The organism is Candidatus Hydrogenedentota bacterium, assembly GCA_019695095.1.
Classification (GTDB): Bacteria; Hydrogenedentota; Hydrogenedentia; order Hydrogenedentales; family SLHB01; genus JAIBAQ01.
This window is the reverse complement of the sequence record JAIBAQ010000017.1, coordinates 1-57,671: the sequence shown is the minus strand read 5'-3', so window position 1 is coordinate 57,671 and position 57,671 is coordinate 1. Positions and strand designations below refer to the sequence as shown.

Genomic DNA, 57,671 nt, shown 5'->3' with positions numbered 1-57,671 from the left:
TACCGCGGAAGATTATCTCCACCGTATCGGCCGCACGGCCCGCGCAAGCGCCGAGGGCGATGCCATAACGTTCGTGTCGCCTTCCGAACACCTCGCCCTCGAGACCATCGAGCGCGCCCTGGGGCGCCGTCTCCCTCGCCAGGAATGGGAAAAGGCGCCGCCAGTCCTGTCTCTCTTTGTTCCGAAGGAGGAACAGACGTCGGCTCGCGCGCCAAAGAGACGCCCCGGCCGTTCATTGCTGCGGCGCAGATAACCCGAAATTTGCGGCGGCGTACAGTCCATCCGGGAGGACGTGCGCGTGGAGGTGTATGGCCAAGTTGTCCAGTAAGCAATGGGAGGTTGCGTTCCTCATTGCTATCCTGTGTATTGCTGCCGCTCTTCGGCTCTACCGCATTGAAGACGAATCGGTATGGTATGACGAAGTTGTCAGCACGGCCTCACTCGATCAACCTACACTCGGCGAATTCTTCAAGGAACTGCGCGACAACGACCCGACCGTAGTCCCAGCATACTTCACCCTCGAATACCTGTGCGCGAGACTGGCCGGCGGCAACATTGTCGCCGTACGTATACTCTCTGTTGCGCTCTCGCTGATTACCATAGGACTTGTGTATGCGACAGGACGTTATTTGTTCGGAGGAACCGCGGGGTTAGTTGCCGCGGCTCTGCTGGCGATTTCAAGGGTGCACGTATACTACTCGCAAGAAATACGCATGTATGCGCTTTTCTTGCCTCTTGCCCAACTCTCTCTGCTGACCTTCATCGCTGCGCACAACTCGAAACGGCGTTCGCTATGGATCGTCAATGTGCTGGTAAACGCCGCCATCGTCTGGACACACCTGTGGGGCTGCATCCTGTTGTTCACTGAAGGACTGTTTATCCTGCTGTTCACTCGACCAAGGCCATTCCGCCGCGCCTTTGTGTGGACATTGGGACACGCCCCGTTTCTGCTCCTGCTGGGGCTGTGGCTGTCTGACGACGACCTCCGGAGAATGAATGTTGCGGTCAACTGGATATCCTCGCCAACTTGGTGGAGTCTATTCGTACACTATTTCTACTTCTGTTCAGGCTCTTCCAACTTCATGATGGAATGCACCCGGCCTCACCTGCTCGGGTTGCGCACCCACGCGCTCCCCGGCGCCTTCATGATTGCAGCATCCCTATGGCTCCTCGTTTGGGTATTCCGTCATCGCGTGAAAACAAAATTTCATCCCGCCGGTGAAGGCCCATGGATGCTCACGTTTCGCTCACGCGTCGCCTTGCCACGCTCTCTGCGGGCTTGTCCCGGGTATGCTCCCGTTCCCCTGCTCTTTCTCTTTATCGTGTTCTTGGTCCCGCCATTCGTCCTGTTTATTATTTCGCATGAAGTGAAACCGTACTTCGTCAACCGCTATGTCTTCTACCCGGCATTCGCATTCTGCATCCTGGCGGGCGCAGGAGCCGCTGTCACTCCAAAAGGCATCATCCGCGTGCTCGCCATTGCATTGCTTCTGGCCCCGCTTCTGCTTCAGCTCACAGACCTGAAACGCCCCTTGCGCTCGGACATGAAGACCGCGGCTCGAATTATTGACGCATACGGGAAGCCAGGAGACTTCGTGTTCACGGACCACGAGGTTGGGACCGCAGTCCTTAAGATCGGCGGAGTCTTATCGAACATGAATATGCGAAGCGGGCCACAATACCTGGACGGCACGCTGTCGTGCGTCGAGAGCGGCACCAGTTCGTGGGTCATCATCCCAGTCTATAAGTCCACCTCAACGGTGGACTTTGACGATAAAGTGCAGCGTCTAGGGTACAAACACGACTGCTTCATCATTGACGGGATGGTGCCTTTGGCGGTCTACAGAGTAATGCCGTACGAGGATTAAGCACGACGGACAGGAGATGCGGACTATGGACGATGAAGCTCGGACTATCGCGCGAAAAGAGTCTTTATATCATTGGACCCTTGTCGTTCTTCTCATGCTCTCCGCGCTTGCGTATCGTCTGTACGGAATCTCCGGCGAATCGCTTTGGCACGACGAGGCTACGAGTGTTCTCTATCTCCACTCTCCCACGATCGCCGACTACTTCAAAACACAAGTCGAAATCGATCCGGCAATCGTACCCCTCTACTTCGTGATTGAGTACTACACCGCGTGGGCGACGGGGCACTCCATTTTGGCGCTGCGCGCCGTTTCTCTCGCCTTTGGGATGACGACGCTCGTTCTTCTGTACGTATTCGGGCGGCGGCTGTTCGGACCCGCAGGCGGACTGTTGACGCTTCTTTTCGGAGCATTCTCAAAAACCATGCTCTATCAATCGCAGGAAATCCGCATGTATGCGCTAACGTTCCTGCTCGCGCTGGCGGCCATGTACACGTTCTACCTCGCTTATACAGAACGAAAACCCCTGTGGTGGGTACTGAATATCGCCTTTAATTGCGCCCTCTTCTTTACGCACCTGCTCGCTCTCTCAGTAGTGGTTGCTCAAGGCATCGCTTATCTTTTGCTTCAACGGCGGCGCGTCATCCCCGTGGTCTTGTGGTCACTCGCACATGTACCCGCCCTGCTCTTGCTCGCCATGTGGGTGAGTTCGATCGACACGAGCGCCGTCGACCGGCACCTCGGGTGGATTCAGCCCCCCGGCATCGGGCACGTCCTCGGCTGCTACCTGTACGTGTTCCCGGGGACCAAGTTCAGTCTTGGCGACCCGGTACGTTATCAGTTGCTCGGCATACCCTATCTGCACATAGTGGGGGCCGCATTTATTCTCGCATGCATCGTCTTTGTCGTTCGACGCAAGAACATCGTTCTCTCCCGCGAGAATAGCCAGGCACCCACATACAACCGACCCGCCGCCATACTCCTCATTTCCTGGTTGATCGTGCCCGTTGTGACATTGCTCGTCCTGTCTTACACCGTCCGCCCGTGCCTGTCGGAGCGCTATCTGGGCTACCAAGCCTTCCCCATGTTCCTCATGATGGCGGGTTGCGTTACCACTCTAAAGACGCCTACGCGGCGGATGCTCGCGTGCACCTTCTTCATCCTCATGACGGTATGCAACGTCCTGAGCTTCGACCGCCCCCTCCGCATCGACTCTGCTTCCGGGGTCGCGTATCTCGAGTCCCGCATTGCGCCCGACGACAGAATCGTGTTCACGGGGAAGCGTTGCGTTGCGCCGTTTACCTACTACTCGAAACTCGATCCGAGTCGCTTTATTCTCAGCATGGACTATGAAGGCAAAGTCATTGAGGAAATTGAAACCGGCAAGACAGTCTGGCTTATTGTCTCCAGAATCTTGTCGCCCTCAATCCGCGTAAGCGCGAAGCATATCGACCAATTACTGGAAGGCAGGAACTACGAAATCGAGCGCAAGGAATTCCCTGGATTTGCCCCGCTCTACATCTATCGCGTTAAGAAGATCTCGTAGTCACAGCCGCAAGGATGGCTTGACGCTACCGGCGCTGGGCGACACCAGTTACTTCGTGTGCGCACCGCCTACTCGAAATACTCAAACGCAAGGATATTGTCCAGATAGACTCCGTCAAATCCCGCGTCGACAATCCGTTTAACGTAGCTTGAATCGTTGCCGTAGAGAATCGACTGCCAAGCAGGATCCCAATACTTGACCCAATACTCACCGGGCCAACCGTCGTATGCGCCGGCAATCCACGACGGACTTCCCACTCGCCAGCCCGGCTGCCAATAGTATCGCCAGTTCTCCGCGGCGCCAATATTCAGATACGCCAGGACAAGCCGCATTCCGCCGTTCGCCTTGACCTTCAACGTGTTGATCTGCGTCGCCGTGAATGCTTCTCCGTCTTGATACGGGTCGATGATCAGCACATCGTAGTTCGTTGCGGCGAGCGCGCTGACGAAACTTGTCCGCGACGCATAGTTGTCGCCGTTGATCAAATACAGGAAGTTCTTCGCATCGCCCAGCGACTCCACGTCGTCGTCGTTTTCCGCGAACGGGTCATCAGGGTATGACGGAATGGAGTCGAGGTCATAAGTACTGGAAAAGCTGAGATACCCCCGTACCGTACATTGGTTGTATGCATTGAGAACGTACGAATTCGTGACGCAATAGTCGGTCACGATTGCCTGCAAGCCTGCCGATTCCGCGCGATCCAAGAACTCCAGATAATAGTCCCTGTCGTTCGCATTCGTCGCAAAGTTGAACGTGTCCTGTCCGTAAAACGGATGCTCTTGCCCCACGCCGTTGATGGCATAGATGTAATCGTCGTCCAGCGGGCCGTCTGCTTCGCCGTTGGTCGTGAGCAGTTCGAGGCCGTTCTGCGGCACAACAAGAAATCCGGATTTGAGCGTGCGTGCGTAGGCGCTGATGTCCTCAACCAGGTCCCGCATGTCCTGCCGGTACTGTGTCGTGGGAGTGCCTCCATCTGTTGGACACCCCGCTGAGAATATCAGTGCTATAGCTAGCACCGTGCCGGCCACGCCACGATAAACAACTCTCATGAATCCCCCTTGGCAGACCGGCGCCGCAGCCTGGGTCTGTCTTCATATTATACCGCGCGAGCTTGCGACTGGCGTTAGGGCAACGGGAGGTACAAAATCTGCCCCTCCCACTCTCCCGGCTCAGCGCATTCATCCATGAGGAGAATGTCTTCGACTACAGCACCGAAGAGCGCATTCGCGCCGACCTCAAATACCCCGGGCATGGAACGTTTACCGACAACTCGTTCATAGGCGTAACGTGTAATTGTACTCGCATCATGCGTTAGCAGTATGCGTGATTCGCGTGCCGCCCACTCTAGGATCGTTGGATCGTCGGCCCCAGAAAGACCCGCATCCTGGGCACGTACGATGTCTAGCACAGGCCGACGACGCACAAGCGCACGGATGATGTTGTTGTTGAAGTTCTCGTCAGCAGCGAAGCGGAGCATATCAATCTCCGCGAGGGTTCATTGAGTGCGGCGCGCCAATAGGCGCTTACGTATTGCGCGCGGATTGAATCGCACTTCATTTTCCTGCCGAATTGACGCCGCAACTACTTGGCGTCCGCGCAAGTACTCGGTGACCGCCGCCCGCTGGCGAAGATAGTAAGCGATAACCGCATAAACATCGGCTAGATTCAAGGAAGGATACTGCTGCGCAATTTCCTCTGCTGTTGCCCCGTTTTCGAATGCTGCTACGAAGACATCAAGGGTTATGCGAGTATTAGCAACGCGCACAACACCATCTTTGCCCACTTGCAGCGGCAATTTATCTGTTTTCAATGCCAGTCTCATGACTATTCAAGAATAATACTCACCCTGTGCCTTTTCAATGCATACCCGTGCTCGGAATCACCTCTGCTCGGCCTTGGCACCTCTCTTGCTCCTTGATCGCCCGGCTAGTATCCATAGATCCGCCATACACGAAAGGAGTATCACGTGATATCGCGCATTTCCGATTCTCAGAGCGCCTACGCTTACCGTTCATCGGTGTCAAAGAAACCCGCAAACGCACAATACAGTGGGTCCTTCACAAATAGCCTTACCCAGATGCTGAACGACTCCGAATTAACGCCGGACACGGTGGAATTTTCCGGCGCCTCTCAGTTGCTGGCGAGTCAACCGCTCATTCTGCCCACAGCCAAAAGCGTCCAGGCATTATCTGCCGATCTCGCGTCCAAACTGGGAGATTTCTTCCGCGAGAACGGTTTTGAGAAAGACCCGCCCATCACCATCAAGGTAGACGACAATACCGGCGTCATCTCCGTCACCGGTGACCGCAACGACACGGACCGCATCGCGGAGTTGATCAATGAAAACAAGGATCTCGCGTATCAAGTTCGCACGCTGAACGCGATTAGCAGCCATGCCTACGAGATGCCAAAACACCTGGCCTTCCAAGAAGAATACCGCGACAGCGACAATCCCGAAGACATAGTCTCCAAGTACAGTTACCTCTTCGGCCCGCAGGTGCACCGCTCGTTTTCCATCGTCTATGATGGCTCCGCCGTCCAAATGATGGTCGACGGCAAAGCATGGGGGTCTCCGGTCTCGTAGCCCGGCGCAAGGCACTCCAGACCAGCTTGCACCTTCAATTGCCGGTCACGACGTCCAATTCCGTTTCACCACGAGACAATTCACCTAGAACGAGACAACAATCTTGAGATTGGAATGGATGCTGGGTGGTTATACTGATGGTAGCAGGCTTCTTTGCGTTCCTGCCTTTTGTGCGACCGACACGACATGCAGGTTGTCTGCCACGCGCTCTATCGGTGCGGCTTCTTTTCTCCCAGCTTGAGCAGCCGGTCGAGTTCTTCGCCCTTCAGATGCCGCCACTCGCCGGGCTTAAGGCCATTGATCTGCAGGGGACCAATCGCTGCGCGCTTTAGTTCGAGCACGGGATGACCGACCTTCTCGCACATGCGCTTCACTTCACGATTGCGGCCTTCATGGAGTGTAAGTTGAAGTAGAGTTGCGCCGCGGCCCGATGAGAGTATCGCTGCCTTGGCCGGAGCCGTCATACCGTCGTCAAGGTGCACGCCCTTTTCGAGGCGTTTGATCGTCTCGCTGCTCACAGTGCCGCGCACCCACGCGATGTACACCTTCTCCACTTCAAACTTGGGGTGCATGAGCTTGTAGGCGAGATCGCCGTCATTCGTGAGAATTAGCGCGCCCTCGACGTCCATATCGAGCCGGCCCACGGGAAACAATCGCGCATTGACCCCATGGACGCAGTCCACGACGGTCTTGCGATGGTGCGTATCCTTGACGCTCGTGACAATACCGCGCGGTTTGTTCAGCAGGATATAAACCTTCGATTCCGCTGCGATGACACGCCCGTCGAACGTCACGTGGTCGCTGTCAGGGTCGATGCTCTGCCCCAGTTCGGCGCGATGACCGTTTACCGCGATCCGGCCATCGGAGATGAGCTTCTCCGACGCGCGCCGCGAAGCCACCCCGCATATCGCCAAGTATTGTTGCAGTCTCATTGCGCGCCCCGGCCAGCTACGGAGCCGTTTCCCGAAGTTCCTCGATCGTCGGCAACTCTTTCAGGCTCTTGATGCCGAAATGAACAAGGAACTCGTCCGTCGTTCGATAGATCTTGGGGCGTCCCGGCGCCTCCGCAACTCCCGCGACTTTGATCAACCGCTTCTCCTGCAGAATATCGAACGCATGTGACACACTCACGCCTCGAATGGCTTCGACCTCTCCGCGTGTGACAGGCTGTTTGTACGCGACAATCGCCAGCGTTTCGAGCACGGCCTTCGATAGCCGGTTGCGCTTCTTTAGCTGGAACAGGCGCCGGATGTACGGCGCGTACTCTGCCTTTGTGGTGAGTTGATAGCCGCCGGCGATTTCCTTCAACGTATACGGCGCGTACGACATCTCGATCTCTTTGCGCAATTCATCGAGAAGCGTCACCACCATTTCACGATCGGTATCGCCCAGCGCTTCGGCCAGACGCTCCGCGCTCATCGGGCGGTCGCTGACAAACAGCAGCGCGTGCAAGGTCTGGCGAGACTCGTCGCGGCTTAACGACTCAACCGCTTCGAGTTCGACCTCTTCTTCCTGGTCTTGTTGTTCGACGATCTCTTCCGTCATGCCGGCTACCCCGAATTTCTCGCGAGTTCGCGCTAGAACCCACTGCAACTGGGCAATTTGCCGGTTGCAGCGAAATGCCCGCACCCCCATAAACAAAGGGGTCGCGAGAAATCCTCATGGTGGAACCCCAAAGTCTTACACGAAAGCATGGTGTACCGGCGCCTGATCGCGCCGGTACACCATGCGGACTAAAACGTTCTGCCTACCACCGAAAGCAGCGGCTTAATCGCATCCATCATTTCCTGGAATCGCTTCGGTTTCAGCGACTGGCTTCCGTCGGAGAACGCCTCGACGGGTCGCGGATGCACCTCAACCATGATCCCGTCGGCTCCGGCCGCAACGGCTGCCATCGCCATCGGAATCACCAGATCCCAGTGCCCGGTCGCGTGACTCGGATCGGCAAATATCGGCAAATGCGTATGCTTCCGAAGTACCGGAATCGCGGCGATGTCGAAGGTGTTGCGCGTCTCAGTCTCGAACGTGCGGATACCGCGTTCGCACAAGATGACCTGCGTGTTTCCTTCGGACATCACATATTCCGCCGACATCAGTAGTTCATTGATGGTCGACATCATCCCGCGCTTCAAGAACACGGGCTTCTTCGTGCGGCCGACGGCCTTCAACAATCCGAAATTCTGCATGTTGCGAGCGCCGACCTGCAGAATATCGGTGTACTCTTCCACAATGGGAACCTGCTCGGGCGTCATCACTTCCGTGATAAAGGGCAAGCCGGTTTCCTTGCGCGCTTCCGCGAGAAGCTGAAGACCTTCCTCCTCCAATCCTTGGAAGGCGTACGGCGAAGTGCGCGGCTTGTATGCACCGCCGCGCAGGATGTGCGCGCCGGCCGACTTGACCGCATGGGCCGTCTCGAGTATCTGCTCGCGCGTCTCCACGGAACACGGGCCCGCCATCACGCAAAACTTTCCGGGACCTATGGTTACAGGCCCCACCTCAATTGCGCTGTCCTCATGCTTGAGTTCGCGGCTCGCAAGCTTATACGGCTTCAAAATGGGCACGACGCTCTCGACGCCGGGCATGGATTCCAGCGATTGGAGTCGTGCTTTGGTGCGCTCGTCGCCCACTGCGCCGATCACGGTGCGCTCGACGCCTTCGATTACGTGGGCCTTATAGCCGAACTCTTCAACTTTCTTGATAACGTCTTCAACTTCCGCACGGTTGTGCGTAGACATCACGATGATCATGCTGGTTTCTTTCTTCCGAGATGGTGCCCTTGCTAAGTAAACGCGGATTATAGCCATGGAATATGCCGAAAAGCAAAAGAGGTGATCATCGCAAGGACCACGCGGCAGGCCCGTCTAGTCCGCAATGTAGATGGGCGCGATTGAACTCCGATGCAAATCGCTCGCAGGCACGACGTTGAGGTTATTCCTTGAGGATTTCTCGCGAACACACCTTGTTCTTGGAGGACCGCTTTGTTTTTCGCCGCAAGTCTCGCAATCACACGGGTTACGAGAGAGGTTCAAGTGTGTTCCTACTACAACCGGGCACTTTCTGTGTTTCTTTTCGCAGAAGTTGTCTTCCAGTTTGGCGCTCTTCCGCTTTATTAAGGCAGGGAATCAGGCGCAATTCTCTGTGGCTCTGGTGCTCGCCCAGGTCGGATATCATTCGCGTTCGATTTGTCCTTCTTTTCGTACTACCATCCGATAGGGTCTGTGTAAGCTTCACGAATTTCCCCGTGCTCCCAGTGTTCCCCGTGGTTTGAAACGGCACGCGCCGGATTGAACTCTTTTCGGCGTGCATCGGTGTTCATCGGTGGTTGAGACAATTTGGTTTCGGCTAGGCTGCGCTGTGTGAAATCGGGGTCAGAGCTCGTAGGGGTCGACAGCCCGTGCCAACCAGTCGCGTAGCATACCCTTCAACTGCTCGCGTTTCGGTTCATGTGCAGGATCGCCAAAGAGATTCTTCATCTGATAGGGATCTGCCGTGTTGTCGAACAACAGCCCGCCGCCTTCCCCGAGCACCGCGAAGGTGTGCTGCTTGGTACGGAGTCCACGGAACAACGGCGCGGGGTGTTCGTCGCCGCCCGAGGCGTTCTTCTTCGAAATGTGCATGATAAACGCCGATTCGGGGTCGGGGCCGGATTCGCCACGCATCCACGGAGAGAAATCCTGCCCATCCAGTCCGGTCGGTGCGTCTACTCCTGCCATGCCACACAGCGTGGGCATGATGTCGATGGCCCCGAACAGCGCATCTACTTTCTTCCCCGCCGGGACACGGCCCGGTGCGCGAACGAGAAACGGCACGCGTATGGATTCCTCGTAGGGTTGCCGCTTGCTCCCCACACCGTGCGACCCGAACATGCTCCCGTGATCGGATGAGTAGACCAATATCGTGTTGTCCGCAAGGCCCTTCTTTTCCAGCGCCTCCAACAGACGTCCCAACTCGCGGTCAATCGCCGTGATATGCGCGTTATAACCCTGGAAATCTTCCCAGCCGTTATTGCCCCAGATAGGACCTTCCACACCTTCCTTGGCGATGGCCTCAGGCACATTCGGCCGGCGCGGCAACGATCCCTTGGGATACATCGCCTTGAATTCATCCGGCACATCGCGGAACGGTGAATGCGGTGGAATCCACGAAAGCATCAAGAAGAAGGGCTTGTCGCGCTCCTGGTCCATGAACGTGAGAGCTTGGTCCGTCATCAGGGGCGGCGCATATCCCTTCATCTCAACCGGTGGACCGTCGGCGACGTGGCACTTGCTTTGGCTATGGCCTTTGCTGCCCGTCCAAATCAATGACGTGTCAAATCCAAATGGCTCCGCGCGGAGCCCACCCAAATGCCACTTTCCAATGTAGCCGGTCCGATAACCCGCGGCCTTGAACGCCTTCGCAATCGTCTCTTCTTCGGGGCGGAGCTGCAGGTTGTTGTCGATCATTCCTGTTCGGTACGGCCATCGTCCCGTCAATAACATGGCTCGATAGGGCGTGCACACGGGGTAATTGCTGATGCAGTGCGTAAACTCCGTGCCTTCGCGGGCGATGCGCTCCATGTTCGGCGCACGGACTTCCGGCATTTCCGTGAATGGCATGGACTGCCACCGGTGCTCGTCGCTGAAGGCAAAGATAACGTTGGGAACGCGCGACGCGTCTGCGCGCTTCCCCAACGCCAATGAAATGCATCCGCCTGCCGTTACGCCCAGGAAACGCCGCCGCGAAAAGGAAATGCTCCTCACTGACAGTCCCTCACAGTCCGGATTTCTCGCGTACACACAGACCTATGTCATAGCCATTGTGCTTGCGGGACCCGCAGCCATGGACAAGGCGGCTCTTCGCAAGCCGAGTGAACTCGCTAGAATTCCTCATGGCTTAGCCTCAACGTCTTGAACCCGAGCAAATTTCGCCGACGCTCGATTGCTCCAGTGCGCGTCACGAGATAGGCCCGAAGGCGTCCCGGACGCAGGCTCACTTTGGGACGCCGCCCCTGCTGCAAGCTCCAACGGACTGAACCACGTCGTCCCCGACCCACTCGCCAGGACACCGTACGAAATTCTGACCGCTTCCTGCGGTACATCCAGCGATATTGTACACAGTGCCGCCGCCTTTGTGCCGACGATAGGCCGATCATCCATGTTGTCAAAACCCAGGACTGCGTTATCTGCGCCGTCGATTCGCATCCACATCTGTGCCTTGCCGGGATTCATTGCTGTCTTGATGCTGCCGGTCAAAGTCACGCGCTTACCACGGAGCGCACCGGCTGGAATCTCCTTCATCACGGTTGAGAATCCCTCCGGATTGGCAACCTTCGACCGCATGAAGATGGCATCGCCTGAAATCCCGTCGACGGCTCGGGCCGTCCCGCTTTCATATCCGGGGATGTTCGAGCCTACTTGGATCCAGCCTGAGGGCAGTATGCCCACCTGCTCTGCGGCATGATCCTCCATGCGCCGCCGAGTTGCCGCCTGTTCTCCGTCCGTCGCGGTCAATGCAAGCGGGCCAAACCACGTTGTTCCCGCACCAGTCGCAAGCACTCCGTAAGCGACTCGAACCGCTTCCTGGGGCACCTGCAACGAAATCGCATAGGGAGACGCGTCCGTCCTCCCATCGATCGGACGGTTGTTCATATTGTCAAAGCCAAGTGTCGTGTTGCTCGGCCCGTCAATCCGAAGCCACATCTGAGCTTTGCCAGGGTTCATCTCTGTCTTGATGGTGCCATCCAGGGTAATCCACTTACCACGATACGCGTCTGCGGGCATTTCGCGCATGACGGTCGAAAAACCCGGCGGATTGGCGACTTTCGACCGCATGAAATAAGCGTCTCCCGGAATTCCCGCGACACCCCGCGCGGTTCCCGTTTCATACCCGTCTCGATTCGATCCTGCCTGAAACCACCCCGACGGTAGTTCATACAGCGCTTCGGAATAGCCATCCTGGGCAACCTGCGTTTCAGGAGGACGGTACGAAGCGACGCGGACGCCGAACCACAGGAGAATCAGCGTTAAAGGAAACAAAACAAGCAGGCCAACAGCAACCACCCCAAGTATGACCCACCGCTTGCGACTGCCAGGCTGCCCCGATGGCCGGCTTGAGTTCGCCTCGGACCATCCTTCGCCTTCTGAACCCACGCCCATCTGCGTCCACAACTGGGCAACTTCGTCAGGTGCGCCGACTTGCGCGAGAATACGTTTGGCCTCGTCGGTGGCGATGGCTATCTGCGCCGACACTTCCCCTTGCTGCAAAATATGGTTTCTAAGGTCTTCCACGACTTCGTGGGCGTCTGCTCCGCCGCCTTCCAGCAACACTCGAACCTGGCGAAGGTAGCGCTCCATGTGCGCGGTGGCATCTTCTGTCCAAGTTTTCATGATTTACCGCCTCCGTTCCGTAGTCCTTGTATCCCCCGTGCTAAGTTGTCCCAGTGTCCATTCATCCGCTCCCAACACAGCCGGCCCTCCGGCGTCAGCGCGTAGTACTTGCGCGCGGGACCCGAAGGAGACTCCTCCAGCCGCGCAGTGAGAAGTCCCACTTTGCGCATGCGGGACAAAAGGGGATAGATGGACCCTTCCGCAATTCCAAGACCCGGCAGTTCCGTCAGCCGCTTTACCAAATCGTATCCGTAGACCTCTTCCTGGGCGACGATGTTGAGTATGCACAGCTCCAGCAACCCCTTACGGAGTTGTGTGGCCCAGTTGTCTACGCTGAATTCTGCGTTCATGGTGGTAACTCCAACTACTAGATTCTAACACAAGCTAGATAGTATTGCAAGGTAGATTGTAAAAATATCTAGCAGGGCGTTGCCTGAGGCAGTCGCTCGTGTCGATGCCAGGGATCGTTTGTGCTCTGGAAAATGGGAACCAAGCCTTAGATTCTAGATGCTCTGTCGGAGCTACGGATAAGGGTGACCGGATTGAGCAAAGCGTTCCCACAGCGGATTGAAGAAGCCCATGAAAAGGCAGGTCGCTGAAGTCACGGGCCACTTCCCGGGGTACGTGATGTATTCGACATGTCCATCCATAAACAGGACATTCGCGCCGCCGGGGACGTGATTGAAGAAATGGGCGTGGCTCGGCGCATGGGTCCCGATTTCGTCGAACATGACAGCAATTGTGGTCTGCGCCATGGCGGAGGCTGCGGGATCATTGATGTCGGTCACGAAGAATCGCTCGATTCCTTCTCTGGTGCGGTACAAGACGTACGGGTCGCTCGCGTTGTATTCGCTGTACGGAATGTCCCGGTCTACGGATGCGCTATGGGCTTCAACCGTGGGAACGGGCAATGACATGAGGAGATTATTAAACAGGTCCATGACGGACGGCTTGAAGTCGGCAAATCCCAAGTAGGGGGAGTTTGGGTCTGTTGCGGGAGGTACAAGCATTTCGGAGGTGGATACCCAGCCGAGGTAAATATACGAGCGGCGGCCAAAACGGCACGGGCAGATGGACGTCCGATCGTTCTTGCAGTTAAATACCCCGGCCGTCGTGTCGTAAGCGAAATTCGCGTTGGATGGACAGAACAAGATATCTGCCTCATTAATATACTCGGGATACATGGTGTTCCCCTGGAAAAAGAAATCGAAATCTGGAGAAGAGTTCGGACCCGTGTCGTCCCCGTAGCAATAGGTGTTGGGTGGATACTTGCCTCCGGGCGCTTCCCCTGCATACATCTTCAAGGCTAGACCCATCTGCCTGAGGTTGTTGACGCAGATGGCGCGCCTTCCCGCCTCCCTGGCCCGCGCCAGGGCGCTGAGAAGAAGTGCGGCCAGAATGGTCAGAATGGCGATGACAACCAGGAGTTCGATAAGGGTGAAACCACGTCGTAAACGCATCTTCCGTTCTCCCCCGAACATCTATAGATGCGCTCTTGGAAACGAATGGATCAAGAAAATATCGAGGCGACGGGCCTACCTGTGCGCCAGATGGCGCTTCGAACGCGGGGAGGTTCAGCCATAAAGCAAGAGGCCCTTCAGGGTTTGACGCCTGAAGGGCCTCTTAGTAAATGAGCCGGCAACGACCTACTCTCCCACCCAGTTGCCCGGGCAGTACCATGGGCGCTGGTGGGCTTAACTTCCGTGTTCGGAATGGGAACGGGTGTGGCCCCACCGCGAGAGTCACCGGCAAACTTTAGTGGTCCGGCAGAGCCGGACACACTGAAAATCAGTGACAGAGAACGCAAGGGTGCGCAGTATGCGCTACGCGACGAGTGTCTTCATTAATGATAGCGTCTTTCACGCTCGGAGCGCCTTTTGCGAAACGCCGGCGCGAAAGACAATAGTTAAAGGTCAAGCCTCACGGGCAATTAGTACTGGTAAGCTGAACGTATTGCTACGCTTACACCTCCAGCCTATCACCTGGTAGTCTTCCAGGACCCTTTAGGGGCCTTACGGCCCAGGGAGATCTTATCTTGGGGGGGGCTTCGTGCTTAGATGCCTTCAGCGCTTATCCCTTCCGAACATAGCTACCCGGCTGTGCCACTGGCGTGACAACCGGAACACCATAGGTTCGTTCACCTCGGTCCTCTCGTACTAGAGGCAACTCCCCTCAAATCTCCTACGCCCACGACGGATAGGGACCGAACTGTCTCACGACGTTCTGAACCCAGCTCGCGTGCCACATTAATCGGCGAACAGACGAACCCTTGGGACCTGCTTCAGCCCCAGGATGTGACGAGCCGACATCGAGGTGCCAAACCTCCCCGTCGATGTGAACTCTTGGGGGAGATTAGCCTGTTATCCCCGGCGTACCTTTTATCCGTTGAGCAACGGCCCTTCCATACGGAACCGCTGGATCACTAAGCCCTACTTTCGTATCTGCTCGACTTGTAGGTCTCGCAGTTAAGCTCCCTTTTGCCTTTGCACTCGAAGCATGATTTCCAAACATGCTGAGGGAACCTTTGGGCGCCTCAGTTACTCTTTGTGAGGCGACCGCCCCAGTCAAACTACCCACCAGACACTGTTCCCTGCCCGGCTTCACGGGATCAGGGTTAGACTTCTATTTTAATCAGGGTGGTATTCCAAGGTTGACTCCGCCAAAGCTAGCGCCCTGGCATCAATGTCTCCCACCTATCCTATACAGACCAAAACAAAAGTCAATATCAAGCTGTAGTAAAGGTGCACGGGGTCTTTCCGTCCTGTCGCGGGTAACCTGCATCTTCACAGGTAATACAACTTCACCGGGACCACCCTTGAGACAACGCTCAGATCGTTACGCCATTCGTGCAGGTCGGAACTTACCCGACAAGGAATTTCGCTACCTTAGGACCGTTATAGTTACGGCCGCCATTAACCAGGGCTTCGGTTCGGAGCTTCGCATAATAAATTATGCTAACTCCTCCCGTTAACCTTCCGGCATTGGGCAGGCGTCAGTCCCTATACGTCGTCTTACGACTTAGCAGAGACCTATGTTTTTGTTAAACAGTCGCCTGAGCCTCTTTGTTGCAACTCCAAGCAGCTTACGGGGTAAACCCTTCACCGCCCAGAGCACCCCTTCTTCCGAAGATACGGGGCCAATTGGTCGAGTTCCTTAAGGATGGTTCTCCCGAGCGCCTTAGAATACTCTTCTCACCCACCTGTGTCGGTTTACGGTACGGACACCGGCCACCTCGCTAGAGGTTTTTCTTGGCAGCATAGAATCGGACGATCCGCTTCACCCGAAGGATCCACGTCCCATAACGCCTCGGAGTAGTGCAGCCCGGATTTGCCTGGGCTGCCTCCCGCACGCTTAGCCCGCCGTCCAATAGGCGGGCGCCCTATCTTTCTGCGTCGCCCCGTCGCTCAGACGGTGACGCGGTGGTACAGGAATCTTTGTGCCTGTTTTCCATCGCCTACGCCTTTCGGCCTCGGCTTAGGATCCGACTAACCCCGGGAGGATTACCCTGGCCCGGGAACCCTTGGGTTTTCGGCGGACAGGTTTCTCACCTGTCTTGTCGTTACTAATGCCGGCATGATCACTTCCATGCGGTCCACGCGTCCTTACGGTCACGCTTCAACCCTGCATGGAACGCTCCCCTACCACGGTCCGCTCAAGGCGGACCATCCGTAGCTTCGGTTTCAAGCTTAGCCCCGTTACATCTTCCGCGCACAACCACTCGACCAGTGAGCTGTTACGCACTCTTTAAATGAATGGCTGCTTCTAAGCCAACATCCTGGTTGTCTGTGCAATTACACATCGTTTCCCACTGAGCTTGAATTTGGGACCTTAGCTGACGGTCTGGGCTGATTCCCTTTTGACCACGGAGCTTATCCCCCGCAGTCTGACTGCCGCAGTTCCACCAACGGTATTCGGAGTTTGGTTGGGTTCAGTAATCTGGTAGGACCCCTAGCCCATCCAGTGCTCTACCCCCGTTGGCTACCGTGCGACGCTATACCTAAATATATTTCGGGGAGAACCAGCTATTTCCGAGTTTGATTGGCCTTTCACCCCTATCCACAACTCATCCAAAGCATTTTCAACTGCCACTGGTTCGGGCCTCCATTCCCTTTTACGAGAACTTTACCCTGGTCATGGATAGATCACCCGGTTTCGGGTCTAATCTGTGCAACATACGCCCTATTCAGACTCGCTTTCGCTGCGGCTGTGGACCATAAGCCCTTCGCCCGCTACACAAATTAACTCGCCGGCTCATTATGCAAAAGGCACGCGGTCAGACGGGCCGAAGCCATCGTCCTCCCACTGATTGTAAGCATGTGGTTTCAGGTTCTATTTCACTCCCCCTTCGGGGTGCTTTTCACCTTTCCCTCACGGTACTGGTTCACTATCGGTCACCGAGTAGTACTTAGCCTTGGGAGATGGGCCTCCCAGATTCACACGGGGTTCCACGTGTCCCGCGCTACTTGGGAACATGTCAAAGAGGTCAGGATCTTTTCGCGTACCGGGCTATCACCGTCTATGGCCCCGCTTATCCAGCGGTGTTCGGCTAAAATCCTGATTTGTAACCTCTCCGGGACTCCGTATTTTCCCGAAGACACGTCCCGCAACCCCATGCGCACAACGGATACGGCCTATCACGTACGCACGGTTTGGGCTCTTCCGCTTTCGCTCGCCACTACTCACGGAGTCGCGCATTGCTTTCTTTTCCTCGAGGTACTTAGATGTTTCAGTTCCCTCGGTTGGCCTCGCCGACCTATGTATTCAGTCGGCGATCGCCCGGGTTTGCCGGGCGGGGTTGCCCCATTCGGAGATCCACGGATAAACTTGCTTCCAGTTACTCGTGGCTTATCGCAGGTAACTACGTCCTTCTTCGCCTCTCGGTGCCAAGGCATCCACCACACGCCCTTAGTAGCTTGACCAAAACTCGAACTGTAACGCGACGCAAACCTTGCGGCTTGCGCCAGGCATACAGCAAAATAGCATTCTAAAGGCACTCGTTCGGTAGTCATTGCTGGCTACCCTTGCATTCAACTGTCAAAGAACATCACGCAGGACGCACATAGCGACTTGCGCAAAACCTATAACGCACCTTCACGCCGCCGAACCGGCCCTCCACACAATGGTGGAGATGATCGGGATCGAACCGACGACCTCCGGCTTGCAAAGCCGGCGCTCTCCCAACTGAGCTACATCCCCAGCGGCAGGCACGGCCGCCGGAATCCGGCGTGTGCGCGCGTTCAACTGTTCACATATGGTGGGCCCGAGTAGAATCGAACTACCGACCTCACGCTTATCAGGCGTGCGCTCTAACCATCTGAGCTACGGGCCCACGCCCGAAAGCGCTTCAGGCGCCAAGAAACTCCCTGAACGCTGAATACGATGCATGCCTTACGACACTAACCTGTGTTCGACCTGCGCAGCACTCCGTAGAGCGTGCGCTGTTCTACTCCTTAGAAAGGAGGTGATCCAGCCGCACCTTCCGATACGGCTACCTTGTTACGACTTCATCCCCCTCACCAAGCACACCTTCGGCGCCTCTCTCCCTTGCGGGTTGAGCCAGCGACTTCGGGTGCACCCAACTCGGGTCATGTGACGGGCGGTGTGTACAAGGCCCGGGAACGTATTCACCGCGCCGTAGCTGATGCGCGATTACTAGCGATTCCGACTTCATGGAGTCGAGTTGCAGACTCCAATCCGAACTGAGGCCGGCTTTTTGGGATTAGCTCCACCTCGCGGTATTGCAGCCCATTGTACCAGCCATTGTAGCACGTGTGTAGCCCCAGGCGTAAGGGCCGTGATGACTTGACGTCGTCCCCACCTTCCTCCGACTTATCATCGGCAGTCTCCTCAGAGTTCCCGGCCAAACCGCTGGTAACTGAGGACAAGGGTTGCGCTCGTTGCGGGACTTAACCCAACATCTCACGACACGAGCTGACGACAGCCATGCAACACCTGTCTCCAAGTCCCCGAAGGGAAAACCCACTTTCATGGGCGGTCTTGGGATGTCAAGCCTGGGTAAGGTTCTTCGCGTTGCCTCGAATTAAACCACATGCTCCACCGCTTGTGCGGGCCCCCGTCAATTCCTTTGAGTTTCACCCTTGCGGGCGTACTCCCCAGGCGGTGCGCTTAATGCGTTAGCTGCGGCACAGAAGGGGTCGATACCTCCTACACCTAGCGCACAACGTTTACGGCGTGGACTACCGGGGTATCTAATCCCGTTTGCTCCCCACGCTTTCGAGCCTCAGCGTCAGTAACGTGCCAGAGAGCCGCTTTCGCCACTGGTGTTCCTCCAGATATCTACGCATTTCACCGCTACACCTGGAATTCCACTCTCCTCTCACGTACTCAAGCTCGGCAGTATCCGAAGCAGGTCCAGAGTTGAGCTCTGGGATTTCACTTCAGACTAACCGAACCGCCTGCGCTCCCTTTACGCCCAGTTATTCCGAACAACGCTTGCAACCTCCGTATTACCGCGGCTGCTGGCACGGAGTTAGCCGTTGCTTATTCCTAAGGTACCGTCAAGCAAAGGACATTTCCTCCCTCTGCAGTTCTTCCCTTAGAAAAGGACTTTACGACCCGAAGGCCTTCATCATCCACGCGGCATGGCTGGATCAGGCTTTCGCCCATTGTCCAAGATTCCCTACTGCTGCCACCCGTAGGTGTCTGGGCCGTGTCTCAGTCCCAGTGTGGCCGATCAACCTCTCAGCTCGGCTACCCATCGTTGCCTTGGTGGGCTATTATCCCGCCAACTAGCTAATGGGGCGCGGACTCATCCCTCAGCGAAGCTTTAAAGGCTCCTTTCTTTGCCAGGCCCAAGGACCCGACAACCGAATGCGGTATTAGCGGCCGTTTCCAGCCGTTATCCCCCACTGAAGGGCAGATTATCCACGTGTTACTCACCCGTTCGCCACTCTAGGGCTCCCCTTGCGGGGAACCTTACCGTTCGACTTGCATGTATGAAGCCTGCCGCCAGCGTTCGTTCTGAGCCAGGATCAAACTCTCCGATAAAACTCTAACAGTCCAGCCGAAGCTGTTCTGCATTGAGTGAGTCTGATTCCCTTTCGGAATTCAGAATTGTGTGGCAAGTTGTCTTTCGACAACCGCCAATTTGGGCGGATGCCAAGGCGTTAACCTATTGGCATCCATTGTTTTGCACATGGCCATGTCTTTTCGACATGCATCGTATTCAACTTTCAAAGAGCTCTTGGCGTCGAGGCCTGCCGAGGCACAAAAAATGCCCCTAGCTCATGGCTTGCTGCGAAAGACGCGAAGCGTCCCTTCGCCAGCTAACCCTGGGCCTCAGGTTGCCACCCTTTGCTGTACCGGGGAGTCGCTGCTGCGCACCCTTTCCAGCCCCGTATCTTACCACCCGGAGAGGCGTTTGTCAACCACCTTCTCCACACACACGGTACTAGCCCGTAAAGTCCTATGTGGTAGGTTCTTTGACCACCGCACCACCGCCGTGGTCACGAGGGACCGGTAATGTACCATATGGACCCCCCGATGTCAACACTTATTTTAAAAAAAGTTTTGGGCAGGTCTCCCGCGATGGGAACACCTGCCCAAATACATCGTTCAAGAACCGCTTGAAGTCTACGCCGGATCGCTATCTACACACGCGCACACCTAGACTTCTACACCGATGCCGCCTTATTCCAGTTGGCAAGTCCGACTTTCATGTCGGGCACGGGGTTGTCTTCGCTCTCTTCGTACTCCATCGAAATCGGACCGGCAAAGTTGATGGCCTTGAGTTCCTTCACCACGGCCGCCAAATCGAGGTCGCCTTTGCCGATAATTTGTTCTTTGCCGCCTAGCTTCCAGTCTTTCAGATGGAGCGAGTGCACGCGCGCGCCCAACGCCTTGATGACCTCGTGCGGCTTCTCGCCCGAGCGGATCGCGTGCCCCGTATCCACGCACGCGCCAATCAACGGCGAATGCCCTTCCACCGCCTTCAGCGTGTCCGCGACTTTGTCGTAGCTAGCCTTCGGACCGTGGTTGTGAATCGCAATCTTGATGTTGAATTCCTTGCACAATTCATCGAGATTGTCGAAGGAATCCGGCGACGGATCCGCCGAAAGGATCTCGATGCCCAGCGCCTTGGCAAACTCGAACTTCTTCCGGTTCGCGGCCGCGTCTTTGGAGAACCCTTCCACGCCATAGGCCGATACTTTGATGCCCGAAGCCGCAATTGTCTCCTTCACCTTTGCGAAGGCCGGATCGCCCGCGTCCGGCTTGAAATGAACCGCGCAGAATTCCATTTCGGTAAGCCCAAGCTCCTTCAGCTTCGCAATCGCCACTTCATACGGAAACTTGCGGAAGCTGTAACTCTGGCAACCAATCCGGAATCCACCGGCCTGCGCCCCGGCAATACGGCTCAACAAACCGACTGCCGGCACCGCCGCCAAACTACCCGCCAGAAAATTGCGTCGTGAAATCATGATGTATATCCCCTCCGTGTGGTTGATTGTGGGACATTGAGCCTATACCTCTCGCTTACAGCGGTGCAATTCTTCGCGCGATTCTGCGAATCCCCCTCTACGAACTACACAATCACGAGAAATTGCATACTACGTGTGCTTAGACGAAATCCGAGTGGTTTTCCTTCAACCAACGCCTAACATCATCCCGGAGCTACTCGACGAACTCGATTGGAGCCGATCACCATAAGGTCAATATCGCTTTCCGCGCGCTCCCTGCCTTGCGCCACCGATCCAAAAACAAACGCAACCTGAATCGCCTCGGAATCGAGATGCTCCTTCAAAATGTCCACCAACCCCGAGGTCTTGAGCGTCATACTGCGGATTTCCGGAAACAGGGGATGATCCTGTCATGCCCGGTAGTACAGACGATTGCCATCTCGCCGGGCCTCCACCAAATCCCAGCGTACGAGTTTGGCAAATTCCTCACGAATAGCCCGGTCGCTAAACCCCGTCCGGCGTTGAATCTCCCTAACGTGCAATTCCATCGACGGCCCCGCAAACAAAAGCCGGAAAACCTCAGCCCGAATGCGGGAACCCAGTATTTCAAATAAGATATTCATATTGCATGGTGTAACCACTCATTTTTGAGAGCTTATACCTACGCCCACAACCTTCACCTGCGACATGCTTTGCGCGCGATTCTCCACCTGGGCGCCATCCAGAAACACGTTGTCCGCAAGTGGCGCAAAGACCTCCAGGCTCGACTGAAACACGCCGCCTTCGTGGATAAACCGTACCGATTCGTCGTTCAATGCCGACCGGTAGACGCACCACTCTCTCAGGTCCGCTTCGGCCACATCTCCCGTAGTCGCACCCCCACCGAGGTAAAACGCATCCGGGATGACCCGTTCGCTCACTTCGCCCACCATCGCGCCGTCCACGTAGAACTGTGTCAGCCCGCGCGCACACCCGTGCGACACCACGACGTGATGCCACGTGTCGTCTTCACTAATCGCCCCCGATTTCGCCTCGCCGCCCGGCCCGGTATAAGCAAGTTTTCCGTCACGATAGGCAACCGTCATCACGGCCTTGTCCTTGCTGGGCTCCACGTGCATGACTTCGATTGTCTTGTCACCGCGCGCCCACGGCTCCTTGCGCGTCGCGGCCGCCTTTCCCGACACCGCCGCGATTGCGCCCACACTCTTCAGCCGCACCCAGAAGCTTATCGCGAATGAATGCATCGTATCGGCTGGAACGAACGACAATGCAGCGCCCGAATCCGTATTGCCGGTCACATGCGCATACCGCCCAGACGTATCCTTCGCTGGCGTCGGTTTACCCGCTTCAAGCGCCTCGAACAGGCTCGGCACGATGGTGTAGCACATTTCCTGATGGCCCGAACCGTTTGGATGTCCGCCGTCCGCGTACAAACCGTTCACCCACGCGCAGCGCCCATCATCCACCGCGCCCAGCAGGTTAATGCTCGGCACGTCCCACCGGCTAATCTCCACGTCCATACGTTTCGTGTAGTCATAGAGTTGCGGGTCATCCGACCATTCGCTACGCGCATAACAGTTGGCGACCACGACGGTCATCCCCGCATCGCGGCAGCGTTTCACAAGAGCCAGCACTCCAGTTCGCCATTGCTCGTAGATGCCATCGCGATACGCCTTGTCGGCTTGCTTCGAAATACCTTCATTCGATAACGACAGCGCGATCACGACATAGCCCGCATGTTGCGGCAATAGGTCCGTCTCGAATCGCGGCGCAATCTTGATCGTGTTGTCGCCGCCCCGCGACACGTTGACCACTTCCCATCCGCGCGGCTTCAGCAACTCTCCCAAGCGCCCGGCATACCCGCCCTTGTTTTCATGATCGACCGAACCGTGCGCCACCGACGACCCGAAAACCGCGATTTTCCTGGGCTTTGGCGCCTCCTGGGCGAGGACGATAGCCTGTAGCAGCATGAAGGCAACAATGACTACGCAAGTAGAGAGAATCTTCGAGTGCTTTAGAGACTTCATGTTCGACCTTTCATCACGCACAAAGGACTTAAACCGCTCACGGCCCAGTCATCCCGAGCGGAGCGAGGGATCTGGAATGACAATACGATTGGAAAGCAATTGCATCTTTGGTGACGTCGCTGGAATCGACTCGCAGAGATTGGCTTAGCCAGTAGCCGCGCATGGCGTCCGCATTCAGGGCCGTGTCACGGCCAGCCATCTCTCGAACCACGCCGCCATCGCCTCCTCCGCGTCGCGCTTGTGGTCGGGATTGGAGAACGCGTGATCCCCGCCTTCGAACACACGCAACTCCGCAGGCACGCCAGCTCGCTTCAGAGACTCGTGCATGCGCACCACCCCTGGGCAAAACTCGTCTGTATCCCCCACCAAGAGCAGAATCGGCGGCGCACCTGCATGGATTTGATAAATCGGTGACAGTGCGAGCGCATCAAGTTCGCCCAGCGGCACGTTACGCTGCACTTCTGGAATCTCACCGGTGAAATCGACCGGCGGACAAAACGCGGCCACCGCCGCGATACGATTGCCGTAACGCTCGACGGGGTCTTCCGCGTCGGGCTCTCCCTCGTCCGCCGTCAACGCCGTCATCAACGACAAGTGCGCGCCCGCACTGTAGCTTGTCGCGCCAATTCGGCCAGGGTCCACACCGTACTCGCCGGCGTGCAGCCGAACGAACCGCGCCGCGCGCCGCACATCGGCCAGCGCATCGGTCACCGAGTACCGCGGACAACTCCCATGCCTCACCGCGAAGACGGTAAAGCCTCTCTTCAGCAGTCGCTCGAACCACGCCGCCATCACTTCGGGCGGTTGCCACTCCGACACCCAACCCGAACTCACGACAAACAGGACTCCCGCGCCATTCGCCTCAACATCCGGCGCGTATACATCCAGCGTCAGCGCGAGACCATCTTTGTGTCCGTAGACGACATCGGCTACGACCTGCGCCCCCACGTTACCCCTCCGTTCGCAATCCGTCTCAGCTTGCGGGTCTTCCTACGTGCCGTCGCCGTGCGCGGCGTATTGCCGCTTTCGCACGGCCGTACACGCCAGCGCCAGCAGCACCAGCGTCACCCCCACCAGTACCACCAGCGAAGCTCCCGCCCCGACGGGATACACACTTCGCAACAACTCCACCGGCAACTCCAGTTTGCCCAATTCCAGGCGCTTGAACGGCACATCCGGCGTGAGCCGCCGGATGTATTTCTCGAACGTCAGAAAGTCCGCGTATCCGGGTATGGCGACGACCGCTTTCTCCCATCCGAACAGGAAGATCGCGGACACGATGACGGGGCGCGACGCAATCGTGCTCACAAACAGGCACAGCGCGCCATACGAAAGCAGCGCCATCGCAATCAACGTCAGGTACCGGGGAAGCAACGCGAACGCCGCCGCCGGATCGGCCACGCGCAACGCATAGGCGCCCGCGCCCATGAATGCCGCCGTGGCGGGCGCAAGCAACGCGAATGACACCAGGAAATAGGCCGCGAACTTGCCGAGCACGATGGCTCCCCGCGGCGCGGGACGCGACAACAACAACGGGAAGGTATGGCCCTCGACTTCTTCGCTCAGCAACGTTCCCGCAAAGAACAGCGCGGTCAGAGGGGCCAGCGTGAACAGATATAGATACTCTACGAGGGCCACCAGCAATCGCGGCCCCATCCGCATCGCGGATGTATCGAGCCACGCGGCGAGAAAAGGCAGTGTCATCGGAACAAGCATGAGCCCGGCCATCAGCCAAGTGCGCTTGCGCCGCGCGAAAAGATACGTCGTGAATGCGGCCACCGCCGCAAACACGTTCCAGAAATGGCCGCTGGGAATCCGCTTGTCTTCGTTCATGGCACAAGGTACTCGAACACGGATTGGAGGTTGTCGTCGGGGGCGTGCACGCTCTCGACGCCAAGCTCCTTCTCCGCGAGCAGACCGGTAAGGTGCGCGTAGAACGTATTCGGGTCGCGTGTGCGCACGGTCAGGCCGGACACCTCGTCGTCGAACTCGATAGTGACAAGGCTGGGCAATCCAATGATGCGCGTCGCCAACGCGCGCGGATCGCGGCATCGAACCGAAACGCTGTGGGGATGCGCGTCGATAAGCGCGCGCACGTCGTGCACGTCGCCAACCGCCAGCACCTTCCCTTGATTCAACAGAATGATGTTCGATGTAACGTTCTCGATTTCGTACATGATATGGCTCGCGACCACAACAGTCTTGCCGCCCTTGCCCAATTCGCGAATCAGATCGAAAATGGCCAGGCGGCCAACCGGGTCGAGCCCCGTCATCGGTTCGTCGAGGAACAGAATGTCCGGTTCATGCGCAAAACTCTGCGCCAGTTTCACGCGCTGACGCATGCCCCGGCTGTACGTTGAGATACGGTCGTGCATGCGGTCCGTCATGGAGACGCGCTCCAGGGCTGCCGTGGCTGCGCGTCGCGCTTCCTTGGGAAAAAGCCCCGCGCACCGCGTCAGCCAGTAGACGAATTCGAAGCCCGTCATGTCGTCATAGTAGTTCTCGCGGTCCGGACAATAGCCCACGCGGCGCAGCAGCGGATAATTGCACCATACCGGCTGCCCCAATACGGACACTTCCCCTTGACCCGGGCGAAGCTGCGCGGTACACAGACTCATGAACGTGGATTTGCCCGCTCCATTCGGCCCCAGCAGCCCGGTAATACCCGGTTGGACTTCGAGCGAAACCTTGTTCAAGGCCACTACTTCCCCGAACCAGACCGACACCCCCGCGAACGATATGGATGTGGACATCATCCCACCTCCACCGCGCGAATACGCCGGTACGCGATCCATGCGCAAATCGCGCAGAAGACGGCCATGACCGTCACAACGACGCTCCAGTGCACCGTAATGCGCGAGCGCCCGCCGAACAATTCGTCGCTCAGGTGCAGCATGCACCGCGTCAGGCTGAGACAACGGATATTGGGGCGGCGCAGTATCTCGCCCAACGCGTTCCCCACGGCGCTGTTTACGAACAGCAACGCGCACGCCACAATGGAGGCCCCTGTCGCTGACTTGGTCATCGAGGAACACGCCATGATCAACAGCGAATAGGGGATAATCACGGAAGTCGCATACGCCAGACACGCGAAAGGCACCCAGTAGTTCTCGCGCAGAAACACAAGTCCCGCCGTGGGCGACAGCAGTACGTGAATCGCAATCAGCACCCACGACAGTCCCGCCGACAACAATAACGGCACGCAGCAGACCGCTGCCAACTTGCCAAAAAAGTACTCCAGCCGCGTGAGCGGTTTCGCGAAATACACTTCAAGCAAGTTATTGCGATAGTCGTTACAGATCGAACCTCCGCCAATATACAGACAAAAGAGAAAGACAAACGGCAACGTCAGCGAAATGTACAACCGAAAGAACAGCGCATCCACGTTGGTGATACGGATTTCCTGTATCGCCGTGCGAAGCAACTGGCTGGGATTCGCCGTCATCAAGTCAACGACCATCAGCACAAACACGTACAACATGAACGGCAACAGCGACAGCAACAGCAGCCGCCGGAAGAGCGGTGTCGCGCGCGCTACGCGCAACTCGTGGGCGGCCACGGTCCACCACCGGCTCCGCGCCGTGCCGCTGCGCTCCCAGGGTTTATAGGTTTGTTCGTAGATCGGCACGTCAGCCGCCCCCGGACACTGCCAATAGAAACGCCTCTTCGAGCCGATGCCGGACCGGCTCAAAGTGGCGGATCTGGATTTCGTGGTCGCGCGCCGCGCGAAACACATCCGCCGGCGCGGCTCCCTCGGGCTGATGCACCAGCAACGCGCCGTCCTCTTCGCGTTCCGTCGTAAACCCGGACGCCCGCAACACGGCGGCAAACGATTCGCCGCGTTCCTTGACGCGCACCCGCCACAACCGCGATTTAAACTGCGTCAGCGCCGCGATGTCTCCTTCGCGAATCAGTTTGCCCTGGTCGAGAAGCGCGACGCGCTGACAGACATGTTCCACGTCCGGCAACAGGTGGGACGACAGTAAAACTGCCATGCGACGGGTTCTTGCCACCTCGCGTATCAGTTCCAGCATCGCGATGCGGCCGATGGGATCGAGTCCATTGGTGGGTTCATCCAAAAAGAGCAACTCAGGATCGTGCACGAGGGCCTGCGCAAGTTTGGCGCGCTGCCGCATACCCGTTGAATACGTCTCCATGCGGCGATACCGCTCTTCGCCAAAGCCGACGTAGTTGAGCACTTCGTGCGTCCGCTGCAGCGCGTCCTTATACGCCATCCCCGCGAGGCATCCGCAGTAGGCTACAAACGAAACGGCGCTCAGCTTTGGAGACGACACATCGCGCTCCGGCATATAGCCCACACGGCGCCGGATTTCCAAAGGGTCGCGCTCAACCGGCATTCCAAACACCTGCGCCGAACCCGATGCGGCTTTGCAGAACCCCAGCAACGTCTTCAACAACGTGCTCTTGCCCGCGCCGTTCGGACCCAGCAAACCCACGACCCCATCGTCGACCGTCAGCGAGAAGTCGTTGAGCGCAACACGCGCCCCGTAACGCACAGTCAACCCCGCTATGCGCACGATAGGGCCGCCTACTGCCTCGGGTAACGTCGAAGCGCTCAAATGAGACTAATCCTCCGGCTCGATATGAATCAGAACATCGCGAATCCGCGGGTTCACGAATCGTACGGCGTCCTTTACGCGATGCGCCACATCATGCCCGTCGTGAACCGTGATGGAGCCATCCACCTTCACGTGCAAATCAACAAAATACTCAAACCCCATCTTCCGCACCCAGCACACATGAAGTGACCGCACGCCCGCGACGGTCATCGCCACTTCACGCACCTGCGCTTCTACTGCTGGGTCGGGGGCAACGTCCATTACTTCGCCCACGGCAGGTCTCAGCAGCCGGAATCCATTGAATGCGATAATCATACACGCGAATAACGCCGCCCAATCGTCTGCGTTCTCATAGCCCTTGCCGCCAACCACGGCAATCCCGATTCCTACAAATGCCGCCGCAGAGGTAATAGCATCGCTGCGGTGGTGCCACGCGTCCGAGCGGACCGCCGTGCTCTCAATCGCCGCGCCCACGCCACTCATCACACGAAACAGCGTCTCTTTCGCGACTATCACAACCACCAGCACGATCAACGTAAACGGCGCGGGCGACGTGCTGGAAGCCACGATTTCGCGAATGCTCTGCACGGCGATTACGAGCGCGCCAAACAAAAGCCCCATTGACACCGCCACCGCCGCAATCGGTTCGGCCTTGCCATGTCCATACGGGTGGTCTTTGTCGGGCGGCCGCGCGGCAATGCGCAATCCACTCCATACCACAATCGATTGAAACACATCCAGCGAAGATTCCATCGCGTCGGCGATCAATGCGTACGAATTGCCCAGAATGCCTGCCACGCCTTTGATGATTGCAAGCGCCAGATTGATCAGAACGCCGACAACTATAAAACGCGCCCCGCGCAGCGCGGGATGCTCTGTGTTGGATGCAGCGACTTCTTGTGCCATTGGAAACTACCCCTGAGTACTGACTACTGCCAAGTCCAGGATAATTGTAACCGATACGAGCGCGCACGAACGAGCCACCCGTATCTGTTCCTGGTGTCGCCGAAAACCCTCAGGCAATCCGCTTTCTGCGGGCATCCTGGCTATTCCAGATACTGCACACGCGCTCTTCATTGACCATTCATAAAGGGTGCGAGTACTCTTACGGGTATTGCAGTTCTGCACGGTGGCGGGGTAGTGCTTCAGGAATCTGTCTTTTCATGGCGTGACGATGCCGCGTCAGCGTCACAGGAGAATCAAACATGCGCCTTCTGTCGGTTGTATCCGCCGTTTCGCTAGCGATTCTATGTCTATCCGCATTCGCGGAGACTCCAACAACTCCGCTTTACGATGTACCCGCCTTATCGGGTATCACCGTCGATGGCGACCCGTCCGACTGGAAAGCTGCGGGGTTCCGAGTCGAACTCATGCTCGACAAGGACGGACGTTTTGTCCCTCTCGCCGACCTCAAACCCGAGTTTCGCCTGGGGTGGGATGAACGCGGACTTCTCGTTCTTGTAACCGTGCAGGACGACACCCTTGTCGAGAACGCGGACGAGTCTGCGTTGTACGACCGAGACTCCGTGGAAGTCTTTGCCGCCACGAAGCGCGGCGCAAAGGATCTCTACCAACTCGTTGTCAGCCCTGGCGTGACTTCGGAATTCCCCGAAATACGCGCGAAACTTTCAGACTTCCGCAAGATGGAACCCAAACCGGAACTGACCTACGAGGCCGTCCGCAAGAGGACGGCAAATGGCTATACCCTGGAAATCCTGCTTCCGTGGAAGAATCTCGCAATCACGCCAAGTGTCGGACTGGAAACGGGCTTCCAGATCTTCATCAACGATGCCGACGCGCCTAAAGGCCGCTTCCAGGCCGTCTGGTATCCGCAGACACGCACACACGAAAACTCGAACGCGATGCACCGCATCCGCCTCGCGAAATGCGCCAGCGCGCCCGAGTGCACGCGCGTCCGCGGCGAATACGATGACAGCGCGCGCACGCATTTGCGCGTTGTGTCGCTTGGGTCCAACACAGGCAAATCGGTCACCGTGAAATCGGGCAGGGACCGCGTCGCCGACGCCTCGCTAGCCGGACAAGGCGATTTCGCCGTTGCCGACATCTATTTCCCGATGCCCCAACCCGGCGACGCCAACAAACCATTTAACGTGCATGTAGGCGGGAAGGCGGCGGGGTCCGTCACGCTGCCCGATGCGACAATTACCCGTGCGCAACGCATCATGTTTCTCCCGCTGAAATTCAAACCGCCCGTCTTCAAAGGGTCCTACTTCCCGCTGGTGGACTTCGAGAATCCGCGCGTGGCCGAGGCCCTTATCGGCCCCTATCGCATCGAGACGACTTTCTACGACGCCAAGTACAACCAGGTCACGACCGCCGAAGAGCCCGGCCGTTACGGCGCTGTCGTCGACGTGCATCCGCGTGAAGGCCGCGCGATCCGGCGTTTTGTGACGCTGTATCACGCGCCGGATTCCTACGATACCTTCGCGTGGTTCTTCATGCAGCCCAAAGGCGGCCTTGAATTCCCGCCCAGCATGGGATTCGACGAGCAAGCCATCGAGGCGCAATCCGAGGCGATCGGCCGGTATGAACGCGCCATGCTCGTCGATGACCTCAACACCGATCCGCTAACCGCCACTTTGATAACCGGTCTCAGCGAAACCAAGCCCGCGCCAGCCCCGCTGGGCGTCGCGGAAGATTTCCTTGCGATGGACCGCCAATGGTGGGTCGGCCTGAAGCAAAAAGTCTATCCGGGCGCTCCCTACTATCCCTACAACGTCGTCTGCCCCTACCAGAAAGAAGGCGAACCGGCGCCGGTCTTGCGCGAAGGTACTCCGGAAGAAGCGGGCATGAAGCCTGACGCGGTGCAACAAATCGATTCTGTCCTCCAGCAATGGGCTGAAGAGAGCAAGGAACCGTTCGCGGTATGCCTCGCCCGGCACGGCGTCGTCTACATGCACAAAGCATACGGTCAGCGTTTCGGCCACCCGATGACCGTCACCACGAAAAGCTGGATGGCTTCCATCTCGAAGTTCCTATCCGGCACCTTGATGATGACGCTGGTCGATCAAGGACTCGTTAACCTTGAAGACCCCGTGGACAAGTTCCTCCCCGCGTTTCGCGGGATCGAGGTAAAGACTCCGCTCACGGTCCGCAGCCTGTACATCCACACGAACGGATTCCAACTGGGATTGCAGCCCCCGCGCATGTACATGGACCATTGGGGCGACGACATGAACGACCTCGAAGAGGTTCTTGCCGGATACTATCCGAACCTCGAAGTTGGCACGCGTCACGGATACAACGGCGTCGGCTACGCGCTCGGTGGAAAGGTCATCGAGACGATCAGCGGCGAAGCCCTGCCCCAATACTTCATGCATCATCTTTGGGGACCATTGGGCTGCACCCACACCGACGCCGTCGATGGCAGTGCCCGGACCTTCAGCGTGCCCATGGACATCGCGAAGTTCGGACAACTGTGGCTGAACAAAGGTGCGTACGGTAACATGCGCTTCTTCAGCGAACAGACCTACGAGAAAGCCCTGCCCACAAAGATCAAGCCATTCGTGAGCTTCGATACGGACCTTGAGTGGGGCATGGGCTGCGTCTGGATGCCCGATGCGGGCCTCAGCAAAAAGACGTTTGGCCACGGAGCCGCATCCGCCGCCACGCTGCGCATCGACCCGGAAAACGATCTCGTCATCGTCATGACCCGCAACACCGCGGGCGCGGCCTACGGGAAATATCACCCCATGTTCATCAAGGCTATCGTGGACAACCTGGCGGAAACCCCCGCGAAGTAGCCGCTGTTGACATTACCTGCTCACAACGCTCCCGGTTCACGCCGGGGGCGTTGTTCTTTCATGTACTTGCAGATTCGCGAACACCCAACCATACTGGTACAGAATGAGGTGCAAACAGGAGCTGCTCCGGGTCCCTATTCCTCAAGATCGTCAAATAGTCTCGTGTTTTCAAGCGGCTACTGGAGTAAGTTGTTCAACAGTCGCGTGTCGTGCGAGTAGGAGCGCTGTGCATAGTTGGCGGCCTTCTGTACTACTAGCTGAAGAAGTCTTTAGAGGGTTCTCGGATCTTCATGCCGCATGCGTTATAAGTTGTTGTGTCCGAAACTAGCGGCCAAGAGAGCCGTGCCGTTTATTTGGTTTCTCCATCGGAGTTCATCCGTGGTTGAGTCTCTTTTGGTTTCGGCTATGCCGCTCCGGGCGGAAGGAGGGCGCCGCAGTGCCCAGAATCGAAGAACCTTTTCAAGCCATCATCAACGGTGACAAGCCGCGCTTGTTGGACATGATTCAGCGCAATCCGTCTATTGTCCATACGCGAAGCGCGCACGGCGAAACACCCCTCATCGTCGCTGCCTATCGCGGACAACTCGAGATGGTCGAGCTTCTCCTCGAGAACGGCGCGGAAATGGGCATCCACGAAGCCGCAACGCTGGGCCAAACCTGCCGCATCGAAGAAATCGTCAAGAGCGACCCAAAAGCCGTTGACGCAATTTCCAGCGATGGCTGGACTGCGCTGCATCTGGCCGCACACTTCAATCGCAAAGAGACCACGCAGCGGCTCATCGAATTGGGAGCGCTCGTCGACGCGGCTTCGGCCTCGACCAGTCTCGCGCCCGGCAACACGCCGCTTCACGCGGCGTCGGCTGCGGGCCACTACGAACCGGCTCTCGTGCTGCTCGAATACGGTGCGAACGTAGCCGCCCGTCAGGCGAATGGCATGACGCCCCTCCACGTCGCCGCCGCGGGAACCAATGCGGGCCTAGTTCGCCTCCTGTTGGAACACAAGGCCGATCCGAGGGCCATCGACGACGCAGGCATGATGCCCGTCGACCTCGCGTTAAAGTTCGAGCGCTACGAGATCGCGGACATCCTCCGCGCCGCACCAACCACCGCCTGAAACGCAGCGCCCCCCCATACACTCCAACTGCCAGCTATAAACCCGCGTCCTGACCACGCACTTCCCATCTTCAATCCAAAATCTAAAATCCAAAATCTAAAATGCGTGACCTCCGCGCCCTACTTCTCTCGCCGCTTCCATCAGGCTTTTCCCTGCTTCTCCACGCGCATCCTCTCCGCCGTCAACTCCTCGAACACGGCCTGATCCTTCGGCTCTTTCATGTCGTAGCCGACCTTCTCCCAGCGTGGATCGTCCGGGTCCAACCCCAACGACTCGATGTACCCTCGTTCGGCGATGAAACACCGCCCGTGGGCCGTTAACAAATAGCCGCCGTTCGATTCGAGATATCCGCGCGCCTCTTCATAGGTTTTGCACCAGTTGTGCCAGAACGCGCTCGCTCCCGGTGGACACCACAATACGTCCGCCGCATCTTTGAGGTTCTTCCAGGCCGCGTACCCCTGTTCGCGCGCCACGACGGTCAACGCGTGCTTATGCTGGATATCGCCGCGCGCCTCCAACACCTGCGCGACGCTTTGCTCGCGAAACGGCGCAATCCGGCGCAACCGTTCTGCCGCAGCCTCGGCCACGGACAAAACGCCTGAATTCAAGTCTTTTAGCAGGAGAGATGCGTTGCGTTTGCTGTCTTCGACGGATGGAATGGGACGTGCCATGATCGGTATTCCTTTGCGTTGGCGTGGACACGATCCGCATCAGTCCACAAAGGAAATCACCTACATGTCTTTAACGAGGAACGGGAGTGATACCATCTTTCGCGGATGCGGCGCCTCCCAGCACCGAACTTAGTATACCCCTCGACGAGCATTCCTGCAAAGCAGCCTCGTGCTCTTCTCCCCTTCCCGTTGCCCCTTTTAATCTCGCTGAAATCGCGGCGCAAAAGAAGCTGAAGGAAACGAAATGGCGATCTCAGATCTCATTTGCCAGAGTAGATGCACGCAACGTTATTCGCTGCCTGCTCCTCGCACTGATTCTCGTTGCGGTTGGCATGCCCGCAGGGCCACCTTCAATTCCATCCATATTCCTGTCGTGACGTTGCCGCGCGCATCCGATCGTTTCAGGCTTTCAAAGAGGCAGGGATCGCCAAGCTCCGCTGCTGCATTCAACGTGTAAGGACTCACGGTCTTTTGATTCAACTCGCGGCATATGCAAGACGCGACTCGGGGATCGCGCCGGATTGCCAACCCCATCAGAGCTTCGCCGCGCACCTCGGCATTCCTGTCGCAGAGCCGCCGCCACAAATGCGCGCGAATGTGTTTACTGTCCGCGTCGACCTGCCTGGCAATGCCAAATGTTGCCCAGTTCCTTACTCCCGCATCTTGGTCGTCCATTAGGAACAACAGCGACCTGATGGCCGCAGGATGCTCGTGTCCCAAAAGGCCAAATGCGACGCCCTGCCGCACTCTCTTGCTCTTGTGAGTCTTCAGCCTCGCGAGAGGGAGAACGGCGCGGCCGTCGCCCTGATGTCCCAGAGCGACTGCGACCGAATTGAGGACAGAGGGACTCTTTTCAGTGCGTAGCATGGCCAAGAGGGTCGAAACGCACTCATCGGCGAAAACGCGCTTGGGTACGCCTAGCTGTCCGAGCAGGTCAGCTCCCAAGCAACGCTCATTTGTTGTGCGGCCGCCACACAACCCGACAGCGTGATCCAACACGCTCCTGGAACCCGCCCTGTGCAGTTCGCAAACAATCTCCCACCGCTCGGGGTCCTTCGCATCCAAAGCTTGGGCAATTAGCGCGGCCACACGTGACGCGGGTATTCCTTTCCCTGCTATCTCTTTCCTGTTTTTGACCATCTAGCTACTCCCTGCCCATTCGGTCTACGCGATGCTTGTATGTGCTAATGTGTGACAATAGGTTGTCGTAGAATACACGACCAACGAGCGGGATAGGCACCGAGGGAATCACGAAAACTGCACTCGAAGAATCAGCAATTCGTTACGACCGTCATTCCCGCGCAGGCGGGAATCCATCTTGCCGATAGAAATCGATGAATGGCGAGGATGGACCCTCGCTTTCGCGGGGGCGACGAAGAATGGAGCGGGGCAGAGAACGAACGGTACGCATATCGAGGAGCAGTGAAGGTTCAAATATCGGAGTCGCTCTAGTCGGGACTTGTAAGATCAAGGCCCCAGCCAGGAGGAGAGATGGGCTATACGCTGATAACCTCGGACGAAGGGTTGGCCGACTTGCGAGCACGTTTCATCGATCATGATGCGGTTCTGAAAGAAGTTCACGTCGTCGCCAGCGAATACATCCCGCTCGTGAGTGCTCGCCATCAGCTCGAATGGAGTCCATATCCCAACGCCCGGCTGTTGGTGCAGGTCATGTGGCCGCAGCCTTCGGCCTTCGAGTTCATCTTGCTGCACGTTGTCGAAATGTCTATTGCCGCGGACTGTTCGGGAGGAGTCGCTAGACAGGACATCATGTGCGATTGGCTTCATACAAAAGGCAGGCTTGAGTTCTGTGTTTGCGGCGGTTACTTCTTGGTTGAGCAGATTCTCTGGCGAGAAGTGCCGGGATGGCTCGGTGTGTCTGCCCGTCTTGGAAGTGAAATCCCTGTTTCTTCAAATGTGGCTCCGGTCATGGATGATGACTGGGTTATCTGCCCGAGTTGTTCTGATGGTTGGCAACTCGAGAGGATTCCCCAATTCCGGAAATGCCCGAGTTGCGGTCAGGTGTGCGAGATCTTGCGGGAAGGAAATTGAACGGTACTCGTCTATGTGCGATGTGAAGTCCAGCGAAATAGAACCGCAAGAGGCAGATTGCGAGGAAACCCTTTACCCGAAATCGTTCAAAGACCGTTCAACCGGCCTTAGCGTCTTCGGGTGCTTGCTTGTCATTCCGGGGGTCCTTTTCGCAATTATGTTCGTTTTCTTCCTGGTGATCGCGCTTTGGGTTTCGATCGGTGACCGCCCTGCCGTTGGCCAAATGGCTTTACGTTGGCTGTACGGCTTCCTGTTATTGGGTCCTGTGCTCTGCGCCTGGTTCGTTGTAGTCGGTATAGGCTCGATGTGCGCGCGACGGTGGGCGCGCTCGATCATTCTGGCCTGGTCATGGGTTGAACTTGTCGCTGGACTTGCTGACCTGACAAGTTTTCTCGACACTTTCGACGAAGTGCCGATTGGGCACATACCCAAAGGAGCGGCGCTTCTCATGAAGATCTTCATGATCATTATCTTCATGGCGTTCGTGTACTTCTACGGCAGCGAGGATGTCAGGCAGACATGCGAATCGAGAGACACGGTCGCGCGGTGGACTGACAAGTGCCCAATACCGGTATTGGTGATTCTTGTCGCGTCCGCAAACAAGTTGTTTGGGGTATTGGTCTCCTTAATTGTGGCGCTTCCTAAATTCTACTTCGGCCACGCCCTGGGTCCTGTCCCCGGTGCCGTTGCTGCTGCATTCGTGTGTTCCATCTGCGTATACGTGGCCTGGGGCGCATACAGGCTACGCAAGTCTGCCTGGTGGTGCGGAGTTATACTCGCTCTGATTCTGTTCTTCTCCGAGGCAGTCACATATGCGCGCGGCGCTACGTTTGCGGACTACTATGAAGTCTTCGCCGCGTCGTACCCCGGCGATCCGCTCATGGAGAAGATTCCGCTGGGTACGCCCGCGGCCAGTTTGTCTCTTTGTCTCGTCTACTTCGTATGGTTCGGCTATTTGGTCTATGCCCGCAAATACTTCGCAAATCGCTTAGCGAGGCAATCGTCTTGATTGACTTTATCGCTCAATGACCCCCGGTTGCGAAACCCCGTTACCCGCCGTCCGTCCATCCCGTGTATTCTTTGCGTTCTGTCGCGGCAAAACCGTTTTCAATATTTCCGCTCTCCGCAAATTGCGACGGAGAGGCGGAACAAGAAAGACAGGTGCATGGAGAATACGCCAACGAAGGTCTACGGATACCGCTGGATCGTCCTGCTGGTGTTCGCCGTTCTAAACGCGGTGATTGAGATTCACTGGGTGGCGTTGGCGCCCATCACGACGGAAGCGGCCCAGTACTATGCCGTGACGCCGCTGTCGATAGGCTTCTTGTCGATGCTCTTCATGCTTGTGTATCTGGCGGTCAGCATTCCCGCGTCGTACGTCATCGATACCTACGGAATCCGTGTCGGCGTAGGTGCGGGGGCGGCGCTCATCGGCATTTTTGGCTTGCTCAAAGGGGTATACGCGGCAAACTACGCGATGGTAAGCGTCTGCCAATTCGGCCTTGCCGTGGCGCAACCGTTCATACTCAACGCCTACACGGCCATCAGCGCGAAGTGGTTTCCAATCAGCCAACGCGCAACCGCGACCGGTCTCGCCGCGTTGTCGCAATACATCGGAATCATCTTGGCCATGGCGGCCACGCCGCTGCTCGCCCACGCCTGGGGCATCGACGGCATGCTGAAGACTTATGGCGTGATTTCCGTTGTCGGCGCGGTACTGTTTCTCGTGTTTGCCAAAGAAGCGCCGCCGACTCCGCCGTCTCCTCCCGGCCAGGAAGAGCGCTTCCTTGTCATCGCGGGACTGAAGCACATGTTCAAACAGAAACAGGTTGTGTTGCTTCTACTCATGTTTCTGATTGGACTTGGCATCTTCAATGCCGTCACAACCTGGATTGAACAGATACTCAGTCCTCGAGGTCTCGATTCGACTCAGGCAGGCGCCGTCGGAGCGCTGATGATGATCGGCGGCGTGCTGGGCGCATCGATTCTTCCGCCCATCTCCGACAAAATACGCAGACGCATACCGTTTCTCATAACGGCCACCGCATTCACGATTCCCGGCTTGACGGGCTTGGCATTCGCCACCAACTTCGCCGTGCTGTTGGCATCGAGTTTTGTTTTGGGATTCTTCATCATGAGCGCCGGACCCATCGGGTTTCAGTATGGTGCCGAACTCAGCTATCCCGCCCCCGAATCCACCTCCCAAGGCCTCCTGCTATTGGCCGGACAAATCTCCGGCGTCGCCTTCATCTACGGCATGGACGCCTTCCGCTCCGCCGGCGGCTCGATGACCCCCTTCATGATCTTCTTCATCGCCATCACCGCATTGAACGTCATCCTCTGCACGCGTTTGAATGAATCGGAGATGATCAAGAAGGCTCAGTGAGCGGCAGAGAACGTTGGGAAGAATGGAGACCTCGGTCGCAAGAGTAGCGCGGTCGGGAGTCCACGCCACAACGGAGCGTGCAGGCAATTGCCTACGTGAATTCTCGCCTACTACACGCCGCCCTCATCACGGTCACTTCTGCTAATGACCATCATTCGGAGTGACGGCTCACTTGTGCGCTCATTGCGTTCTTTCGCGGCCAGACTGTCTTGGCTTACGCCGGCGTAATCCGCCCCAAGGTGACCGACTGTTGCGCGCCGGTGGCGTGCGGCACGTTGGATGGCTTTCCGCAGAGGGTTTCGTTGCCGAGCACGGCGACGCCGATGGCGTCGAGCGCATCCGCCGGCAAACCGTATTCGTCGCTGGCGCGGAGCACGGCATCGCCCATGCCGTTCTTGAGCCGTTGCATGAGCGCCTGGTTTTTCACGCCGCCCCCGCTCACAATCACGCGCGATACGGTGAATTGCGGTTTGACGAAGCGGTTGTACGCGCGGACAAGGCAATAGCTCACCGCTGCCGTAACCGTTGCCATGAGGTCGTCGAGCGAATGGTCCTTCCGCGCCGCAAGGGCATCGCGCAGATACGTCTCCGGCGCGAACTCGTCGCGGCTCGTGGTCTTGGGCGGCACTTTCGCGAAAAACGGATGATCAAGCAGGAACTCGAGGAATTCGTCGATGACGACGCCCTTCACGGCAGCGGCACCCTTGAGGTCCATTTCCTGGGTGCCACTGGTCAGTTGGCGCACCGCGCCGTCGAGCACGATCATGCCGGGACCCGCATCGAACGCGATGATCTCGTCGAACTTCGGCGGAATCACCGTGATGCTCGTGATGCCCCCGAGATGAAGGCGCGCAACGGTTCGGTCTTCGCGCGAAAACAGCGCCCAGTCGGCATATGCGCTGATGGGTCCGCCCTGTCCTCCCGCCGCCATGTCGCGTGACCGAAAGTCCGACACGACCGGGTGCTGCGTGCGCTCGGCGATGATGGCTGGCTCGCCGACTTGGAAAGTGCCGATGGATAGATCGTAGCCGCGCGGCGGATTGTGTGACACGGTGTACCCGTCTACGGCGATGAAATCGACTTCGCACAATTCTTTCTGCGCGATGCGGATCATGTCTTGCGCGGCTTCGGCCAGCAGTTCGCCCAGCTCGAAGTTGAGGAGCGCCAGCTCCCGCGCGTCTTTTCGCGCCACGATGAGCCGCGTGTGCAGACCGGGGGCAAACGGGAAATGCCTCGACTTGATGTATTTGATGTGGAGGTTATCGCCGCTGCCCTTGATGCGCACGAGTGCGGCGTCGATTCCCCGGGCCGCGGTGCCGCACGTCATCCCGACGGCGAATCGCGTCGTCTTTTTGCGGATTCCTTCAAATAACATAGGTGGCTGTTTCTTCCTTTCCGCGGTTACTCGAGGGTCTCCAAGGTAGCACCTGAAAAATAATGCGCGAGTATCTCGTCGTGGCGCTTGCCTGCCAAGGCCATTCCGCGCGCCCCCTGCTGGCACAACCCCACGCCGTGGCCGCGTCCGCCGCCACGAAACACAAAGCCAACCGGACCGTTCGGCCCGGGCGTCGATTCAATTATAAACATGGCGCTTGGCAAACCGCCAAACGCCTGGCGTATGGCCAATTCCTTTCGTATGGTGGCCGTGGACTCCGAACCCGTTACGCGTACCCACTTTAGGCGTCCACTCGGGCCCCGCTCGCCGGCCTCAATCGTGCGCACCGTCCCCACGCGGTATTTCTGGTTCACAAGGCGCGTGACCTCCGCGGCTGTCAGCTTCTTGCTCCACCGGAAGTTCGCGGCGTCGTCGCTGCAATAGGCCTTGGGCGGGCTGCCGAGCCATTTGCCCATGCCCTCGGATAGTGGGCCGCCGGTTGGACCCTTTCCAGTGGGATAGTCCGGCACGCCGCGCAGGGCCGGATCGGCTGGAGCCGACCAGACGGTCTCGTTGTTCTCGGAATACCCGCCGCAGTTGGCGCTGAACGTCGCCGCCACAATGCGGTTCGCCGCTGCCAGCACGCGGCCCGCCGTTTCGCGCACCGCCACGTCGGTATTCGGGTGGCGTCCACTGAAACCGCCGTACACACGGTCGCCTTCGCTGTCGGTGAAGTTGAACCCTTCCAACACGTGCTTGATGGCCATGTGCATCAACACGTCGCTGCGCGCTGCCACAGCCTGCGCTTTGAGCGCCTCGACGGGCCACAACGCGGGCATCTCCGCCGGCAGCACGCCCGCGAGGTAATCCTCCACGGGAGACGTCTCGAACAATTCGAACATCGAATCCGGACCGACACCCACGCTCAAATCGCCTGCGTACACGCCGCTCTTGGACCCCGCGCTCACTCGGACAGGCTGCGTTCCATGTACGGTAAGCGGCAACGAAACGGACTGCGAGGTTTGGGGAGATCCGCCAACGAGCGTGGCGTTTCCTGCGCCCGCTTCCAGCACTTCGGGACGTATCCATGCCCATACCGATTGCGCTTCGAGGCGCTTGCGCAAAGCGTCAGCCTCGGCCTCCGACGAGAAGCGTTGAAGCGACACCCATTCCTGGCGGCAATCGAGCACATACCCGCTTGCAGTCTGAATCGGATGTCCCAGCGAAGCCACTTCGACGGGATAGCCGCGTGACTTCCACTCGGAAACATAGGTCTTGAGTTCGTTCTCTTCCCACGGTTTGAACGTCTTCGTGAACACGTGAAACTGTCTGCGCGGCGGCCGCGCTTGGGTCAACCGAAGCGTCCACCGGCCCGGAGTCAGGTCTGTTCTCCGGCCTTGCGACTCAACGGAGCCCGGCGCCGTTGTCTCAAACGCGATCTCGCGAATCCCGTGCGTCAGGCGTATCCGTACCGGGGGATTCGACGAAACCATCGTTGGTTTCGGTGCGGGTGCCGGCGCCGGGGGAGGTTGTGGAACCGGCTGCACGACCGGTGCCGGCGCAGGGGGAGGCGTAACCTCGGGCGACGGACGTACTGCGGGCGGCGGTATCGGCGCAGGTTTGGGTTCGGTCTTCCGGTGCGTCCGGCAGGAACACGTGGAAACCAGCACGGCGCAGACGAGGCCGCAGAAAACCAACCAAGGGCGCGAAGTTCGAGTCATGCCGGCGTCACCGGGTTTGAGCGCGCCGGTAGGCATTCGGCGTCATGAGGTGAAGAGTCACGACTCCTCCAGTGCGCGGCGGAGGTTGCCGTGGGCATGATTGAGCCGGCCGATGGCCTGCTCGCGATCCAGCGCAAGCCGTGTCATCAGCACCGCCACGGCAATATCGTCGCCCGCATCTTCCAATCGGCGCGCGGCGAGGTCTTCTGTTAGTCCCGTGAGCGCGGACACCATACGCGCGGCGCGCCGCCGCAGCTTGGAGTTGGCGGGCCGCATACGCACCATCCGCCCGTCATAGACGTATCCCGCCAGCGCCATGGCCCCGGTGGAAATCATATTGAGGACCATTTTCGTTGCCGTGCCGGCTTTTAAGCGCGTCGAACCCGCGACCACTTCCGCCCCGGTGTCCACGGCGATCACGCAGTCGGCGCTGTCTTTCGCCCGTGGATTGCAGCACAGCAACACCGTGCGCGCCCCGCACGCGGCCGCGTGACGTAATCCCGCTTTGACGTAAGGCGTCGTGCCCGACGCCGCAATACCCACAACAACGTCCCTTGCGCCCAGCGGCGGATGCAGCAGCGTCAAGTCGGTTCGCGCCGCACTTTCGTCGTCCTCGGCTCCTTCCACACTATCGCGCAAAGCGCGGTCACTGCCCGCCATGATGCCGACAACGCGCTCAGGCGGCACACCGAACGTCGGCGGGCATTCCGATGCGTCCAACACACCGAGCCGCCCGCTCGTGCCCGCGCCCGTGTAGATGATACGTCCACCCGACGCGATGGCCTCGGCGGCAAACTCGATGGCGCGCGCAATCTCGTCGCTGCAACGATTCACCGCGACCGCCACGGACGCGTCCGCGCGGTTCATGCGCTTCACGATTTCCTGCGCCGTCAACCGATCAATCGTGACTTCGTCCGATGCATGTCCTTCCGTCGGCGACAACGATTCCCCGCCACCCTGCTGGCCCTCGGCCTCAGCCAACGGCAGATGCGCCGGAATGGTCTCCGCGAACGCGAGTTCTGCAACAGCGCGGTGTCCGCGCAGTGCGGCCAACACCGGTCGCGCCGTGGTCTCGGGGCGAAGCAAAGCGCGCTCGAACATCGCGCGGTACCGCGACGAATGCTCAAAGAGACCGCCGCTGAGATAAATGGGGGTATCCGGTCGCAAGTGCAATTGGATGAGCGCAGACACAGCTTGTCCGGCCAGCAATGATGCCTGGCTTTCAAGGCACTTCAACGCGAAGTCATCGCCGTTGTTGGCGAACTCCAACACCGTCTCGGAGAGTTGCGCGATCTCCTCTTTGGTCGCGTTGTGCGACCAGACTACGAAGTCCTCAAACGTATCGAGTCCTGCCGCCTTCGCCAACCCGTCCGCGAGACGCGCACGCGTTTGCAGAACGTCCAGTGCGTGGGTGATCCCGCGCAGCGCCGTCACCGCAATCTGGTAACCGCTGCCGTCGTCGCCCAGCAACGTGCCTTTGCCGCCGACGATCAGCGTTTCGCCCGCCGCGTTCTGCCCCACGACACTGGAACCGGTGCCCGCGATAACGACCACGCCGGGTTCCACGCCCGCGTTCGCGAACAAGAGCGGATACAGGTCATTCGTCACCACAGCGCGGCGCGCATTCAACGCCGACGCCAGGGCCTGCGCCATCGGCTCGCGATGACGCGTCGCTCCAGAGATGCCGGCTGCCACGATCAGCGGTGTGCCTTCGAGCCCTTCCAGGCAGCGAAGGCACAACGTCGTAATGTTGCGGACGCTGGCGTCCATGCCGCACACCACCGGATTGGAAGGTCCTCCGGACGTTTCCGTCACGAGTGCGCGGTGGTTGTCATAGAGACCCACGCGCGTGCGGGTTGCGCCGCCGTCAATGGCAAGAATCAAATGAGCACTGGTCATCACGCCGCTCCATCCACCGTCATCCCAGGACAATACGTCATCACCGCGCTTCGACGCACGCCGTTGGTATCGCTCAAGTCTTTGAGAAGGTACGCAGCCGGGTTCGCGGCGCGCGTCAGAGTCTCGCGATCCACGGCCACAAGCCCCAATCGCTGAGTATATCCCGCATGCCACTCAAACCCATCCAGCATGGGGCCGTAAACAAATCCTCTCACATCACAACCCTCCGCAATCGCGCGGTGGGTCTGCAAGACGTGTTCCAGCAAGAACTGACACCGTGCCGCTTCATCTTGCGTGGCCGTACCGACGCCTGCGATGAGCACAGGCTTGCGATAGCGGCGCATTTCGCGGATAAGGCGCAACAAACCTTCCGGAAAAGACTCGGAAGCATCCGCAAGCACTCTCCGAAAGCGGCGCAATGGCCGCCACGCCGCAAAACGCACCGAGTCGATCGCACCCGCATACGACAACGCCGTGAAATCGAATTCGGATTCGCGCAACAGCCCCTGAAAAGCATGGTTTGCGAACGTCTCTTCGGTACGTGCCGCGCGCGCATCCCAAGCACTCCACGCATTCGCCACGTCAAGCAGTTGGCCTCGGACAGACACCCCGATGGACGCGTCTCCCTGCAACGAACGAATCGTATCCGCGGATTTTCGATGCGCAAGCGCGAGGTTACGAAGCGCCTTCACGCCCAGATCGCTGCGACGCTTTTGCGGGGGCCACGCCCCGTCGATATACGCGTGCTGGACATAGTGAACGGGGGTTGTCAACGGAATCCATCGTTTGCACACCGGCGCAATCTTCTCTGCCACGCGCGCGGCATACCGCGCGAAGGCATGAGGAGCATCACTGCACAACCAACCACCCCGATCCGCAAGCCATTTCGGGAGCGTTACATTCCACAGCGCACAGATCGGCTCAGTCTGCCTGCGCTTCATGGCGCGCGCCACGTCGCGATAGTGAGCCAGGGCCGCGTCGTCGTACTCGCCGAGAACCGGTTCCACACGGCTCCATTCCACCGAGAAGACAAGCGACTTCATCGAGAGTTGCCTCGCAAGATCAAGGTCGCTTTCGTACCGCTCGTAGTGCCCCGCGGCAATTTGCGAGTTGCTCTTGTCTGCTATACGGCCCGGGCGCTGTTCCCAGGCCCACCAATCCGCCGCAAAGTTCGCGCCCTCAATTGGGTGACCGGGAAGCGTTGCCCCCCACAGAAACTCTCGTGGAAACTGAATCACTGCTGCTCCTCAATCCGCGACCTGTACCAGACGTCGCGCGCATGGTAGCATGAGCGCGAAGCCGCGAAAAGAAAGTGTCCGAGGGGTAGTCATGAACACACGCGACGTTGCCACGTTGTTGGCGCTATGCCACGTCTCCGGCGTCGGCAACGCCACGGCGCGCCGCGCGCTGCATGCGGCGCAACACCTTGGCGTCTCCGTTTTTTATCTCACGCGTCTGGAACCCCAGCGCCTGCTGGAGCGCTTGCCTGTCGGCGATTTCGACACGCTTGTTTCCGCTTTGCAGCGGACGAGTGAAACCGTGATCGACAAGGTTGAAAGCGAAGTGCAGCGCTTTCTCTCCGCCGGAGGCCGCGTGTTTCTCGCTACAGATGATGACTACCCCGCGAAATTGACCCTGTGTCTCGGCAACGACGCGCCTGCGTTCTTGTTCTGCTTTGGTGATATCGCTCAATTGGACGCGCCGTCGGCGGCGGTGGTCGGCGCGCGCAAAGTCTCGGCGGAAGGCGCGTTGCTCGCCGCCAAGTGTGCGCGTACGTTCGCGGAAGCCGGCGTGACGGTCGTCAGCGGAGGCGCGGAAGGCGTCGACACCATCGCGCACAACGAATCCGCTCAAGCGGGCGGCAAAACCGTGATGGTGCTGCCGATGGGGATGCTCAACTACCCCGCGCCCGCCGTCGCGGACATGCTGGAGCGCGGCGTACTCACGTTGGTCAGCCAATTCCCGCTGAGTGCCGTGTGGCAGACGGTCCATGCCGTCACGCGCAACGCGACAATCAGCGCGTTCGCGGATGTTGTGTGTGTGATTGAACCGCGCAAGGCCGGAGGAAGTGCCCGCGCGGGACGGTGTGGCTTGGAGCAGGGGAAGATCGTGCTCGTGCACCCCGGCGCGGACGACGGCGGCATGGGAGAAACCCTGTTCCGCGAAGGCGCGTTGCCCCTGGCGCAAGACGGCGATGTTGATGCAATGCGCCTGCTCCGGTTCATGAGCGAACCTCCGCAAACCCGGCCCAAGCAGACCGAACTCTTCTGAAAGCACGAATCCACAGATGACACAAATGGCGCCGACGACGCGGAATTCGGGGACTGACCCAAGCGAAGCGAGCGAAGTGAGCGCAGACGGGTCTGTCCCTAATTCCGCGATGGGCAATCTGTGTCATCTGTGGATGAAAAGGAGCAGCAATGAAAGTCCACGATTTCGCGTATCAAGTCGCGCTGCGAACCATCGAGTTGCTGGAGCAGACGCAGCACTACAAGATCCCCGAGAACATCCGTAAAGACATCTGCGAGAAGATCCACAGCGAAGTGGATGAGATTCTTAAGAAGGCGTCCAAGTAGTAGGCCCGATTGGCAAAAGCCACGTGCTGTCGGAATGATAGTCGTTGAGATTTACGCCGTTACCGCCCCTCGAAATCCCCGTTGATCATCCCTTCCGATTGGTCTATGCTCTTTCTTCGGGTGTTTGGGGGCGTCCCGCCTGCACCTGTGAGTCTTGCCCTTGTAGCGCATGCCGCGGCCCAGGCGCGATATCACCGACCGCGACTGCGGGGCTAGTCGCAACCGTTTCCAGTGTTCACGAAGAGAGGTCCCACTATGAAGAAGCCAGAGATTTCACGTCGCATGTTCCTTGCGGGGTCTGCGGCGGCCATCGCCGCCGGATGCGCCACCACGGGCAAAAAGGGCAAGGCCCCGGCCAAAATCAGCACGCGTTCGCCCAACGAGAAATTAAACATTGCGGGCATCGGCGCGGGAGGCAAAGGCATTGCCGATTTGAGCGGATGCGGATCGGAAAACATCGTCGCCCTGTGCGATGCCGACCTCAACCAGACACGCCAAATGGCCGCGAAGCATCCGAATGCGAAGATCTACCAGGATTTCCGCGTCATGCTCGAGAAGCAAAAAGACATCGACGCGTGCACGGTGTCTACCCCCGACCATTTTCACGCCGTCGCTGCGATGGGCGCGATGCTGGCCGGGAAACACGTCTACGTACAGAAACCCCTCACGCACACAATTTGGGAAGCCCGCAAGCTGGCCGAGACCGCCCGCAAGATGAAGGTCGCCACCCAGATGGGTAACCAGGGCCATTCCGGCAACGGCGTGCGCGAACTGTGCGAAATGATCTGGTCGGGCGCTATCGGTCAGGTCAAAGAAGTCCACTGCTGGACCAACCGTCCGATTTGGCCGCAAGGCTTGGACCGTCCCGATATCAAAGACACGCCTCCCAAGGAACTCAACTGGGACGTGTGGCTAGGTCCCGCCCCCGACCGCCCCTATGTCAGCAAGCACCCGGTCACGGGCAAGAACTGCTATCACCCCTTCGTATGGCGCGGCTGGTGGGATTTCGGCTGCGGCGCGCTCGGCGATATGGCCTGCCATATCATGGATCCGCCAAACTGGGCCATGAAGCTTGGTCATCCGCTCAGCGTTGAAGTCGTGTCGCAGGAAGGCATCACCAAGGAGCAGGCCCCGAACAAGTCGATCATCAAGTACGAGTTCCCGGCCCGCGGCGATATGCCCGCCCTCACGCTGTATTGGCACGACGGCGGCAACATGCCCCCGCGCCCCGCGAACACCCCTGCCGACGAAGTCCTCGGCGAAGGCGACAACGGTTCGCTGTTCATCGGCGAAAAGGGAGCCATTTCGGCGCATTGCTACGGCGAAAAGCCCACCCTGCACCCGATTTCCTTGATGAAGGACTACAAGGCTCCGGCCCCAACGCTCGAACGCATCCCGGAAGAAGATCACTACAAGGATTGGATTCAGGCGTGCAAAGGCGGCAAGCCCGCGTGCTCGAACTTCGACTATTCCGGCCCCTTCACGGAAATCGTTCTGCTCGGCAACCTGGCGCTGCGCACCGGCAAGAAGCTGGAATGGGATGGCCCGAACATGAAGGTCACCAATTGCCCAGAAGCCAACGAGTTCGTATCGAAGCAGTACCGCAAGGGCTGGGAGATCGTATAACCATCCGGTGTTGCGCACCCGCGCAACGTGCCGCATAGTGATCGCGACGCCCCCGAATCCGCCAGGGTTCGGGGGCGCTGTCGTTTTGCTCTTCCCTCTGGGCCGCACTCGTCAAGCTGCATTACATTCTGCCCATGACCGTCTCCCTGAGGGGGGGCTTGTCTCGGGGAAACGGCACGCAGCCGCCCCCAATCTGTCATGCTGAACGCAGTGAAGCATCTGGCATCAGCAACGTGCTTCAAGACAGTTCTTTCGCTTCGCTCCAAATAAACACGTCACTCCCGTCCGCAAAATCAGGATGACTTATCACGGAATGTTTCTTGTTGGCCTCAGCATGATAAGAAGTGCGGAGGAGGCGAAGATCCTCTTTGGACCAGTGACGGCTTCACACGATTAGGACTCCTGCACCATGACATGTCTCGCAACTCGCGGAGAGCCTATCGTGTGAATCCTGTTAATCATGTCCAGATTCCCTCTTCTACCAGACGCCCTCTTCCGAACCTTTGGTGTACAACATAGCAGCCAGGAAAGAATCCCTCGTTAGTCTCCGAAACGTAATCGAGCGGTGGAAGAAGGACGCCTCCCCAAGTACTCGCTACGCTTCGATGGGCGGTGCCGTCTCCGGCTCGTAGGATAAACCCGTGTCGACACGCTCCATCGCCGATTTCATATCCCGCTTGTGCGCCTGGATGATGGTTCGGGCCGTACCCGACAAAAGCACTCCTTCTTCCACCAACAGACCCACCAGCCGATCCAGCGTGCCCGTGTTCTCGGGATTTTCGCGCACGCGCACTTTCTCGATGAGCCGGTCCAGGCGCGCACGAAGGGTTGGATACGAGACGCCATATTCGGATGCCAATTGCTTGAGGGATCCCGAGGCAAGCAGAAAGCGCTTGACGAACAGGAGTTCGTCCTCCGACAGGTCAGCGAGCCATCTTGGAATTGTTTCAGACATGTAAAGGATTTTTTAAGTTTGTTAAGGTCCATCATAGGTAATTTCGCGTGCGCTGTCAATACGCACTTAATAAACATAAAAATTTGCTTAACTTAATTCAAGCGATTTGTCCGCACCCGAAGACTCCGGGATGACCCGAATACACTCGCCCTTCCCAGTTGGCCCTCCTGCCATCGTGCAATTCCGTCATTCGGACACTGTTCTGCGATGAGCGGACCATGCTACAATCCCTCTCATGCTAACCGTACTACCCTTCATGATTGGAGCGCTCCTCGCGGCGGAACCGTCTGGCGCCATTGCCTTTGTGACCGGGACAGAACAAGAAGACCAGTGTGTCTGCATCCTGGATTTACCCGCCAAGACGGTGCGACGGATCGGCCCGGGCACGCGCGACGGCGCACCCGTATGGTCGCCCGATGGAACTCAACTGGCGTTTGAATCGGCACGCCCCGGCGGCGGACTGGGAATCTACGTGGTCCAGGCGGATGGCACGAACGGCCGGTTTCTTGACCACAAACAGGAGTGGAACCGGTACCCGGCATGGTCGTTGGACGGAATGAGCATTGCCTACGCCTCCGGCGACACATTCAATACTCGCATCGTCGTATGCACGCTGGAAACCGGTGTTGAAACCCAATGGGGCGGCGACGCGATATCCCTGACGAAGCCAGCCTGGTTTGCCAGCGACAAGCTCATTGCCGTGGGGATTGTCGGTGCGCCGGGCAAACAGACAACAGACTTATACTGGGTGACGCAAGACAAGACCGACGAAGCCAAGGACACCGAAGCCTCTACGGGCAGGTATGTGGAATGGGCGCCGGCGGTGTACCCCTCCAAGGGCGCAGTGGCCTACGATTCCAACGACGGCGGCGACCGCGAGATCTTCGTGGCAATTACCAAGCGCGGCGTGTTTGACGTGAATTTCGGCGTGATCGACGTGAGCAACGACCGTGCGCCGGACTGGAATCCCGTCTGGTCGCCCGACGCGGAATGGGTCGCATTCGAGTCGTTCCGCAAGGGACGCCGGGGCGTGTACCGTGTCAATCCGCTTCGCGAACTCGTATACGACGTCGCAACCGAACCTGAATTCGACAACTGGGCCCCCACATGGTCGCCAGACAGCCTATGGGTTGCCTTTGTATCCAACCGCAGCGGCGCACCACACCTCTACGCAACGCAGATCGGCGAAGGCCAAGTCATCCAGCTCACTACCCACGCAACCAACGACTACGCACCCGCCTGGCGCCCGGAACCGGGCAAAAAGAAGTGACGTAGTGCACTGAGGCCCTTTGTGCGCAGGTAGTCCGCAGCATTGGAGCAGCCGACTACGAAACGGGCCGTGAAGCCACGCCAATCCTGCCGCAAGCAAGCGAGTGGGTCCAAAAAGTGAGACCAACGTTAACGCGTTGGAATCCGGCGCGACGAATCCCTTTTGAAACAACTCCTACTTGAAACAACTCCTTCAGGAAACGACTCCCTCTTGATACGATGTCTCCTCAGCGCCATTCCTTCTCTTGAGCGCCAACGGCGCATAACATTGCAGCTTGGCGCTGCATAGCCGCAACCAAAAGAGACTCAGCCACGGATGAACGCCGATGAACTCCGAAAAAAGGATCAATCCGGCGCGGGTGACTTTAAACCACGGGGAGCACGGGGAAATTCGCAAAATTTAACGATCGTGACGAATAGGTACCTGGGGTGAGATTCGCGGCGCTGACCTGACTCGATACTCCGGAGCGCTGCAAGCGCGAAATACTCCAGCCTGGGGTGAGATTCGCGTCTGAAACGCGAATCGTAACCCCAGGTACCCGCCCCCACCCAACGAGCGCCCTGTCAGGGCGCAAGCAACACGCCGCCGTCATCGACCGCGGCTCACAGATTCGCGTGTCGAATCGCAACCGCCCTCGGCTGCGCAGCACTGCTTGCGGGGTAGCGCCGGCCTCGATGAGGCCGGCGGCGTATAACCAACAATCTTCTCGAATACCTCATACTACACATTACCCTTAGTCTACGGTCTACACCACGCCGCGCTCGGCAAGCGCGGCGCTACTCGGGACGACCTCCACTCGGGCCACGCATCGTGCCCCGTCCTCTGCTCTCAACCGTTCACAACCTCCGTTTTGGCAGGGTCTCCCGTTCCGCCGCGCTGGACCACTCCGCCGATCCACTTGTCGGCATGCAACCGTCAGGTCTCCACTCCATCGCCGCAACCCACCGTGCATGCGCCTCGCCCCACCATGCACATCCGCCACTTCTCTTCCGCGCCGCAAGGCGCAAGAACATAACAGCCTAGGGCAGAGTATTGGATAGTGCGACACGCCAGTGGCGCATAATCCAATACGTCGCCCTAGGTAACAGACCATCCTTATGACAGCGCTGAAAGCGCGAAACACCGTTCCTTTGATGCTGTCTCGTGCTAGAATTCCCCTGAAGGGGGGCTTCGCATGAATTCCAGGTACAGACGTCTGCTGGCAATCGGAGTGGTCTGTTTAGCGGCAGCAGTGCTTGCAACTGCGCTGGTAGTCAAGAAGGTGCCTGAAATACAGCGACGCCTCGCAAAGGATCAATGCGCCGAGAATCTGCTTCGAATCGGGAAAGCACTACGCGAGTATTGCGTCGAACACAAAGAGGAGTATCCATCCCTATCGCTATCGCCAGGTCGCGTTACGTGCGACGCCGAGCGGCTTTTTCCCGACTATGTCAACGATACGAGCCTATTCATTTGCCCCGCACACAAAGATCGTGCGTCATCGAGCGAGAGGGCCGCGACATTGCCCACTCCCCCAATCGATGACACCTGCTACTGGTATCTCGGGTACCTTGTTGTCGACGAACGTTCCGCACTGACGTGGCTGCGCGAATACGAGAATCACATTCCAAAAGGCGAAGCAATACCTAATGCCAACGAGGTCTGGCCTGACTGCGTCGAAATCGTTACTGCCCGCAAGAAAGAGTGGGGCCGCATCGTGTCCGAATATGAGAACAGGCATGGTTCCGTGCGGAAAGTGTACAGCGCCGCAGCGGAAGCAATGGAACATGAGCGCCATCTCTATCAGGCGCTTCGGCGAGATGTGGGACGTTTCGTGATTCATGAGATAGGAAACCCTGCTGCCTTGCAGTACGTGGAGCAGAGTATCCCAATCGTCATTGAACGTCCCTGGAATCACGGTGATGGCGGGCACGTTCTATTCTTGGATGGGCATGTGGAGTTTCTCCCCTATCCAGGCCGCTTTCCGATGACCGTTGACTTCATAGAGGGTCTTCAGCAATTGGACAAGCTGGAGGAGTTCCCGTTTGCATATGACGATACGCTTCACGATTTGATGCGAAACGGCTCGCCTTCGTCTCACCCTGCTTCCAACGGTTTCTGATGTTCCGTTGCGTTGATCATCGCGAGCATCGGGTTACTTTTCAGCAACGCCAAGACATCCGGCCACGTGAACGTGTCGGCATTGCCGAAATAGGCGTAGATGGCGCGAATCAACGCAAGGTCGTTTTCCGTATCCACCGTTAACCGGTACTCGGAATAATCGTCGTCCCACCTGGAGTAGAGAATATCGAAGCCATTGGCGGGATCGTAGATGTAGGGCGTCACGTGGATGCGCTCGAACCCCGGCCGCGCCTCGCGCCACGCGCGCGTCAACGCGTCCATCGAAAAGACTTCCACGTCGAGTCCGCGCGGGAATGGCCCCACCACGGCATTGGAAACATAATCCGGCTGATGCTCCACAAAGAGACGGACTTCGTGGTCGATAACATCAGGGTCGATCACCGGGCAATCGGCCGTAATTCGCACGACGGCGTCCGCTCGGTGGGCTTGTGCGGCCTGAAAATATCGGTCGAGCACGTCATCCACCGATCCGCGAAAACACGGCACACCCCATCTTGCGCACGCCTCCGGCACGGCGTCGTCCGAGCCCGAAAGGGTCGTCGCGACAACCGTCTCGTCCACGAGGGTGGCGCGCTTGGCTCGGTTCACCACCCGCGCGAGCATCGGCGTGCCGCCGATGTCAATAAGCGTCTTGCCGGGTAATCGCGTGGATCCCATGCGCGCCTGAATGACGGTGACGACGCGAGGTTTCATGAACTCGCCAGTGCTCATGATACGATTCTATGTCCGGGGTAGCTCAATGGCAAAGTATTTCCAAAATCGCTTGCCCTACTTGGACTTTCCGGCCGCGGCTTTCAACACGCGGTCAACCAGCCCCCCCGGCTGCATGGGACCGGCAAAGTCCTGACCATGAATCGCTGCAGGCACTGACCACAGCATCATGTCCTGGTAATAATCGTTGCCAAACGTGCGTTCGCCGGTGTCGGCATCGCCGCGCATAATATTGGGTACGTCCCACATGTAACCTTGCAGGCAAACCATGTTGTGCCATACCTTTCGGGCCAACTCGATTCCGTATGCGGTCTGCCCTTCGTACATATAGTTCATTGCCAACATGAGGGCTTCCGGCGGGAAGTAGCTGAAGGACCCGTAGCCGCCAGGATTGGCAACGGTCCCATCGGGATTGGTGTAGTTGACCGCCCCGTACTTCGTGACGGCGATGCTGGTCTTCTTGATGGTGTCGAGAATCGTAAGAACGCGTTCCTTGGGGAGGGGACTGGGAAGTCCATGGTGATCGAGCACCCATTCGCCGTCAAGTTGATAGCCAAAGATGAGATCGCTCTTCTTCCCGCTGATCGGCTCATGCCAATTGAGATAATACCCACGCGAATCCCACAGGCGCTTTTCGATGGCTTCCATGGCCGCGCGTGACCAGTCATCACACTGCTTCACGAAATCGGCATCGCCCATCTGCTCGGCAGCACGACGCGCGATGGCAAGCTGTCCCAAGCGCAGAATGGCGATATGACCAGCCAAGCCGTTCCAGCCTGGTTCTTGCGTCTCGAACCACTCCAAATTCCCTTCAATATTCGGCATGGCAACGACTTGCTCGCCGATCGAGTAGTTCGGGTTCCCGGCCTTGCCGATGTTGACGTTGTACTCCATCGTCTTGCGAATGAGCGGGTAGAACTCCTTCGTATACTTCTTGTCGGCGGTGTCGCAGCACATCAGGAATCGGTCGACCACTCCGAGCAGACTTACACCATTTGTGGACGACTGATATTGCGTATACGTCGGCGTGATCATGTCAACCGGCGCACCAAACGTCCATACAGGGCGTCCATCCTCGCCTTGATAATGTTTGTAGCCGCGCATGGTCGACAACTGCAGCTCCGGAAAGAAATACACCAGGGGCTGACTTCCGTAGAAGCTGCATGGAATGCACTCAATCTGCGGACAGCCACGCGGGCATTCGCACAGACCGAAAAGTCCGTCTGCCTCATTCACCCATGCCAGCGCGCCGCTGTCACGCTGTGCCCAGAAGCCGTCCTCGGTGATGCAATACAGAATATTGACCAAACCATCGCGCAACCAGACGGGCAGCGAATCGTCTGTGTAAATTGCTTCCTGCCATGCCAGGGTGCGAGAGAGCAATTGCTTGTGAGATCTGCCCATTTGGGCCGCTGTCTGTACCGCGTCGGGATAGTACTTGTCGTACATGTGTCTGAATACATTGCCCTCTGCCCAATTGAAACCGGAACCCTTCCAGGTAGGAGCCGACCACGCCAAGACAAAGCGCACGACTTTGGACTTGCCTGCGGCCAGTCTGAAATCAACAGCAGCAGAGCTACCAGATGCCCCGCCGGTTGTATCGGGAAGGGCAGAAGCGATCCTTGTCCAGTTCAGTACGTTTCCACCTAATTCTCCACCTGTTCGAACCTTTGCATTCAGCGAGCCCAACACATAACTTGCCAGCGGTGCTTTGACGCTCAACCCGCTAAAACTACCGTTCGCGACAGACTCTCGTGTGAAGACATCTGTTCCTGCTTCCTGCGGCGTGGGTCCTGGAAAACTAATGGCGATGGTGCCTGTCTGCGCTTGACTTGAAGCGTTTCGCAGACGAACCTCGAAGAGAATTGCGGGAACCATGGAATTGACGACATCACCCGGCAGGAATGGAGTCCAGGCGCGCATGCCTACTTGCACCGGCGCGTCTGTCTTAAACTCGACATCTGCGACGGGATAGTGCCCCCAGTACAGAATGTCGTCCACTGTCTTGACGCCCTCCAGCTTCAATCCCATATCAACAGGGATGACTTCCTTGCCCTTCTGCGAACCACCCCAACCATCTTTGGGCTGTGGGTTACACAGCACCCACGTCTGCCCGCCCACATTCAGCCCCAGGAAAGGAAGGTTGACGGGTCCACGTCTCGGCACATGAGTGTTGAAGATGGTCATGTACCCCAGAAGCCCGGTGTTCTCAAAGTCAATGCAACCGGTATCAATTCCGCCCAGAGCCATGCCATTGGTGAGAATGTCGTGACCCCGAAAGATCACGCCGAGTGCAGGTTCCTGAAAGCCTTCAGCCTGAAAATGCACCCATTCCCTCGATGGCAGGTCGGAAGGGAATAGCTCTTGGGCCGAAGCGATGAAGCCGCACAAAACGAGGCAATATGTTGCGAGGAAAGCCATACTCGGACGCTGCGTATTCATAGTTCTCCCCTTGCAGACTGCGGAATGCAGCCGGTTCAGTCTTGACTTTGAACCTGCGCCGGAACAGCTAGTCTCCCCCCAGTCCAGGCTAGGTTGAGCAGCGTCAAGTCACTCGGGAACCACGGAAAGTGTATACCTGTGCGATGCGCCAATTACAGCACGTGTCATTGGCGTCTCAAGAAGGATGGAAAATCGTCGCCTACGAAAACGGGTCGCGGTGAGCGATCGTCTCGTCGCGTCCGGGACCAACACTGATGAGGCTAATCGGCACGCCGATCAATTCCTCAATGCGCCGGAAATACCGCTTCGCGTTCTCGGGCAATGCGTCCCACGTCCGGCACTGCGAAATATCCTCGGTCCAGCCGGGCAGTTCCTCGTAGACCGGCTTCACTTTCGCAAGCACTGTCACCTGCGACGGAAATACCGTCGTGCGCTGGCCGTCGATTTCGTAGGCAGTGCAAATGCGAAGCGGGTTCAAGGTGCTGAGCACGTCAGGCTTCGTGATGACCACGTTGGTGGTGCCATTCAGCATGACCGCCCGTTTCAGTTGAACGCAGTCAAGCCAACCGCACCGGCGCGGACGCCCCGTGGTCGCGCCAAATTCCTGGCCACGCGCGCGCAGCAGTTCGCCGGTCTCGTTCAACTGCTCGGTCGGGAAAGGCCCTTCGCCGACACGCGTGCTGTATGCCTTGACGATGCCGATGACTCCCTTGACGTCGCGCGGGCCGACCCCGGCTCCCGCGCAGACGCCGCCGGCGAGCGTGGTGGAACTCGTCACATACGGGAAGGTGCCATGGTCGATATCGAGCATGGAGCCCTGCGCGCCTTCGAAGACTACGCGCTTCTTCGCGCCCAGCGTTTCGTGCACGAGCGTGACCGCATCGATAACGAAGGGACGCAGGCGTTCGGCATAGACGGAATACTGCGCAAACACCTGCTCGGCGTCCAACGGTTGCTCGTTGAAGGTGTTCTGCAAAAGGGCGTTCTTGTAAACCAGGGCTTCAGTCAGCTTTTTTCGGAAGATCTCGGGATCGACAAAATCAGCGAACCGGATGCCAAACCGGTCGGCCTTGTCCGCGTAGGTCGGTCCGATACCGCGTCCCGTGGTGCCGATCTTTTGAGAGCCGCGGAACTTCTCCTGCGCGGCGTCGAGCAATTTATGATACGGAAGGATGACATGCGCCCCGGACGAAATGAACAGACGCCCTTCGTAACTGCATCCGGACGAGGCAAGATTATCAAGCTCCCGGCAGACAACTTCCGGATCGAGCACGGTGCCGTTTCCGATCACGCATACTTTTCCCGGATGCAGAATCCCGCTGGGAATCAGGTGCAGAATGGTCTTCTTGCCGTTGACGACAACCGTATGCCCGGCGTTGTTGCCGCCTTGGTGCCGGACAACCATATCCGCGTTTTCGGTGAGGAAGTCGACGATTTTGCCCTTACCCTCGTCGCCCCATTGCATGCCGACGATGACATACCCAGCCATGTCGCTCCCTCCTCTTAGGCAGAGCAGATGCGCGGGCGCGGAGCGTCCGGCCTACCCCACGTGTGGAATTTCGGACTTATTTCGTGCCGGGTTTGCCGAGATTGATGCCGGCCTGCTTAAGCTCGGCTTCCTGAATCTGCTGAGCGCGCATGACATAGGCGCGCTGCAACCCCGCGATCGTTTCGGTCAAGACGCCTTCTTCTTCCGACGTCAAATTATTCTTCGTCTTCGTGCGAAGCACGAGCAGCATGTCAATGAGAAACTTCGCTTCGGCGAGGTTGACCATGATCTTCTGGGAATCGGGCGAGGCGATTAACCCCAACGCGAAGGCAGCAGGCGTAGCCAACGATTCAACAAGCGTCGCAAAGGTGATCTCGCCGATCTCCTGCTGCTCGTCTTCGGCATCTGGCTGCTCTTCTTCGTCCGCGACCGGCGCGGCCTTCTGCTTCAGCGCCTCTTCTTTCTCGCGCTGAACCTGGGCTTTCCAGCCTTCGTCGATGAAAATCTTCGGTTCGTCTTCTGCCATCGGTCACACCTCCTCGGCGGAACGGGCACTCGGGACGGCGCGCACGCCGTCCCGAATCACCCGTCAATATGCGCAGTCGTCTCCGAATACCTCGCGAACACTCGCCGATTTCGTCCGCAGAAGTTACTACGAAATACACCTCACCTCTCGGCGAACTGCGTGTTCGTGAGAAATCCCTCTGGTACAACCTTAAAGTGTAGTGCGCGATCGCTTCCCGCCGGCACGAATCGTACCGGCGAAAAACGCGGAGGCTCACTGCCTACTTCTTGTTCTTGTGCCGGTTGGCGCGACGCCGCTTCTTGCGCTTATGCTTCGCAATTTTCGCGCGCCGTACCTTTCTTCCACCTGCCATGCGCCAATCTCCCTGGTCGATACGCCCGGCTCAGAGACCGGGCGCTACATGGGTCCGCCACCGGCCCCGTTAATTCACCAACCAATGCCCGTCGGGCATCGAATAGTCCCACAATTCGTTCTCGGCAAAGTAAATGCCGATCTCACGCTTCGCCGTATCGGGCGAATCCGACGCGTGAACAAGGTTGTTCTGCACCGTCAAGCCGAAATCACCCCGAATGGTGCCAAAATCGGCCTCCTGGCTGTTCGTGGCCCCGTTCAACTTACGAACGACTGCAACGGCATTCTCGCCTTCCCACACCATCTGAACGGTCGGGCCGGAGGTGATAAACGCCACCAAACTGTCATAGAACTTCTTGCCCTGGTGCTCGGCATAATGCTTGTCCGCGAGCTCGCGCGAAACGATCTGCATCTTCATGCCGACAAGCTTGAGGCCCTTCGCCTCATAACGGCGGATGATCTCGCCGCAAAGACGGCGACCGACTGCGTCGGGCTTGATCATCACAAACGTTCGTTCAATTGCCATTCGGTACCTGCTTCCAAGAACTCGTTGACTGTCGGTTTGTGCTTGTCCGTCAAACAAGACAGACCTACCCAAATTCCGGCCGTTCAAGTGAGAACCCGAATGAGGGGCAGGTTGCGAGAGACAGAGCAAACCGCAAGAGTGTAGCAAACGACGGCGGGAATATGCAACCAAACGAATTCACCTTCTGATGCGCATCGGGCGTGCGAAAACGCGGCACGCGGACCGGTCAACATGGGGACCCTTGAACCGTCAAGTTTCACGTTACCCCCGCACAGGCTGCACACTCCCTGCGCCTTGGCGGCTCTGCGGGAATGGTCTTCTTCCTTGTTGTGGCGGGATCTTGACCCAGCCACTCTCAACAACCGAACGGTCTCCCCTTCTCCTCCGGAGGATTTTGCTCCCCCAGTGCAACGAACTCGCCCATCTATATAGAGGCAACAAACAAGGACTGAACCATGTCTACTCGAATACGTGCCGTGCTTCTCCCTATCTGTAGATCAAGGAATCCTGACCAACGAACCACACGGAGACCCTTGAACCGTCAAGGTTCACGCGACCCCCGCACAGGCTGTGCGCTCCCTGCGCCTTTGCGGCTTCCATGAGAAGGCCTAGTCAAATCCGACGTGGCGGGTTTCGTTGGACGAGCCTGCCTTGCTTCCATACGCACTGCTTAATGCTCGTAACTTGGGCGCGTGCACGATAGGGTCCAACC

Annotated in this window: 45 protein-coding genes, 2 tRNA genes, 3 rRNA genes and 1 pseudogene (1 of these 51 running past the window's edge); 14 read left to right on the top strand and 37 right to left on the bottom strand. The window is 58.1% G+C overall.

Annotated features, from left to right (window positions below; translation table 11 throughout):
* The 3 genes in view from K1Y02_05030 to K1Y02_05020 are tightly spaced (at most 55 nt apart) and all read left to right on the top strand, a layout consistent with a single transcriptional unit that may run on beyond the window.
* Window positions 1–253, top strand: the end of a protein-coding gene (locus K1Y02_05030; GenBank protein MBX7255703.1) for a DEAD/DEAH box helicase. 956 nt of this gene lie to the left of the window's left edge; only the last 253 of its 1,209 coding nucleotides appear in the window; its start codon lies beyond the left edge, outside the window; the stop codon is at window positions 251–253.
* Window positions 254–308: 55 nt separating this feature from the next.
* Entirely contained in the window at window positions 309–1,868 is a 1,560-nt protein-coding gene (locus K1Y02_05025) for a glycosyltransferase family 39 protein (protein MBX7255702.1), read from the top strand.
* A gap of 25 nt (window positions 1,869–1,893) precedes the next feature.
* On the top strand, window positions 1,894–3,411 hold the full coding sequence (locus tag K1Y02_05020; protein ID MBX7255701.1) for a glycosyltransferase family 39 protein: 1,518 nt from the start codon (window positions 1,894–1,896) through the stop codon (window positions 3,409–3,411).
* Between the two features lie 68 nt (window positions 3,412–3,479).
* On the opposite strand, the gene K1Y02_05015 is transcribed toward K1Y02_05020, so the two are convergent.
* From K1Y02_05015 to K1Y02_05005, 3 genes are all read right to left on the bottom strand, one after another.
* Window positions 3,480–4,460: an endo alpha-1,4 polygalactosaminidase gene (locus K1Y02_05015; protein ID MBX7255700.1), complete on the bottom strand. Its 981-nt coding sequence runs from the start codon at window positions 4,458–4,460 to the stop codon at window positions 3,480–3,482.
* Window positions 4,461–4,534: 74 nt separating this feature from the next.
* Window positions 4,535–4,888 (bottom strand): DUF5615 family PIN-like protein, encoded by a 354-nt coding sequence (locus K1Y02_05010; GenBank protein MBX7255699.1) that lies wholly within the window; start codon window positions 4,886–4,888, stop codon window positions 4,535–4,537.
* A gap of 18 nt (window positions 4,889–4,906) precedes the next feature.
* A complete protein-coding gene (locus K1Y02_05005; GenBank protein ID MBX7255698.1) occupies window positions 4,907–5,233 on the bottom strand; it encodes a DUF433 domain-containing protein in 327 nt (108 codons plus the stop codon).
* Window positions 5,234–5,377: 144 nt separating this feature from the next.
* On the opposite strand from K1Y02_05005, the gene K1Y02_05000 reads away from it, so the two are divergent.
* Window positions 5,378–5,995 (top strand): hypothetical protein, encoded by a 618-nt coding sequence (locus tag K1Y02_05000; protein ID MBX7255697.1) that lies wholly within the window; start codon window positions 5,378–5,380, stop codon window positions 5,993–5,995.
* A 209-nt stretch (window positions 5,996–6,204) separates the two neighbouring features.
* Here the strand turns inward: K1Y02_05000 and K1Y02_04995 are convergent, their stop codons facing one another.
* The 22 genes and pseudogenes from K1Y02_04995 to K1Y02_04890 all read right to left on the bottom strand — a co-directional run bounded on the left by K1Y02_04995 (window position 6,205) and on the right by K1Y02_04890 (window position 28,290).
* Window positions 6,205–6,927 carry an rRNA pseudouridine synthase gene (locus tag K1Y02_04995; protein MBX7255696.1) on the bottom strand — a complete coding sequence of 241 codons (723 nt, stop codon included), beginning with the start codon at window positions 6,925–6,927 and terminating at the stop codon, window positions 6,205–6,207.
* A gap of 16 nt (window positions 6,928–6,943) precedes the next feature.
* Window positions 6,944–7,540: an SMC-Scp complex subunit ScpB gene (gene scpB, locus K1Y02_04990; GenBank protein ID MBX7255695.1), complete on the bottom strand. Its 597-nt coding sequence runs from the start codon at window positions 7,538–7,540 to the stop codon at window positions 6,944–6,946.
* Window positions 7,541–7,728: 188 nt separating this feature from the next.
* Complete coding sequence (gene aroF / locus K1Y02_04985) at window positions 7,729–8,742, bottom strand: 3-deoxy-7-phosphoheptulonate synthase (protein MBX7255694.1); 1,014 nt, start codon at window positions 8,740–8,742, stop codon at window positions 7,729–7,731.
* A gap of 621 nt (window positions 8,743–9,363) precedes the next feature.
* The gene (locus K1Y02_04980; GenBank protein ID MBX7255693.1) at window positions 9,364–10,734 is read right to left on the bottom strand and encodes a sulfatase; all 1,371 of its coding nucleotides are present in this window, start codon (window positions 10,732–10,734) and stop codon (window positions 9,364–9,366) included.
* 126 nt (window positions 10,735–10,860) lie between these two features.
* Complete coding sequence (locus K1Y02_04975; GenBank protein ID MBX7255692.1) at window positions 10,861–12,360, bottom strand: hypothetical protein; 1,500 nt, start codon at window positions 12,358–12,360, stop codon at window positions 10,861–10,863.
* On the bottom strand, window positions 12,357–12,710 hold the full coding sequence (locus tag K1Y02_04970; GenBank protein MBX7255691.1) for a PadR family transcriptional regulator: 354 nt from the start codon (window positions 12,708–12,710) through the stop codon (window positions 12,357–12,359). Before K1Y02_04970 ends, K1Y02_04975 begins: the two co-directional genes overlap by 4 nt.
* A gap of 171 nt (window positions 12,711–12,881) precedes the next feature.
* Window positions 12,882–13,544 carry a hypothetical protein gene (locus K1Y02_04965; protein ID MBX7255690.1) on the bottom strand — a complete coding sequence of 221 codons (663 nt, stop codon included), beginning with the start codon at window positions 13,542–13,544 and terminating at the stop codon, window positions 12,882–12,884.
* 75 nt (window positions 13,545–13,619) lie between these two features.
* A pseudogene (locus K1Y02_04960) lies at window positions 13,620–13,841 on the bottom strand (DUF1559 domain-containing protein).
* A 152-nt stretch (window positions 13,842–13,993) separates the two neighbouring features.
* Window positions 13,994–14,110: ribosomal RNA gene (rrf, locus tag K1Y02_04955) — 5S ribosomal RNA — on the bottom strand.
* A gap of 159 nt (window positions 14,111–14,269) precedes the next feature.
* Window positions 14,270–17,279 (bottom strand): 23S ribosomal RNA (locus K1Y02_04950).
* Between the two features lie 201 nt (window positions 17,280–17,480).
* Window positions 17,481–17,556, bottom strand: a tRNA-Ala gene (locus tag K1Y02_04945).
* A 56-nt stretch (window positions 17,557–17,612) separates the two neighbouring features.
* Window positions 17,613–17,689 (bottom strand) — tRNA-Ile (locus K1Y02_04940).
* Between the two features lie 125 nt (window positions 17,690–17,814).
* Window positions 17,815–19,368: ribosomal RNA gene (locus tag K1Y02_04935) — 16S ribosomal RNA — on the bottom strand.
* Together the 16S, 23S and 5S rRNA genes with 2 tRNA genes alongside form the textbook arrangement of a ribosomal RNA operon.
* Before the next feature lie 626 nt (window positions 19,369–19,994).
* A complete protein-coding gene (locus K1Y02_04930; protein ID MBX7255689.1) occupies window positions 19,995–20,798 on the bottom strand; it encodes a sugar phosphate isomerase/epimerase in 804 nt (267 codons plus the stop codon).
* Window positions 20,799–20,980: 182 nt separating this feature from the next.
* Entirely contained in the window at window positions 20,981–21,154 is a 174-nt protein-coding gene (locus K1Y02_04925) for a nucleotidyltransferase domain-containing protein (GenBank protein ID MBX7255688.1), read from the bottom strand.
* 264 nt (window positions 21,155–21,418) lie between these two features.
* Window positions 21,419–22,804: a hypothetical protein gene (locus tag K1Y02_04920; GenBank protein MBX7255687.1), complete on the bottom strand. Its 1,386-nt coding sequence runs from the start codon at window positions 22,802–22,804 to the stop codon at window positions 21,419–21,421.
* Window positions 22,805–22,978: 174 nt separating this feature from the next.
* The gene (locus tag K1Y02_04915; GenBank protein MBX7255686.1) at window positions 22,979–23,752 is read right to left on the bottom strand and encodes an alpha/beta hydrolase; all 774 of its coding nucleotides are present in this window, start codon (window positions 23,750–23,752) and stop codon (window positions 22,979–22,981) included.
* 42 nt (window positions 23,753–23,794) lie between these two features.
* Complete coding sequence (locus K1Y02_04910; protein ID MBX7255685.1) at window positions 23,795–24,637, bottom strand: ABC transporter permease; 843 nt, start codon at window positions 24,635–24,637, stop codon at window positions 23,795–23,797.
* The gene (locus K1Y02_04905) at window positions 24,634–25,560 is read right to left on the bottom strand and encodes an ABC transporter ATP-binding protein (protein MBX7255684.1); all 927 of its coding nucleotides are present in this window, start codon (window positions 25,558–25,560) and stop codon (window positions 24,634–24,636) included. Before K1Y02_04905 ends, K1Y02_04910 begins: the two co-directional genes overlap by 4 nt.
* Entirely contained in the window at window positions 25,557–26,432 is an 876-nt protein-coding gene (locus K1Y02_04900; protein ID MBX7255683.1) for an ABC transporter permease, read from the bottom strand. Before K1Y02_04900 ends, K1Y02_04905 begins: the two co-directional genes overlap by 4 nt.
* A 1-nt stretch (window position 26,433) precedes the next feature.
* A complete protein-coding gene (locus K1Y02_04895) occupies window positions 26,434–27,384 on the bottom strand; it encodes an ABC transporter ATP-binding protein (GenBank protein MBX7255682.1) in 951 nt (316 codons plus the stop codon).
* A gap of 6 nt (window positions 27,385–27,390) precedes the next feature.
* A complete protein-coding gene (locus tag K1Y02_04890) occupies window positions 27,391–28,290 on the bottom strand; it encodes a cation diffusion facilitator family transporter (protein MBX7255681.1) in 900 nt (299 codons plus the stop codon).
* Between the two features lie 299 nt (window positions 28,291–28,589).
* Here K1Y02_04890 and K1Y02_04885 point away from each other — a divergent pair, with 299 nt between their 5' ends.
* On the top strand, window positions 28,590–31,148 hold the full coding sequence (locus K1Y02_04885; GenBank protein ID MBX7255680.1) for a serine hydrolase: 2,559 nt from the start codon (window positions 28,590–28,592) through the stop codon (window positions 31,146–31,148).
* A 436-nt stretch (window positions 31,149–31,584) separates the two neighbouring features.
* Entirely contained in the window at window positions 31,585–32,262 is a 678-nt protein-coding gene (locus tag K1Y02_04880; protein ID MBX7255679.1) for an ankyrin repeat domain-containing protein, read from the top strand.
* A gap of 140 nt (window positions 32,263–32,402) precedes the next feature.
* On the opposite strand, the gene K1Y02_04875 is transcribed toward K1Y02_04880, so the two are convergent.
* Window positions 32,403–32,933: a hypothetical protein gene (locus tag K1Y02_04875; GenBank protein ID MBX7255678.1), complete on the bottom strand. Its 531-nt coding sequence runs from the start codon at window positions 32,931–32,933 to the stop codon at window positions 32,403–32,405.
* Window positions 32,934–33,221: 288 nt separating this feature from the next.
* Window positions 33,222–34,073: a HEAT repeat domain-containing protein gene (locus K1Y02_04870; GenBank protein ID MBX7255677.1), complete on the bottom strand. Its 852-nt coding sequence runs from the start codon at window positions 34,071–34,073 to the stop codon at window positions 33,222–33,224.
* A 351-nt stretch (window positions 34,074–34,424) separates the two neighbouring features.
* Here K1Y02_04870 and K1Y02_04865 point away from each other — a divergent pair, with 351 nt between their 5' ends.
* The 3 genes from K1Y02_04865 (at window position 34,425) to K1Y02_04855 (ending at window position 37,371) form a co-directional block, all read left to right on the top strand.
* Entirely contained in the window at window positions 34,425–34,985 is a 561-nt protein-coding gene (locus K1Y02_04865) for a hypothetical protein (GenBank protein ID MBX7255676.1), read from the top strand.
* A gap of 157 nt (window positions 34,986–35,142) precedes the next feature.
* Entirely contained in the window at window positions 35,143–35,994 is an 852-nt protein-coding gene (locus K1Y02_04860; protein ID MBX7255675.1) for a hypothetical protein, read from the top strand.
* Between the two features lie 156 nt (window positions 35,995–36,150).
* Entirely contained in the window at window positions 36,151–37,371 is a 1,221-nt protein-coding gene (locus K1Y02_04855; protein ID MBX7255674.1) for an MFS transporter, read from the top strand.
* A 214-nt stretch (window positions 37,372–37,585) separates the two neighbouring features.
* Here the strand turns inward: K1Y02_04855 and K1Y02_04850 are convergent, their stop codons facing one another.
* Genes K1Y02_04850 through K1Y02_04835 form a run of 4 tightly spaced genes read right to left on the bottom strand, consistent with a single transcriptional unit; the run spans window position 37,586 to window position 43,604 of the window.
* Entirely contained in the window at window positions 37,586–38,746 is a 1,161-nt protein-coding gene (locus tag K1Y02_04850; GenBank protein MBX7255673.1) for an anhydro-N-acetylmuramic acid kinase, read from the bottom strand.
* 26 nt (window positions 38,747–38,772) lie between these two features.
* A complete protein-coding gene (locus K1Y02_04845; GenBank protein ID MBX7255672.1) occupies window positions 38,773–40,467 on the bottom strand; it encodes a SpoIID/LytB domain-containing protein in 1,695 nt (564 codons plus the stop codon).
* Between the two features lie 57 nt (window positions 40,468–40,524).
* A complete protein-coding gene (murQ, locus tag K1Y02_04840) occupies window positions 40,525–42,369 on the bottom strand; it encodes an N-acetylmuramic acid 6-phosphate etherase (protein MBX7255671.1) in 1,845 nt (614 codons plus the stop codon).
* Window positions 42,366–43,604, bottom strand: coding sequence for a family 1 glycosylhydrolase (locus tag K1Y02_04835; GenBank protein MBX7255670.1), 1,239 nt, complete (start codon window positions 43,602–43,604; stop codon window positions 42,366–42,368). The genes murQ and K1Y02_04835 overlap by 4 nt, the downstream gene beginning before the upstream one ends.
* 91 nt (window positions 43,605–43,695) lie before the next feature.
* Between K1Y02_04835 and K1Y02_04830 the strand changes: the two genes are divergently transcribed.
* The 3 genes from K1Y02_04830 (at window position 43,696) to K1Y02_04820 (ending at window position 46,568) form a co-directional block, all read left to right on the top strand.
* A complete protein-coding gene (locus K1Y02_04830) occupies window positions 43,696–44,637 on the top strand; it encodes a DNA-processing protein DprA (protein ID MBX7255669.1) in 942 nt (313 codons plus the stop codon).
* A 149-nt stretch (window positions 44,638–44,786) separates the two neighbouring features.
* Window positions 44,787–44,942: a hypothetical protein gene (locus tag K1Y02_04825; GenBank protein MBX7255668.1), complete on the top strand. Its 156-nt coding sequence runs from the start codon at window positions 44,787–44,789 to the stop codon at window positions 44,940–44,942.
* A gap of 255 nt (window positions 44,943–45,197) precedes the next feature.
* A complete protein-coding gene (locus K1Y02_04820) occupies window positions 45,198–46,568 on the top strand; it encodes a Gfo/Idh/MocA family oxidoreductase (protein MBX7255667.1) in 1,371 nt (456 codons plus the stop codon).
* Window positions 46,569–47,163: 595 nt separating this feature from the next.
* Here K1Y02_04820 and K1Y02_04815 read toward each other — a convergent pair.
* A complete protein-coding gene (locus K1Y02_04815; GenBank protein ID MBX7255666.1) occupies window positions 47,164–47,523 on the bottom strand; it encodes a DUF2089 domain-containing protein in 360 nt (119 codons plus the stop codon).
* A gap of 235 nt (window positions 47,524–47,758) precedes the next feature.
* Here K1Y02_04815 and K1Y02_04810 point away from each other — a divergent pair, with 235 nt between their 5' ends.
* Both K1Y02_04810 and K1Y02_04805 read left to right on the top strand, forming a co-directional pair.
* Window positions 47,759–48,793 (top strand): hypothetical protein, encoded by a 1,035-nt coding sequence (locus tag K1Y02_04810; protein ID MBX7255665.1) that lies wholly within the window; start codon window positions 47,759–47,761, stop codon window positions 48,791–48,793.
* 1,174 nt (window positions 48,794–49,967) lie between these two features.
* Window positions 49,968–50,894, top strand: coding sequence for a hypothetical protein (locus tag K1Y02_04805; GenBank protein MBX7255664.1), 927 nt, complete (start codon window positions 49,968–49,970; stop codon window positions 50,892–50,894).
* On the opposite strand, the gene K1Y02_04800 is transcribed toward K1Y02_04805, so the two are convergent.
* The 5 genes from K1Y02_04800 to ndk form a co-directional block, all read right to left on the bottom strand.
* Complete coding sequence (locus K1Y02_04800; protein MBX7255663.1) at window positions 50,870–51,607, bottom strand: glycosyltransferase family protein; 738 nt, start codon at window positions 51,605–51,607, stop codon at window positions 50,870–50,872. The two genes, K1Y02_04805 and K1Y02_04800, sit on opposite strands and share 25 nt — an antisense overlap.
* A gap of 75 nt (window positions 51,608–51,682) precedes the next feature.
* Complete coding sequence (locus K1Y02_04795; protein ID MBX7255662.1) at window positions 51,683–54,067, bottom strand: hypothetical protein; 2,385 nt, start codon at window positions 54,065–54,067, stop codon at window positions 51,683–51,685.
* 199 nt (window positions 54,068–54,266) lie between these two features.
* Window positions 54,267–55,556, bottom strand: a complete 1,290-nt coding sequence (locus K1Y02_04790) for an adenylosuccinate synthase (GenBank protein ID MBX7255661.1) — start codon at window positions 55,554–55,556, stop codon at window positions 54,267–54,269.
* Between the two features lie 76 nt (window positions 55,557–55,632).
* Window positions 55,633–56,082, bottom strand: a complete 450-nt coding sequence (locus tag K1Y02_04785; GenBank protein ID MBX7255660.1) for a DUF1844 domain-containing protein — start codon at window positions 56,080–56,082, stop codon at window positions 55,633–55,635.
* A gap of 421 nt (window positions 56,083–56,503) precedes the next feature.
* Window positions 56,504–56,959: a nucleoside-diphosphate kinase gene (gene ndk, locus K1Y02_04780; protein MBX7255659.1), complete on the bottom strand. Its 456-nt coding sequence runs from the start codon at window positions 56,957–56,959 to the stop codon at window positions 56,504–56,506.
* Window positions 56,960–57,671: the final 712 nt, after the last annotated feature.

Bases quoted from the DNA above. Each gene is read 5' to 3' on its own strand.
- K1Y02_05025 (MBX7255702.1), top strand. From the start codon at position 309: ATGGCCAAGTTGTCCAGTAAGCAATGGGAGGTTGCGTTCCTCATTGCT.
- K1Y02_05020 (MBX7255701.1), top strand. From the start codon at position 1,894: ATGGACGATGAAGCTCGGACTATCGCGCGAAAAGAGTCTTTATATCAT.
- K1Y02_05015 (MBX7255700.1), bottom strand. From the start codon at position 4,460: ATGAGAGTTGTTTATCGTGGCGTGGCCGGCACGGTGCTAGCTATAGCA.
- K1Y02_05010 (MBX7255699.1), bottom strand. From the start codon at position 4,888: ATGCTCCGCTTCGCTGCTGACGAGAACTTCAACAACAACATCATCCGT.
- K1Y02_05005 (MBX7255698.1), bottom strand. From the start codon at position 5,233: ATGAGACTGGCATTGAAAACAGATAAATTGCCGCTGCAAGTGGGCAAA.
- K1Y02_04995 (MBX7255696.1), bottom strand. From the start codon at position 6,927: ATGAGACTGCAACAATACTTGGCGATATGCGGGGTGGCTTCGCGGCGC.
- scpB (MBX7255695.1), bottom strand. From the start codon at position 7,540: ATGACGGAAGAGATCGTCGAACAACAAGACCAGGAAGAAGAGGTCGAA.
- aroF (MBX7255694.1), bottom strand. From the start codon at position 8,742: ATGATCATCGTGATGTCTACGCACAACCGTGCGGAAGTTGAAGACGTT.
- K1Y02_04975 (MBX7255692.1), bottom strand. From the start codon at position 12,360: ATGAAAACTTGGACAGAAGATGCCACCGCGCACATGGAGCGCTACCTT.
- K1Y02_04970 (MBX7255691.1), bottom strand. From the start codon at position 12,710: ATGAACGCAGAATTCAGCGTAGACAACTGGGCCACACAACTCCGTAAG.
- K1Y02_04965 (MBX7255690.1), bottom strand. From the start codon at position 13,544: ATGTATCCCGAGTATATTAATGAGGCAGATATCTTGTTCTGTCCATCC.
- K1Y02_04930 (MBX7255689.1), bottom strand. From the start codon at position 20,798: ATGATTTCACGACGCAATTTTCTGGCGGGTAGTTTGGCGGCGGTGCCG.
- K1Y02_04925 (MBX7255688.1), bottom strand. From the start codon at position 21,154: ATGACGCTCAAGACCTCGGGGTTGGTGGACATTTTGAAGGAGCATCTC.
- K1Y02_04920 (MBX7255687.1), bottom strand. From the start codon at position 22,804: ATGAAGTCTCTAAAGCACTCGAAGATTCTCTCTACTTGCGTAGTCATT.
- K1Y02_04910 (MBX7255685.1), bottom strand. From the start codon at position 24,637: ATGAACGAAGACAAGCGGATTCCCAGCGGCCATTTCTGGAACGTGTTT.
- K1Y02_04905 (MBX7255684.1), bottom strand. From the start codon at position 25,560: ATGATGTCCACATCCATATCGTTCGCGGGGGTGTCGGTCTGGTTCGGG.
- K1Y02_04890 (MBX7255681.1), bottom strand. From the start codon at position 28,290: ATGGCACAAGAAGTCGCTGCATCCAACACAGAGCATCCCGCGCTGCGC.
- K1Y02_04885 (MBX7255680.1), top strand. From the start codon at position 28,590: ATGCGCCTTCTGTCGGTTGTATCCGCCGTTTCGCTAGCGATTCTATGT.
- K1Y02_04875 (MBX7255678.1), bottom strand. From the start codon at position 32,933: ATGGCACGTCCCATTCCATCCGTCGAAGACAGCAAACGCAACGCATCT.
- K1Y02_04870 (MBX7255677.1), bottom strand. From the start codon at position 34,073: ATGGTCAAAAACAGGAAAGAGATAGCAGGGAAAGGAATACCCGCGTCA.
- K1Y02_04865 (MBX7255676.1), top strand. From the start codon at position 34,425: ATGGGCTATACGCTGATAACCTCGGACGAAGGGTTGGCCGACTTGCGA.
- K1Y02_04860 (MBX7255675.1), top strand. From the start codon at position 35,143: ATGTTCGTTTTCTTCCTGGTGATCGCGCTTTGGGTTTCGATCGGTGAC.
- K1Y02_04855 (MBX7255674.1), top strand. From the start codon at position 36,151: ATGGAGAATACGCCAACGAAGGTCTACGGATACCGCTGGATCGTCCTG.
- K1Y02_04850 (MBX7255673.1), bottom strand. From the start codon at position 38,746: ATGTTATTTGAAGGAATCCGCAAAAAGACGACGCGATTCGCCGTCGGG.
- K1Y02_04845 (MBX7255672.1), bottom strand. From the start codon at position 40,467: ATGACTCGAACTTCGCGCCCTTGGTTGGTTTTCTGCGGCCTCGTCTGC.
- K1Y02_04830 (MBX7255669.1), top strand. From the start codon at position 43,696: ATGAACACACGCGACGTTGCCACGTTGTTGGCGCTATGCCACGTCTCC.
- K1Y02_04825 (MBX7255668.1), top strand. From the start codon at position 44,787: ATGAAAGTCCACGATTTCGCGTATCAAGTCGCGCTGCGAACCATCGAG.
- K1Y02_04820 (MBX7255667.1), top strand. From the start codon at position 45,198: ATGAAGAAGCCAGAGATTTCACGTCGCATGTTCCTTGCGGGGTCTGCG.
- K1Y02_04815 (MBX7255666.1), bottom strand. From the start codon at position 47,523: ATGTCTGAAACAATTCCAAGATGGCTCGCTGACCTGTCGGAGGACGAA.
- K1Y02_04810 (MBX7255665.1), top strand. From the start codon at position 47,759: ATGCTAACCGTACTACCCTTCATGATTGGAGCGCTCCTCGCGGCGGAA.
- K1Y02_04805 (MBX7255664.1), top strand. From the start codon at position 49,968: ATGAATTCCAGGTACAGACGTCTGCTGGCAATCGGAGTGGTCTGTTTA.
- K1Y02_04800 (MBX7255663.1), bottom strand. From the start codon at position 51,607: ATGAAACCTCGCGTCGTCACCGTCATTCAGGCGCGCATGGGATCCACG.
- K1Y02_04795 (MBX7255662.1), bottom strand. From the start codon at position 54,067: ATGAATACGCAGCGTCCGAGTATGGCTTTCCTCGCAACATATTGCCTC.
- K1Y02_04790 (MBX7255661.1), bottom strand. From the start codon at position 55,556: ATGGCTGGGTATGTCATCGTCGGCATGCAATGGGGCGACGAGGGTAAG.
- K1Y02_04785 (MBX7255660.1), bottom strand. From the start codon at position 56,082: ATGGCAGAAGACGAACCGAAGATTTTCATCGACGAAGGCTGGAAAGCC.
- ndk (MBX7255659.1), bottom strand. From the start codon at position 56,959: ATGGCAATTGAACGAACGTTTGTGATGATCAAGCCCGACGCAGTCGGT.